The following is a 57,671-nucleotide window of genomic DNA, read 5'->3' as shown; positions in this document are numbered from 1 at the left end:
GGTTTACGCGGACTACACGGCCTCGGGCCGCGCACTGCAATTTGTCGAGGACACCATTCGCGACAAGGTACTGCCGTGGTACGCCAATACCCATACCGAAACCTCGGCAACTGGTCGCCAGACCATGGCATTTCGCGAACAGGCGCGCAGCGCGATTCGCACATCTGTAAATGCCAGTGACGAGCACGCAATTATCTTCTGCGGTGCCGGCGCTACCGCAGCGGTTAACCGCATCGTCGATTGCCTTGGCTTGCGAAAAGACCACTACGTGCGCATCGGTGGCACCAGTGGCACCATTTCCGACAGTGCGCGCCCGGTCGTATTTATTGGTCCCTATGAACACCACTCGAATGACTTACCCTGGCGTGAGTCTGTCGCAGAAGTGGTGACCATCCCACTCGATGCCATGGGTGGTGTCGACCTCGACGCACTCCAGTCAGCACTCGAACAATATGCCGAGCGCCCGCTCAAGATCGGCAGCTTTTCTGCAGCATCCAATGTTACCGGCATTCGCACCGATACCACTGCCGTTACGCGGCTTTTGCACCAGCACAACGCCCTCTCATTTTGGGACTACGCGGCGGCAGCACCGTACGTCGATATTGATGTACAGGGGCAAGATGGGCTCTCGTGCAAAGATGCGCTGTTTATCTCACCGCATAAATTTGTCGGCGGCCCCGGTACGCCGGGCATTCTGATCGTGCGCCGTACTCTATTGCCTGAAAACCAGCCGGCGGTTACCGGGGGTGGCACCGTGTCCTGGGTCAGTCCCGGCCGACACACCTACCTGCCCGCTGGAGAGCGACGCGAGGAAGCTGGCACCCCAGCCATCGTGGAATCTGTGCGTGCTGGCATGATCTTCGCACTAAAAGATCAGGTAGGCGCTGACACGATTGAAGCACGGGAAGCACACTGGCTTGAGCGCGCATTCTCTCGCTGGGCCGACAACCCCAACATAGAAATCCTCGGCGGTACCGACGCGGAGCGTGTGAGCATCGTATCCTTGCATCTACTGCAGGACGGCAAACCATTGCACTACGGATTCGTTGTCGCGCTACTTAACGACCTGTTTGGAATTCAGGTGCGCGGGGGCTGCTCCTGTGCAGGGCCATACGGACACCACTTATTGCACCTTACCGATGAGCAGAGCACCGCGATTGAAAAGCTGGTCAGTGAAGGCGAGAGCATCTTGAAGCCCGGCTGGGTCCGTCTGAACTTCAATTACTTCCTGGATGAAGAGACCGTGGATTACCTCATCGAAGCGATTGAACTGATCGCTGAGCACGGCCACCGAATGCTGTCCTTCTATCAGTATGATACGGCCGCCGGAGTATGGCGCTACCAGGGACAAGAGCCCAGTGCACCATTGGACCTTACCCTCGATATGAGCGGTGAAGCGCCAACCAAGGTGACCTTGCCCTTACAGGAATATCTCGCCAAAGCACGACAGATAATCGCAAATCCTCCCGGCGAAATCTGCGCACAACCAATCCTGTCGAAGGAAGGCGAAGTTCTACGCTGGTTCAAACTGTAGTGAGTGAAATTTGGTGCCGGGCCAGTGTCCGGCGCGCTTTCCAAAGCAAGGCCATTGAAAACCGGTCGTTACAACGCCGATAATACCGAATAGAGTCATATTCCAGTCTGCTACAAGGATGCGCAGTGCCTGAGACCTCCCTGTTCCAGTCATTTTTCCTCATATTCAGCGGCGCTGCGGTAGTCGCCTCGCTTGCCCTGTGGGGTCGGCAGCCATTGCTCGTTGCCTACATTGCCCTCGGCTGCCTGCTTGGCCCGTCGGTGTTCGGGGTCATCGACAATGTGGCGCTGATGGCGGAGATGTCGAGCATCGGCATTGTTTTCCTGCTCTTCCTGCTAGGCCTCGATATGCAGCCCAAGGCCCTCATGTCGGTACTGCGTAAAGCCACCTTCGTCGGCCTCATCAGCTGTGCCGTGTTCCTGGCGCTGGGTTACGGCATTGGCCGTGTCTTCGGCTTTACCAGCATCGAGTCGTGGGTGATCGGTATGGCGATGATGTTCTCCAGCACCATCATCGGTATCAAGCTGCTGCCGACCACCGTGCTGCACCACAAGCATCTGGGTGAAATGATGGTGGGCCTACTGCTGTTTCAGGATTTTGTGGCGATCACCTGCCTCATGATCCTGCTCAGTGGCAGCACCGGTTCGGTGGATTTCACTCGCCTGGGAATTTCCTTCGCGGCACTGCCACTACTGGTGGGCTTCGCCTGGGCCGCAGTGCGCTATGTATTGCAGCCGCTGCTGGCCAAATTCGACCGATTCCACGAATACGTGTTTTTGCTCGCGCTCGGCTGGTGCCTTGGGCTCGCGGAGCTGGCAGAGGTGGTCGGGCTGTCCCGAGAGATCGGTGCGTTTATTGCGGGGATCACGCTCGCAACCAGCCCGATCTCGCAGTACATCGCGCTCAGCCTGAAGCCCCTGCGGGACTTCTTCCTGATCCTGTTCTTCTTCAGCCTTGGCGCACAGTTCCATCTGGATATGGTGCCCGAGATCGCCGTCCCCGCACTGGTCGCCGCCTCTGCGGTACTGATCATCAAACCGGTGGTTTTCCGCTATCTACTGGGACAGCAGAGCGAACGCAAAATACTCGCCTGGGATATCGGCTTTCGCCTGGGGCAGATCAGTGAATTTTCGCTACTGATCGCCTTTCTCGCCGCGAGCCAACAGCTGATTGGCAGCAAGGCTTCGCACCTGATTCAGGCAACCGCGATCCTCACCTTCTTGGTGTCGTCTTATATCGTCGTGCTGAACTTTCCCAACCCCATCGCGATTAAAGATCACCTGCGGCGAGACTGAACCACATTCCGGCCGCAGGCGTTAATTTGCCGTTCGGCGCAACGCGTGGTTCTTCAGCATGCCAAACAGGGCTGGAATGTCCCGCGAAAACATCAGGTACAGACAGGGGACCAGCAGCAGGGAAATGGCCGTAGCCGCCAGAATGCCGTAGCCGAGGGAAATGGCCATGGGAATCATGAATTTGGCCTGCACCGACTTTTCAAAAATCATCGGCATCAAGCCACAGAAAGTGGTGACCGTAGTCAGCACAATCGGGCGAAAACGACGGGCGGCGGCGGCCTTGATGGCATCGGTAACGGCCACACCTTGCATCCGCAGGCGGTTGCCATACTCGATCATTACCAGCGTATCATTGATCACAACCCCCGCCAGCGCCACCATGCCGAGCAAACTCACCATGCTCAGTCCATACCCCATAATCAGGTGGCCCAGAATCGCACCAATAACACCGAACGGGATGGCTACCATCACCGTGAGTGGCTGGATGTAACTCTTAAGTGGAATCGCCAGCAGAAAATACAAAACCGCCAGCGTCAGGGTGAACGTCATCCCCAGCGAAGACAGCCCCTCCCGCTCGTGGGCCTGCCGGCCTTCATACGACAAACTTAGCCCCGGGTAACGCGCCAGCAACTGCGGTATTACCGTCTGATCAAGCGCATTTATCACCAGTGCCGCCTGGTCTGCCGGTTCCACTTCCGCAGTCACCGTCATTACCCGCCGGCCCTCGCGACGATTGATGGTGGCGTAGGCACGCCCCTGATCAATCACCACCAGGTCCGGCAATGGTAACCACAAGCCGTTGCTGGCGCGAATCAAGATATTATTTACATCGTCCAGGGTAACCCGCTCTTCTTCCGGCAGGCGCACCATGACTTTTACCTGATCGCGCCCGCGCTGCTGGCGCAACGCCTCGGCGCCGTACAGGGAGGCGCGTAACTGGCGGCCGATTTCTTCGGCGGTCAGACCAAGACTTTTTGCGGTATCGGTAAGAGTAAGATCGAGCTGGCGCTTGCCCTGGGAAACCCCGGGGTCGATATCGCCCACAGAGGGGAAACCGGCTAGGCCGGCGGCCAATTGCATCGCCGCCTCTTCCAGCAAATCGGTATCCGTGTGGCGCAATTCAATGGTCAGTGCGGGACCCGCACCGGGTCCACCGCGATCACTGGCAAAACTTGAGCTGAGCGCGCCGGGCACCGTGCCCACCTGCCGCCGCCAACGGCGCACGAAATCCCCCGTGGAAACGTCACGCTGATCACCGGGCGTCAGGTAGACATCAACCTGCACCGTATCGTTACGGATCAGGCCGCGCATACCGATAAACACACCTTCCCTGCCGGTCTCCTCAAGGATGACATCGGCAGCGCTCATAATCTGTGTCCGTGCGCGCTCCAACTGGGCTTCCGCAGTGCCGGGCGGAAACGTCACCTGTACCCGGCCAGTGTCGCGCTCAACTCTGGGCATCAGGGTAAACCCCATACGACCACTAGCCGCATAGCCACTCATCACAATTAATATGGAAATGGCGACCGATATGGTGAAGTAACGATGCCGCACACAGGTATCCAGCAGCGGCTTGAAGCGGTGCTCAACGAAGCGATCCAACCCTCGTGCCACCATTTTTTGACGGGCCGCCAAGCGTCGCGCCGAGCGACTTTTGTGGCCCCGCTGGGAGTGCGCCAAATGTGCAGGCAGAATAAACAGTGCTTCTACCCAGGATATGAGAAATACCGAACCCACCACAAACGGGATAACGCCAAAGATCTTGCCCATAAAACCGGGCAGCTGGGTCAAGGGAATAAATGCGACGATATTGGTAAGAATCGCAAAGGTCAGCGGTACCGCCACCTGGCGCGCCCCCGCCACGGCTGCATCGAAATTACTGTATCCGCGCTGGCGCCACTCGTAAATATTTTCGCCGGCGATAATCGCATCATCGACCACGATGCCCAACGCGATAATGAACGCAAACATACTGACCATATTGATCGATATGTCCATCCAGGGGAGGAACAGTAATGCCCCCAGAAAACTGATTGGGATACCCAAGGTCACCCAAAACGCGAGGCGCAACTCCAGGAAAATCCCCAAAACCACAAACACCAGCAGTAAGCCGATAAAGCCGTTTTTCAGCAATAGGGACAGGCGCTCTTTAAAGATTTCCGAGTCGTCATCGCGCACCGTAACAAAGATCCCCGGAGGCAGGCTTTGACGTACTTCATCGAGTACCGCATGGGTGGCCTTGCTCACGCTCATGGGCGTTTGGTCACCAACCCGAAATACATCAATACCGGCGGCAGGCTCGCCGTTAAACACCATATTGCGTGGCTCATCCACGAGCGCATCGCGGATGGTAGCGATATCCCGTAGACGCACAGTGCCGCCAGCGGGGCTCTGGGCCACAGCAATATCACCAAACTGACGGGCCCAGTCTTTGCGTTCAGTGACCCGCACTAGAATTTCTCCGGCCTCCGACTTTACCCCACCCGCGGGTACATCAACCGCGGCGTTGCGCACCAATTGAGAGATAAGCGGCAGTGACAGGTTGTAGCGCCGCAGGTCGTCGCGATGCACCTCGATGGCGACCTCGTAATCCCGCACCCCATAGGCTTCCAACTGCGTAATATCGGGGTGAGCTTCCAGTTTGTCATACACCTGCATGACGAATGCCCGCAAGGTGCGGTCATCCACGTTGCCGTGCACCACGATATCGAGCACATCCCGTTTGCGCTCCACAAGACTCACTTGCGGGCGCTCAATATCCGTTGGGAAGGTCGATATGCGGTCGATCGCCGCCTGTACATCCTGGAAAACTTTATTGGCATCGGCGCCTTCATCCAATTCCAGGGTCAAGCTTGCACTGCCCTCGCCGGCAGTACCACGCAACTCCTTGAGTCCGACGAGTCCGGTCACCGCCTGCTCCGCCGGCACCAGCACGCCCCGCTCTACCTCTTCCGGACTGGCCCCCGGATAGGAAATGTTCACCGTCACCAGGTCCAGACTGAACTCGGGAAACACTTCTTTTTTGATGGTGAGAGAAAAAATCAATCCGCCGATCAGAAAGACCAGCATCAACAGGTTTGCCGTCACATGATTGTGGGTCATCCATGCGATGGCCCCATGGCCGGTGTCAATCGGAGGGCGCTTGCCACGAAACAGAGGATCGTTGGGGTTACTCATCCGCGCTCACCGTCGGTGCCTTTCTCAACACTTTCTGGTGACCGCTCCGGAAGCTCCGGCGGTGCCGATCTGTCACGGGTACCCGGGCCTTTATTGCGGCGCCGGAGTTCGGGATTGATTGGTTGCCCTGACGACGCTGCGCCTTCCTTGGTACTAACAGGCATATTCTCGGTAACGGCGGTAAGGCGCGTTGTCACTAGTGCTTCAGCGCCCTGCAGCCCACTCTCCAGTACCGCATACTCGCCATCAAAATGGGAGACTACTACCGGCTGAATATGCAACTTTCCGTCTCGCACTACCCAAACCCGGTTGCCGTCCTGCAGTGCTGTCAGGGGAATGCGAACTTGCAGCCCAGTACTGCGCCCAGTGATTTCCACGCGTGCAAGATCATTTAGCAGTAGGCGCGGCTCACCAGGGTTTTCCATGCTCAGAGGATCTACTAATTCAATCAACACGCGCCCCAAGCGGCCCTGCTCTTCCAACACAGGAATAACGCGCACAAATTCGCCGGCACGCGACACACCTATAGGCCACTGGCTGCCATGAATCCGGACCTTGGCACTGGGGGTGTTTAACTGCGGCAATTGCCGGGCCGGCACTTCGACCTCAATCTGAAAGCGGTCCGCACCGGCGACGGTGTACATCACCGTGCCGGGTGCGACCCGATCACCGACATCCACGCTGCGAGCCACCAGTAACGCATTAAAGGGCGCGCTAATTTGGGTCAATCGCAGGTCGCGCTCCGCCAGTTTTACCTGTGCCTCTGCCGCGTCTACCCGCGCACGAGCGGCAGCCAATTGCGGTTCACGAAGTACCAGCGAAAGGTCCGCGTCAGGCAGTGAGCTTCCCAGTAGCTCGTATTCTTCCTCGGCGACCAGGCGCTGCCCCTGCTCCTGCTGGAGTTCAGCGCGGCGCTCCGCCAGGGCACTGCGCGCAGACTGCAAAGCAAGCTGATAGGGTTCCCGCTCAATCTGTAATAGCCGCTCACCTTTCTCAACGGTTGAACCGGGCCCGAGGTCGTAATTCAACCACTCTACTCGCCCGTCCACCTGCGGTTGCAACTCGACCTCCTCGCGCGCCGTAACCTTGCCCAGCGCCTGAATGGTCAAGGGAAATTCGCCTCGCTCCGCCTGCGCCACCTCCACCAATAGCGGCGGCGCCTTGCGCTCTCCCCGCTGCATGGTGGGTTTTTCTCGCAGCAGCCAACTGGAGACGGCAGACGCCAACACGATCAGCAAGATCGGGATGGCTATATTCCAGTTGATTTTGTTTAGCATTTCAGCTCCAGCTATTCGGCCGCCCAGGGCCAAATACTCATCCAATTTGTGTCAGCGTATTTCGCTCAGTCCACCTGGATGCTGTAAACATCCAGTTCCACAGGTAATGGCTCAGGGAGATCTTCAACGGGCAGCCCCCCCGACAAGGCCCGATAAAGAGTTACCCTGTTTTCCAGAAGCTCTCGCCGTGCCGTTAAGACTTCGCGCTGCAATAGCTGCTGGTTATTGGTTGACGAGAGAACGTTCAGAAAGTCGACAGAGCCCTGTCCATAAGCGCGGCGCTGACGCAGCGTAATCTGATCAGCCAGCTGTGTGCGGGTTTCCAAATAGGATAAACGTGTTCGAATCGCCTGCTCATTTATCAGCGCCTGCTCAACCTCGGAGAGCGCCTGCACTACCGTGTTTCGAAACAGAGCCCAGCGCTCCTGCTCCGCAGCAGCCTGCTCACGCTTGCGCGCAGACAGATTACCGCCATCAAAGATTACGCCTTCCAGCGCGAGGCTCAGGTTCAGCAGCCAGTCGTTGGCGATATCCGAAATAGAAGTACCTCCACCGGAAAAAAACATATCGAAAGACAGAGTCGGCAACCGCTCGGCCCAGGCTTGTGCGGACAGGTAGTGTCCCTGTAACACCTCTCGCTGCGCACGCTGAACATCCGGCCGGCGCAGCAACAGAGCAGTTGGGAAACCGGTATCGGGCAACGCCGGCAAAACAGGTAACTCGGCATCCACAAAGGCGGCTTGCGGCAACGCATCCGCGCTCATGCCCAACAAGGCGGCCAATTGGGTAAGCAGCAGATCAGCATTCGCCCGAGTCTGAACAAGATCCTGCAGCGACTGCTGGACCAGCTGCCGTTGCTGCAGCACGTCGGCTGCCGCAATAATCCCGTTACCGAAACGCAACTCCAGCGCGCGCAGCGTTTTCTCGTTCACCTCGAGCTGCGCGCTAAGTAGATGCTCCTGCCCGCGCTGCTCCTGTAACTGCAACCAGACACCCGCAACTTCGGCCGCGAGCGTGAGTGACGCGGTCTGCACATTCATTTCCTGCGCCAGGCGACCGGCCTCCGCCGCCCGTGCGCCACTGCGCACTCGCCCCCACAGGTCCAACTCGTAACTCGCCGCGAGATTGCCGGTCCAGGTATTCCCCTGGTTTTCGCCACCGGCGAAGTCGAAGCCATCACTCGAAGAGCGCTTCTGCTCCGTGTTTTCAAGACGCCCGGTCAAGCGAGGCCAGAAACCACTGCGCGCCTGCGCCGCCACCGCATCCGCCTGTGCAAGGCGCCAGTAGGTAGCCTGTAAATCTGGGTTTTCCGCCAGCGCATGCTCGACCAAGGCATCGAGCCTCGTATCGCCGAAGCTCTGCCACCAGCGTTGCGTCAAGGGTTCAGCACCACTGGCCACAAACCGGTCCGGCAGACCCAGCGATTCCTGCGGTAGCTGTGGCGGCAACGGGGGGGCACTACTGCATCCAGCGAGGCCGAGGGCTGCCGCAAACCCGCACACTCCAATTAATTTCGGCAGCTTGCCCATGAAGCCCTTTACCCTAACAGTTTGGTCTAATGAAGTTCGTTTTAATTATCAAAGCCAATAACGGGTGTACCAAGACGATTTACCTTTGTTTACCCAAAGCATGCATTTTGAGCTACTGACCAGACGGCCAAGAACCAGAATGGACGGGTGATTTCATGCCCCGAGGTCATTTTCCTGCAATCCGCTGAATTGGCAGGATACTCTCCCGAAGTACCCCACCAAAAAAGTGATCACAAACGTGAAATTGGCTCCGAGCTTCGCTATGATGGCGCAGCAATTGATCATGCGCCGCGATACCGTGACCGGCTATACGGCCCCGGCCTTCCGCTACGGCTATCGCCCATTGAATCTACGGTAATTTGCCTACCATAGACGTGTGCGCGATCGAGAATCCCTTGTTTACCGACCATGTACGGGTTCAACACATGAGTAAAAATCAGCCACTGGCACACTGGGACGACATCCTGCTACTGGATCGTCAACTGAGCGACGAAGAGCGCATGATCCGCGACACCGCACGCGAATACTGTCAGTCGAGACTGATGCCACGTGTGCTCGAAGCCAACCGCAACGAAATTTTCCATCGCGAAATTATGGAAGAAATGGGCGAGCTTGGCCTGCTGGGATCGACCATCGAAGGCTACGATTGCGCCGGTTTGAACTATGTCTCCTACGGTCTCGTTGCACGAGAAGTAGAACGAGTCGATTCCGGCTACCGTTCTGCCATGAGTGTGCAGTCCAGCCTGGTGATGCATCCTATTTATGCCTATGGCAGTGAAGCGCAAAAACAGAAGTACCTGCCGAAGCTCGCCTCCGGAGAGTGGGTGGGCTGCTTTGGTCTCACCGAGCCCGATGCCGGTTCCGATCCCGGTGGCATGAAGACCCGCGCCAAGAGCGTCGATGGCGGCTACCGCCTCACCGGCGCCAAGATGTGGATCACCAACAGCCCGATCGCCGACGTGTTTGTAGTTTGGGCCAAAGACGATGAAGGTGATATTCGCGGCTTCGTACTGGAAAAAGGTATGGAAGGCTTGAGCGCGCCGAAAATCGAGGGCAAGTTCTCGCTGCGTGCTTCCATCACCGGTGAAATCGTGATGGACAATGTGTTTGTACCAGAAGAAAACCGCTTCCCTGACATCAAAGGCCTGAGCGGACCTTTCGGCTGCCTGAACCGCGCACGTTACGGTATTTCCTGGGGTGCCATGGGTGCGGCGGAATACTGCTGGCACGCAGCGCGCCAGTATGGCCTTGATCGCAAGCAGTTCAACAAACCACTGGCACAAACCCAGCTGTTCCAGAAAAAACTCGCGGACATGCAGACCGAAATTGCTCTGGGCCTGCAGGGCTCCCTGCGTGTTGGACGCCTGATGGACGAGCAGAAAGATTTCGATCCAACAATGATCTCCCTGGTGAAACGCAATAACTGCGGCAAAGCCCTGGATATTGCGCGGGTCGCACGTGACATGCACGGCGGTAACGGTATTGCGGACGAATTCCACGTTATTCGCCACGCGATGAATCTGGAAGCGGTCAATACCTACGAAGGTACCCACGACGTGCACGCACTGATTCTCGGCCGTGCGCAGACCGGCCTGCAGGCATTTTTCTAAGAGCCTGTACTCCGCGCGCCCCTAGGGCCCATAATCTGGGCCACTGAGGGCGCGCGCTATTACCGCCCGGTAGCCAAATTCTGCCGGTACTGCCCTGCAACGCCAGTGTTTTGGCGCACACTTCCCGATCGACAGGTGCTTTTTAGCCCGCATTACCCTTTACTCTGCACCCACGTGGCACGGACCGGATGGAACAACTTCTTTACTGGTGTGACCTAATCGGTATCGTCATATTCGCCTTTACTGGAGTATTGGCCGCGGGTCACAAACAGATGGATCTCTTTGGTGCCGTAGTCCTAGCCTGTGTTACCGCCACCGGTGGCGGAACTATTCGCGATATCATTCTGAATATACCGGTTTTCTGGCTCCACAATAGCCACTACCTGGGTATTGCCGCGGCCACCGGTGTAGCCAGTTTTTACGTGATTCGCTATTTCAGTGTGCCCATGCGGCTGCTGATGATCGCCGACGCGGCGGGATTGGCGGTTTTCGTCGTGATTGGCACACAAAAGACGCTAGACCTCGGTTTTTCGCCAGGTATCGCCATTGTGATGGGCGTGATGACCGGCACTTTTGGCGGGCTTATTCGCGATATCCTGTGTGGCGATATTCCCCTGTTACTGAGGCGAGAAATTTATGCCACTGCGGCCTTGAGTGGTGCTGCCGCACTGGTGATACTGGACGACCTTGACATGCTGCCCGGTGAAATCGTGGTAGCCATCGCAATACTGGTCACTCTGTCAATCCGCTTGGCAGCATTGCGCTGGAACCTGTCTGCGCCAATCGCCCGCTTCGGGCCGGAGTGAGACACCAGCCGTCGTAATATTTGGATTCAGAACTGTCTTATGCCGTTACCCTCTTCCACCTTCCTGTGCCTGTTGCGACGGTCCTGCACTCGCCGTATCTGCCTCACCGCATTACTGACACTGCCGATCCTACTGACCGGCTGCACACGCGAAGATCCTACGGAGCCCCTCTCGCCCAGCCGACTGATTCCAAAGTCCTGCTGGTTTGATACCGAGGCAAGCTGGCCAACTACCCAATGCTTCATGATGGAAGTCCCCGAGGATCACGCCAAACCCGAGGGCCGCAAGATTCAGTTCCCGGTGGTGCGCTTTTTTGCGGAAATCAGCGACCCGGATAAAGAACCATTACTGCACCTGGGTGCCGGCGGTCCAGGAGCCAGCCTGGGACTGGAACCTCAGAATGCCAGCGACTGGCTGTGGGTGAATTACTCATCCATGACGGTAGAAGATGGTCGCGACCTAATTGTGATGGATCCGCGCGGCACCGGCATGGCGAGTCCAAAACTCTCCTGCGATGAATTTATTGAGGACGCAGACCTCGCGTTTACACGTCGCTTGAGTAGTGATGAAGAAGCGCGTGTATTCACCTATAGCATGGAGCGCTGCTACCGCCGCCTCAGTGAAATAGCCGACCTTTCTCAATACAACAGCGCGGTTGTTGCGCAGGATGTGGAAGCACTGCGTAAAGCGCTGGGCATTCCCAAACTGAATCTGTACGGCGTGTCCTACTCAACCCGCTATGCGTTGACAGTAGCCCGTGATTTTCCTGAGTCCGTACGTGCGATGGTGCTGAATAGTGCCGTCTTCCCGGAGATTATCTACACACAAAAATTGCCCGAAGATGTCACCGCCGCGTATCAGCGCGGAGTCGATTACTGCCGCAAAGACAAGGATTGCAACAAGCGCTACCCCGACCTCGAACAACGCCTGGAAGCACGAGTACAGGCATTGGATGAGTCTCCGCTTGTGGTGGAGACAGGTAATATCCGTGCAGGCCAGCAGTACCCATTCGTACTCAGCGGCCAGCGACTATTGCGCGTACTCTTCCAGGCCCTGTACAACGAGGGCTTCTACAAGGAACTTCCGGCAATTATCGAAGAACTGGAATCGGATCAGGCAGAATTACTCAAGCCTTCCATTGCCAGTTTTATGGGACTGGTACTCGACCCCAACTTTGGCGATGCCGCAGGCATCAGCCATTTTTGCTTTGAGGAAGCCCCCTTCGTTGACTTCGACGAGGCCAGTCAACTCGCTGCGAGAAGCGGTATCCTCGGCAGTTCTGTACGTGCGGACATCGATATGATGCAGATGCAGTGTCGAATTTGGGCCATGCCCGCCGCACCTATGCTGGAATCACAAGCCATTCAAACCCCCGTACCCACACTGGTCATGCACGGCGCCCTGGACCCGGTGCTATCGGTTGACGATGCCGATGTTGCGCGCAAGAAGTTGCCAAATCACCAGTGGGTGCTTTTCCCCGATCTGTCCCACGATGTCATTTCCGCAAGCGAATGTGCGGAACAAGCCGCGGCAGACTTCCTGGATCACCCGGAATCGTCAATCGCCGAAAGTGTACTCGGCTGTCGAAAAGAGGAACTCGCACGGCAAGCGCAGCTGGAGGCAAAAATTGCCGAATTGGAGTCTCAGCGCGCGCAAGAGGAAGGTGAGCAGACCCCGCTCCCCGACGAAGCGCCACGGGCAGAGGGCCAACGGCACACGCCAACCGTAAGTGGAAGTCGCTACACGGAAAACCCATAAGGGTTTTACCCCAGTGATTAGCGAACCTATTTGCGTTCCAAGACAGTCTCTTTCGACGCTGGACAAATCGGTTCCAGCAGCTTAATTTGAGGCGCTATAAAGACAATAAAAAGCAGTTGATATGAATTATCAGGGTGTGATTGAAGTCGCCGAGCTGGCTGAGCTGCAGAAACAGCAGAGCCTTGGGGATGGCCAGCTGGTCGTCCTGGATTGCCGTTATGATCTGGCGGATAAGGAAGCCGGGCAGCAGGCGTTTGAACAAGCACATATCCCCGGTGCGCAGTATGCATGCCTGCACCGGGACCTCTCCGCACCTACCGAGCGCTACGGCGGCCGCCACCCCCTCCCTACCGCACAGCAATTTTCCGAGTTTGCCCGCAGCCGGGGTATCAGCGAAAACACACAGGTCGTGCTGTACGACGCACAGCGCTTTGCCTTCGCCGCACGTGCCTGGTGGCTGCTGCGCCATTTTGGCCACATCAATGTTGCAATTTTGAACGGCGGTTTCGCAGCCTGGCAGGCCTCGGGTATGGCAATTGAGAGTGGCGAGCCGCAGGCGTCCGCAGCGGGCGACTTTACGGCGAAAACTCAACCTGGCGAGCTATTGAGCTATAGCGATATCTACCCCAATCTCGAAACGCCGCCATGGAAGCTGGTGGACGCCCGAGAGAACAAGCGATTTCTCGGTAACGAAGAGCCGATTGACCCGATTGCCGGGCATATTCCCGGTGCAATCAATAAGCCATGGCAGGAAGTAACCGACGAGGACGGCAAGATTTTGCCATTGAGTGCGCTGCAAGTGCACTGGCAGAGCATCCCGGCGGATGATGCCATCGTGTGCTATTGCGGATCAGGCGTTACCGCCTGTGTAAACCTGTTTTCGCTGTACCTGATCGGCCGCGAGGCCCGCTTGTATGCGGGCAGCTGGAGTGATTGGTGCGCGCACATTCTTCATCCGCGCAGCGCACCAGTCAAAGCGTAAAGCTGGCGCGACATAAAGCGGGAATCAGCGCAGAAGACAGGCGCCGGTTCCAGCCAAACCGCAATAGCCACCGGGATTTTTCGCCAGATACTGCTGGTGATCTTCTTCCGCATAGTAGAACGTCGGGGCCGACTGAATCTCGGTGGTGATCGCACCAAACCCCTTTTCCTCCAGTGCCTGCTGGAATTCGGCCTCAGAAGCTCGCGCCTGCTCGGCCTGATCGTCACCATAGGTGTAAATCACGGAGCGATATTGGGTTCCAAGATCGTTACCCTGGCGCATACCCTGGGTTGGATCATGCTCTTCCCAGAAGCGGCGTAACAGCTCCTCGTAACTGACTTTCGCAGGATCAAATACCACCAGCACCACTTCCGCGTGACCTGTGCCACCTGTACACACCTCGCGGTAATTCGGATTTGGCGTGACGCCACCGGCATAGCCTACCGCCGTCACCCAAACGCCCTCTATCTCCCAGAACAGACGCTCGGCACCCCAGAAGCACCCCATGCCAAACACCGCCTGCCCCATTCCTTCAGGAAATGGCGGCACCATCGCGTTGCCGGAAACAAAGTGCTTACCAGAAATCGGCATAGTCTCCGCGCGACCTGGCAGAGCCTCATCTGGGGTAGGAATACGGGATTTATCGAACTGCATGGTGAGTACCTAAATATCCATTCTCGCCGGCGGCTTGAACTACTCGCCTGCGAGCATAATACAGCCAGAGGCCTTCATTGGGTGCGAAGTCTGCCACTCGAAGTATTGTGCGTCGAGTTTTTCTACCGCGCTCTCGCCCAGGCGGCGAAATGGGGAGCGCCCCGGGTCTACCAACATCACCCGCCCGACACCCGCCCGCAATGCCCGCCGAGTCAGGTTGAATAACGGCGCCTCCAGCTGGTCCCAAAAGCAGATATCCGTGCCGATCACCGCGTCAAACTCGGTCAACGCAGCCTGCGTGACTTTTTCATAACGGCATTGCCAGGTTGTAATCTCCACGCCGTTCAGCGCCGCATGGTAATTCGCAAATGGAAATACGCTGGGGTCGGCATCCAGTGATGTCACTTTCGCAGCAAATGCTTTTGCGCAAAAAATGCCACCCAGTCCCCAGCCACACCCCAGATCCAGAACCCGCGCCCCTTTCTTCAGCGGGTGTTTCTTCAGGTAATCCATCGTGAGGCATGAACTCTTCCAGAACTTATTCCCGTGCAAGCTGGCATCCCCCGCCTCCCGACGCAGTTTGCGCATGTCGGGGTGTGCATTTTTTCGCACCAGCAAGCCAAACATGGAACGGCTTAGAGAATCACTTTCAGCCAATGGACTACTCCAGACGGAATTAGATTAATGATATGGGCGGGCGGAGAATTTCGCAGAAAGAATGTTGCCCCTGCCAAATATGTGCAGTGTACCCATTCCTCGTCACCAGTTCAGCCAGCTGGTCTATTTTTGCTGATGAGCTGCCATAGGGAGCGCTCTTAAATAGCCCTTGTCATTTGGCGGGGCACACGCATCACATTCTGTATCAAGAGGCACAGAAATGCATAAACACACTCGCAGACAATTGCTGGCAGCTGCTGCCCTGCTTTTGGTCGGCGAGAGTTATGCCGTACCGATTTATGAAGGCCCTGACGTCACCCTGTCGATGACCGGCTACTTTACCGCGCATATGGTGAACTCCTACGGAGAAACCATTATGCAGGATGGTGCGTCCCGGATCGCATTTAAGCTTGATGTCCCTGCTTACGGCGACTGGGACACAGGCTTCCACCTCGAATGGGGTGTGGCCGCCATTTCGTCTGCGCAAGACCTGATCCTTCAGGGGGACCAGCAGGTATCTCCAGACAACCGTGATCTATCCCTCTATTTGCGCCAGGGCAATGCCCACGCGGAACACGAGAAATGGGGACGATTCTCGGCGGGTAAGCAATGGGGCGCCTATTACGAAGTTACCTATATAACGGACTGGTTCAACGTATCCGGTGGCCTGGCGAGCGGCACTTATTCATACGGGACCGATGGTGGCAGTACCGGCAGCGGGCGCGCCGATAGCGCCCTGGCCTGGCGCAAGTCCTGGGCCTTTGAAAATAGTGAGTTCAAGATCGCGATCCAGCGCGCCGCGCATGTGGCAGACCTGAATATCAGTATCGTTGATGCGTTCGGCCCAGATACGTTGTTTGTGTGCCCACCGCGGGATTGCGAGTTTGGGCAAAGCCATGGCATTGCCATGGTTTACCGCGCTAATGTGGGCAAAGGTATTATGCTTGGCGCGGCCTATAACCGGGTTAAACTTGATATTTCTTCAGATAATGGGGAAGTATTCGAGATCATAAATGGCGAGGAGGTACTGATCGCTAATAATGTTCCCATCAGTGCGAGCACCAATACCTGGGCGAGCGCTATTGGCGCCTATTACGGAGGCTCACCTTTTACCAAAGGGTGGTACGTTGCCGGTGTCGTACAGCGGTCGCAGAATAATGAACTGGCGCCAGTTGGCTCCGTTACCGGCATAACAAACTTCTTTGATGCCAAAGGCTCAGAGTCATTTATTAGCTACACCTGGGGCGCAAATGATTGCTACTCCCTGTACGGTGGGCACAACTATCTCGTATCGGACGACCCGGAATTTGAGGCCGCACTGGTCGAGGGCGACCGGTTTAAGCTGGCGCAGTACTATTATGGCTTCCAGTATCAGTGGAACAAACGAGTGCGCCTGTATATGGAGAATGCGGCCGATGCGAGTAACCGTGTTGCACGCCCTGTGGCCAATGACTTTATAGCCGTCGGCTTTCGAATCGACATCTGATAGGCTTGCGCTCTGAGTAAATTTTCGATCCCGGAGCAGTAAACCTTGGGCCGTATCATCCTGTTAATTGCCGTGGCGATTTTTGCCTGGCTAGCCATCCAGAAATTCAAGTACAGCCCACCGGAGCAACGGCGCAAGCTGGTAATCCAATGGGTGCTGATTGCACTGGCGCTGGGTGCGGTGCTGCTCGCGGTTACCGGCCGCCTGCACTGGGTAGGGGCTGCGGTGGCCATCGTCTTACCCATTCTCAATCGCCTGTGGCGCACGTTTGGCCGCCACCTTCCCTGGATCGCACCGCTAATCGCAAAGCACGCGCAGGCGCGCGCACAAAAACAGCAGGAGAAATCCCAACGCGCGCGATCTGAAGAAACTGGTGAAGGTCAGGCTCACGCAAAACCGGAATCAGAACCACAGCTCACGCTCGCCGAAGCACGCAAGATTCTCAGCGTCCCCGCCAATGCCAGCCGCGAAGAGATCATCGGCGCCCATCGCAAGTTGATTCAAAAATTCCACCCGGATCGCGGTGGCAGCGACTACCTGGCGTCGCGCATCAACGCGGCCAAGGCCCTATTACTCAAAAACCTCGACGGCCAGTAAACGCATGTGTGCCGCCTAGGCGCGGCGGCACAGTAAGTGCACGTAGCGCGCCATTTGGCGGTAAGGGTCAATGCGCGAATAGCGCAGCTCTTTTTCCACGATGGGCTCAGGCGGCAACTTGTCGCGCATTTCCGGGGTCATAAAATCGTGAAAACAGCGGATACCACTGTGCGCCACGACGCTGAGCCCCGCCTGTGCGACCCAATCCATCACATCTTCCGTTAGCAAAGGATTTTGTGGTGTGAGGCTGCCCGGATGCCCCCCCCAATTGCCGCTTTCGAGGTGTCGGTCCAGCTGTCGTAAACTGCCGCGCTGTAGCAGGCGAAATTCCAGCGCGCGGCGATTGTAAAATGTGAGGGACAGGTAGCCCCCGGGCTTGAGCTTATCGGCCAGATGGACCAGGGCCTGTTGCGGCTCTGCCAACCATTCCAAAACCGCATGACACAACAGCAGGTCTGCCGGTGGTATATCCGCTGTCTGGGGCAAATCCTGCAGCGCTAACTGCTTCAGGGTCACGCGATCCTGCAGGCCTTTTGCCTCCACCGCATCATTCGCCAGATCGAGCATTGCGCGGGAAATATCGGTAATCCACACCCGACTGCCCGCTTCCGCCAGATCCAGGGCAAACTGCCCCTGGCCACCGCCGGCATCAATCACCACCGGCGCCGGGTTATCGCCCTGCCCTTGTGCCACGCTCAGATAAGGCGTGAGATCCCGCTGCAATACGGCCAGCCGAATGTCGCCTTTCAACCCACCGTAGATGCGCTTTTTAAAGCGCTGCGCGAGATCGTCGAAATTTCGATCATCCATGGGCCGTTACTTGTCCCGCACCTGATCCAGTGAGCGCCCCTCCGCGGCGAGAATGACCTGCAGGGTACGTGAACGAAACTCACGCAGATAGAGAACCCACACGACCGACAGGAAGCCGAAGACAAAAACCAGTGGGTGCACAAACCAGCCCATCACCGCCATAGAGAAGTAGACGCAGCGCAGCCCATAGTTATAGCTGTGGCCAGCCTGGTCTATCACCTTTGCCGCGCTGATAGCATAGCGGCGGCGGTCATCGGTGGAAACTTCGTCTTCTTTTACCGCCGGAGCCGCCCCCAGTAACACGTTGGCGAAGGAGTACTGGCGCAGCGACCAGGTGAAATTGAAAAACGCAAAAATGTAAATGAGGATGAGTACCAGAACCTTGAGTTCAAACTGCTCAACCGTTGTCGTCTGGGCAAACGGCAGGCTGCTCAGCACCTCCACTGCGGCAATGTTCGCCGATAGCGCCGTCACCAGACCCGCGAGAATCAGAATACTGGTCGACGCGAAAAAACCGATCACCCGCTCGAGATTGCTGAGGATGGCCGCATCCGCCACGCGCATATCCCGCTCCAGCATGCGCAGCATCCACTCGACCCGGTACCACTGCATCGATGAAGCCAAGCACCAGGCGGTCTTGGCCTTGCGGCGAGCGAACACTGTGTAGCCTGCCCAAGTGAGGCAAAAGCCCGCGAGACTCGCAAAATCCATCCAGTTCAACGCACAACCCCCTTTGGACTACATTTATGGCGTCATCGAAATATAGGTAAAACAGGGTGCGAAGTTTCGCACCCATGGCGCATGTGTCAACAGCGGCCTGTCAACCCTGTCAATTCAATGCCGCTCAGCGCTAAAATGGCCGCCGATTTTACCCCGGGAATTGCCAAGCCCCCGGGGAACGCTAATTACCCACTGGAGCTTTCTTTTGAGCAACGTACACCCCGCATTCGAACCAGTAACCAGTGCCGAGATCGAATCCCTCGGCGTTCGCGTGGAAGAGTACCGTCATCGCGCCACCGGCGCCCAGCATCTGCACATTGCGGCAGACAATTCAGAAAACGTATTCCTGGTGGCCCTGCGCACCGTCCCCCATGACTCCACCGGGGTGGCGCATATCCTCGAACACACGGCACTGTGTGGCAGTGAGAAGTATCCGGTGCGCGACCCCTTCTTTATGATGATCCGGCGTTCACTGAATACCTTTATGAACGCCTTCACCAGTTCCGACTGGACCGCTTACCCGTTTGCCAGCCAGAACCGCAAAGATTTTGACAATTTGCTGGACGTCTACCTGGACGCGGTATTCTTTGCCCGCCTGGATCCATTGGACTTTGCCCAGGAAGGACATCGCCTGGAGTTTGCCGAAACCGAAAATCCGCAAAGTGATCTGGTGTTCAAAGGCGTAGTCTTCAATGAGATGAAGGGCGCGATGAGCTCCGTGACCTCACAGCTTTGGCAAAAACTCAGCAAATACCTGTTCCCCACCAGCACCTACCACTTCAACTCCGGTGGCGAGCCCGCGGACATCCCGGATCTCAGCTATCAGCAGCTGGTGGACTTCTACCGTACCCACTATCACCCCAGCAACGCGATCTTTATGACCTTCGGGGATATTGATGCCGCGGAGCATCAGGCCGTTTTCGAAGAAAAAGCCTTGCATAAATTCGACCAACTCGACGAAAAAATTGCCGTTGAACGAGAGAAATTATACGTGGCGCCGGTACGCGTCGAAGAGAGTTACCCACTGCCCGCCGAAGAAGGCGACAAGGAAAAGACCCACATTGTGCTGGGCTGGCTGCTTGGTGATGTCACCGACCTGGAACAATCTCTGACTGCACATTTATTGGCCGGTGTATTACTGGATAACAGCGCTTCACCACTGATGCGCCTACTGGAGACCACGGATCTTGGGCAGTCCCCTTCCCCCTTGTGTGGCCTGGACGACAGCCAGCGTGAGCTGGTGTTTGTGTGTGGCATCGAGGGCAGCGAGCGCGAACGTGCCGATGAGCTGGAGAAACAGGTTCTGCAGGTGCTGGAAGATGTCGCCGAAAATGGCGTGCCCTACGAGCAGGTCTCCGCAGCACTGCACCAGCTGGAATTGCAACAGCGCGAGATCGGTGGCGACGGCTATCCTTACGGCCTGCAGCTGATTCTCACCGCACTCACTGGCGCCACCCACCGCGGCGATGCCATTGGCCTGCTCAACATCGATGCGACCCTCGAAAAGCTGCGCGAGCAGATCAAGGACCCGAAATTTATCGCCAACGCGGCGCGCAAACTGCTGCTCGAAAACAACCACCGCATACGCCTGGTGCTCTCGCCCGACAGCAACATGGCAGAGCGTACCGAGCAGGCCGAGAAAGTCCGCCTGGAAGAGATTAAAGCGGGCCTCAACGAGCGGGAAAAACAGCAGATCATTGAAACGGCCAAGGCACTTGCGGATCGACAGCAGCGCAAAGATGACGAATCCATCCTGCCCAAGGTCGGTGTCGAGGATATCCCCGCGGAATTGCCACGCGTAGATGGCACCGTAGAAGACCTCAACGGCAACAAGATCAGCCGCTACGGCGCCGGCACCAATGGGCTGGTGTACCAGCAACTGGTCGCGGCATTGCCGGAATTCAGCGCTGAAGAGCGCCTGCTCCTGCCCTATTACTGCCAAAGCCTGAGCGAAGTGGGCCTGGGCGACAAAGACTATCTGGAAGTACAACAGTGGCAAGCCGCCGTGGCCGGTTCACTGCACAGCTTCACCAGCCAGCGCACAGCGCTGGATAACCTCGACAGCCAGTCCGGCCACTTCATTCTTTCCGGTAAGGCCCTGGCGGCAAACCAGGCCGCGCTGACCGAACTGATGCAGGCCACCATCGAGCAGGTGCGCTTCGACGAACTGCCGCGAATCAAAGAGCTGCTGCTGCAGACCCTGGCCCGTCGCGAACAGTCCGTGGTGGGCAACGGCCACGCCCTTGCAATGGCTGCTGCCAGTGCCGGCTTTAACCGCGCTGCGGCCGATGGCCACGAGTTTGGCGGCCTGCAAGGGCTCCGCCAGTTGCGGGCGCTGGTCAAAGACCTGGATACCGATAGCGGCCTGGAAAATATCGCGGCGACCTTCAACGGCATCCACCAGAAAATTCTCGGCGCCGAACGCCAGTTCCTGGTGATCGGTGAAGAAGACAAGCTGACCGAGTTCACCAATGCGCTCCACCCACTGGCGAGCAGCGCCAGCGGCAGCAGCGCCTATACCAATGGCGCATTCACGCCACGTCGCGTACAGGAAATGTGGATTGCTAACAGCCAGGTAAACTTCTGTGCCAAGGCCTACCCCACCGTCCCCATGTCCCATCCCGATGCGGCGCCGCTGGCGGTGCTCGGTGGCTTCCTGCGCAACGGTTACCTGCACCGCACCATCCGCGAGCAAGGGGGGGCCTATGGCGGCGGCGCCAGCCACGATGTCACCATCGGCGCTTTCCGCTTCTATTCCTATCGCGACCCGCGCATGGCAGATACGCTCAAGGACTTCGATGCATCCGTGGAATGGCTGCTGAACGAATCCCACGAAGACCTGCAGGTAGAGGAAGCCATCCTCGGCGTGGTTGGCGGTATGGACAAGCCTGGCTCGCCCGCAGGCGAAGCCAAGAAGGCATTCCACTCCAATCTGTACGGCCGCACCCACGAAGTGCGCCAGGCTTTCCGTCGCAAGGTCACCGAGGTAACCCTTGACGACCTGCAGCGGGTAGGCAAAACCTATCTGCAGGCAGACAAAGCAAACACCGCAGTGGTTACCGGTAATCATGGCCGCGATGCGGGTCTCGCCCTGGACCTGCACGAAGAAAAACTGTGAGCAACCGGCGGGAAACAGAAAAGCACGTGAGCAAGAAAGACGATATCTTCGCCAGCCCTCTGGGCCAGGTGGCCGGGTTCAGCTTCGACCAATCTGTGGTGGAAGTCTTCCCGGACATGATCCAGCGCTCGGTACCCGGCTACACCACAATTGTGGCGATGATCGGCACCCTGGCAGAGCGCTACGCCCAGTCAGGCAGCCGCTGTTACGACCTGGGCAGCTCCCTGTGTGCCGCCACCCTGGCCATGCGCCACCGCATCCCCGCAGCGGACTGTGAAATCGTCGCGGTGGACAACTCGCCGGCCATGGTGGAACAGGCGCGCGCGGTACTGGCGGCGGATAGCGGGCAGATCCCGGTACAACTGGTGTGCGACGATTTGCAGAATGTCGACATTGAGAACGCCTCGGTGGTGGTCCTCAACTTCACTTTACAGTTTATTGCCACCGAACAGCGGGAAGCCATTTTGCAGAAGATATACGACGGCCTGCGCCCGGGCGGTGTACTGATTCTTTCCGAGAAAGTAGCGTTCTCCGATACCGACCATCAGGAGTTGATGATCGATTTGCACCACTCATTCAAGGCGGCAAACGGTTACAGCGCGCTGGAAATTGCGCAGAAACGCAGTGCGCTGGAAAACGTGTTGATCCCGGAAACCCTGTTTGACCACCGCACCCGCCTGAAAAACGTCGGGTTCAGCAGTGTCGACGTTTGGTTCCAGTGCTTCAATTTCGCTTCGCTGATTGCGATCAAACAGCGCAACCCGTAAGCGGAAAGACAGGCATGATTGATTACACCCAGTTGTATGCGGGTATCCAGCACACGCCGGCCCTGCGCCCGTGGCTCACCACCCTGCCCCAGCAAGTTGCTGACGGACTTAACCCTGCGCGCTGGGGGGATCTGGCGGACTGGCGCGAGGCGCTGGACAACCTGCCCGACATCAGCGCGTCCACCTATTCGCTCAAGGATGAGGTGCGCATCGGTGCGGCATCCGATGCGACCACCGAACAGCTCGCGACACTTGAAGCTGAATTGCGCAAGCTGCACCCCTGGCGCAAAGGCCCATGGACGCTGTTTGATATTTTCATCGATACCGAATGGCGCTCCGACTGGAAGTGGGACCGCGTAGCCCCACACCTGCACGACCTGAAAGATCGGCTGGTACTCGATGTGGGCTGCGGCAGCGGTTACCACTGCTGGCGGCAGTTTGGCGCCGGCGCACGCAGGGTCATTGGTATCGATCCGTCGGCAAAGTTCGTTGCCCAGTTCTACGCACTGAAGAAATACCTCGGGCTGGAAAAACCCGTGGATGTGCTGCCGCTGGGAATCGAGGCTTTACCGCCGGCACTGCGCGCTTTCGACACAACCTTGTCCATGGGGGTCCTGTACCACCGACGTTCACCACTGGACCACTTGCGGGAATTGCGCGACACACTGCGCCCGGGCGGACAGTTGTTACTGGAAACTCTGGTGATTGAAGGTGGGCTTGGCGAATGCCTGGTCCCCGAGGGACGCTATGCCAAGATGCGCAATGTATGGTTCTTCCCCACCACTGCGACACTGGAAAGCTGGTTGCGCAAATGCGGTTTTACCGATGTAAAAACCGTCGATGTAGATCAGACTTCCACCGAAGAACAGCGCAGCACCGACTGGATGCGGTTTGAGTCGTTGGCAGACTTCCTCGACCCGGACGATCCCAGTAAAACCGTTGAAGGGCATCCTGCGCCGCTGCGCGCCACCCTCACCGCAACAGCGACTTAAAGCACGCCTAGGCGCGGTTACCCCCCGTGGCCAGCCAACCGCTGGCCACACTCCTCTCCCCCACAGGCTTGTCCGCAAAATCCTGTCCGCCAGAGCATCAGGTTCACATGCCTGGACGTGAAAGTCGATTGGCCGAATAACTACACTGAAAGCATGTTGGCCGGGATGTCCGGCGGGTTTGGCAAGAGATATAGCGACCACATGAGCATCAGTGTTTTCGAGCTGTTCAAAATCGGCATAGGACCATCCAGCTCCCACACGGTCGGGCCGATGGTGGCGGCGCAGCGCTTTGTCTGCGATCTGGAATCCCGCGGAGACCTGGCAAAGGTCGAGCGCGTCGAGATCCATCTGTACGGTTCTCTGGCACTGACCGGCGTGGGCCACGGTACCGACATGGCTATCCTGATGGGGCTCGAAGGTGAGTTGCCCGAGACGATCGATATCGATGGCATTGACGGTCGGATTGCAGCAATCGACAAACACCAGCAGCTGATTCTCAACGGGTTGCGTGCCATCCACTTTGAACGCGACCGCGACCTGATTTTCCACAAGGAAGAATTTCTCCCCCAGCACGCCAATGGTCTGACCTGCAGGGCATTTTCTGGTGACGAATACCTGCTTGAACGCAGTTATTTTTCCATCGGTGGCGGCTTTGTTTTGTCGGAAGAAGACTTCTCTAACAAAGCGCAAATAGCGACCCTGCTGCCCTACGATTTCAGCTCGGCTGAAGATCTGATAGCCCTGTGCGACCAGAACCGTTGGACCATCGCAGAACTGGCCATGGAGAATGAGAAAGCATTCCATTCCGAACAGGAGGTCACCGATCTGCTGTGGCATATCTGGGAAGTCATGGAGGCATCGATTGAGCGTGGTTGCCACCAAAGCGGTGTACTGCCCGGCGGGCTGGGCGTGCGCCGACGAGCCGAGGAACACTTCCGCGAACTCTCCAAACAAACCGATGAAGAACGTCGTCAGGGCCTCGCCATCCTGGACTGGGTCAGCCTGTTTGCCCTGGCAGTTAACGAAGAGAATGCCGCCCGCGGGCGCATTGTCACCGCGCCCACGAATGGCGCTGCCGGTGTTATTCCCGCGACGATTGCCTACTACGTGCAATTCGTACACACGCCGCACGAGCACGGTGACTTGAAAAACCAGGTGGTGAAATTCCTCCTCACTGCCGGTGCCATCGGCATGCTATTCAAGAAAAATGCCTCGATCTCCGCTGCGGAAGTGGGATGTCAGGGTGAAATCGGCGTGGCCTGCTCCATGGCCTCGGCCGGACTTGCCGCGGTACAGGGCGGCAGCAACGCACAAATTGAAAATGCCGCTGAAATTGGCATGGAACACAATCTGGGGCTGACCTGCGATCCGATCGGTGGTCTGGTGCAGGTCCCGTGCATTGAGCGCAACACCATGGGTGCGGTCAAGGCGATCAATGCCGCGCGCCTTGCGCTGCGCGGCACCGGTGCGCACATCGTGCCTCTCGACAGCGTGATTGAAACCATGCGCCAGACCGGAATCGACATGCAGCACAAATACAAGGAAACTTCGCTCGGAGGACTTGCTGTAAACGCGGTGAACTGCTGATAACTCCCGTCAAATTATCAGGCTTTGCAGGGAGGGCCTACCCGGGAATACCGTGGCGGGTATAAATATCAAACCGGCCTGACTTGCCCTCAAACCGCAGGCTCGGAGGCTGCCCATTTAGATCCGGCGCCAGTCGCGGCCGCTTGACCACCGTACGGTAATAGCACGCCGCAAATGCAGGGCCCAGCAAGCCATCGGCATCTTCATCACTGCCGACGATTTCGTGGAACGCGACCATCTCTTTTTTCACCTTGGCACTTTTGTCGCGACTGGGAAACATTGGGTCCAGATAAATAACCGGTATGCTTTCCTGCTCCTGTGTCGCCAGCCACGCCGCAGCGCTTTCCACCTGGGGTTCCAGGCACAATCGTTCGGCAATCGGCCCCAGCTCGCGGTCCATTTCTGCAGCCTGACGCAGCCTCCGCACACCGTCCTCAAGCAACGCATACACCACAGGGTTGCGCTCAAGCATGCGCACTTCACTGCCGAGTGACGCGAGCACAAATGCGTCGCGCCCAAGCCCTGCGGTGGCATCGACGATGCGCGGGCAAAAACCACCGCGAATCCCGGCAGCCTTGGCAATCTGCTGCCCCTTGCCACCGCCATACTTGCGACGATGGGCAGCGGCACCACGCACAAAATCAACCGCCACCGGACCCGGTGCCTTGCGACCAGTGGCACACAATTGCAGCATATCGCCCCGACGTAAAACGAAGGGATATTGGTCAATAAACTTCTCCGGGGTAATGCCCAGATAGGGAAGATCAAGCGCGTTCGCCAGCGCTTCTGCCGCTGGCACGCGGCTTTCGTCTGCGGCAGTAACAGCCAACTGCATGATAGAAATACACCAAGTCTATTTATTGGGTACCGAGATGGGGCTCAGCAAATCGACTAGCGCAATTTACCCGTGATGGGCGAGCCATGCCAGCGCCGATTCTTCGGCTTCACTGGGAAATGGCCGTACTTCTGCGGAAACGAAGTGGTTGAGGAGCTGCGGCATAAAAGCGAGTAACGTGTTGTCCGACAGGACGGCTATCCGATGCAAGTGTCGATGTTGGTTACGGGTAAACACGCAGTGAGAAACCAACGCTGCAAAGTTCTGCCAGCCACGAAAATTCCGTGCATCAATCAGTAAACCGTGCAAAGCACCGTGCTGACAGATCACCGGATCCACCTGCGCGGCCAACGCACGGAATTCTGCGGGTTTCAGTTCCGCAACCGGCCGAATTTCCAGAATATCGTGATCGTGATGCCAGCAATGCTCGATCATGGTCCATCATACATTCTTCACTACCCTTTTAAGCGTAGAAAAGAAAAAGGCCGCGAACCAGTCGCGACCTCTTCCTCCAAACAGATCAACCAAGCATCAGCTTACCGCTGTGGCGTGTCCTCGGTTTTGTCCTTGTCCCGCATATCGTCGAGCGCATCTTCTGCCGCATCTTTGGCGTCTTCTGCAGCATCTTTGGTGGCACGGCCGGCATCTTCCAGGGCATCCCCGGTGTCTTTCGCCGCATCTTTCAGCACATCGCCGGTATCTTCAGCGGCATCTTTAACCGCTTCACCAGTATCTCTCGCCGCGTCCTCAACTTTATCTCCCAGGTCGCGGGCCGCATCCTTGGTCTCATCCATCATGCGGTCACCAGTAGATTGCGGGTCCGCAGTGGATGGTGCCACGTCATCACTTTCTTGCGGCATGGTCGGATCGGCAGCTGGGCGAGTTTCTTCCGTGGATGGCGTTTCCATCTTGTCGTAGGCATCGTCAACCGAATGATCGGATTTCTTCGACATGAAGTAGCCGATAATCAGCAACAAAATAATGAGTGGCAGCAGTAGTTTCTTCATAGTCCCGTGGACCCCTCGTCGGTTAGAAAGAGTTCGAAACGATCAGGTAAGACGCACAGTCTGGCAGCATACGCAGACTTAGCAGCTAACCCGCCGTTGCCGGTTGGCGCTGTACTGGACCACCGAGACCCGACTTCATCGAAGAAGCCCACGCCAATACTGATAAGAATAATCCCCAATTGCCGCACTTCAAGGAACATTGTTCCCATGTTTAAGTATTTATGGTTCTAAAAGCGCTAGGGTATATTAAGTGGAATGCTATGCCGCCATCTGGCGGCGCATAAAGGATCAGTGCTAGGTCACCACCCCTCGGAGGGTGGGATTAACCCTGATAATACTGCTCAAGCTGGGCGAGCACACCGCTCGCATCCGTATCAACGATGGCGGCATCGCAGTCGGAAAGCGCCATGTCACCGAAAGTGTTGCGTCTCGCAAAAATTAAATAGCGCACGCCCAGTGCCAGCTTTTCCTCACAATCGGCAAGATTCAGCTGGAAACTTAACTGTTTGCGTGTCGCCCCCTTCCAGACTTTTCGTGCGATCGCAGAGTAGAGATAACCCGAAACCGCCGCCATTCCGGGCTCAGACAGTGCTCGATCCAACACGCGATGCACCGCAACAATCTCAACCTGAGCGACGACTTCTGCCGATTCGAGTTGTTGCTGGATTTCCCCCGACAGCTCGTCGGACTCCGTTGGTATGTCACCGCTGTGCGCAAATCCGCACCACACGCTCACGGCCGTTAAAAACAACCATTCGCACAGAGAACGCCGAAGATGTGTTTGAGAATTCCCCTTGCTGCTCTCCATAACGCTTCCCTTGCCGAGCCCCACACCTGTGTCAATACCAATCATTGTCACTTCCTTGACAACTTACGCACGTCTACACGCGCACAAAAAAGGGCGCCGAAGCGCCCTCTTTCCAATCGACTATTGCAGCGGCAACAGTTCCAGTTCTACACGACGGTTGGCTTGACGCCCTGCGTCAGAGTCGTTGCTGGCGATTGGGTAACGCTCACCGTAACCAACAGCTTGAACGCGACCCGACGCCACACCGCGGGTAGTGAAGAAGTTGGCAACCGACCCGGCGCGACGCTCACTCAGATTCTGGTTGGTCACATCTGAACCTGTGCTGTCAGTGTGGCCACTCACGCGAATTGCGGTTTTATCGAACTCATTCAGAACCAGTACCACGGAATCGAGCGTGTCATAGAAATCTGAACGAATTTCATAACGGCTGGTCGCGAAGGTAATGTTGCCCGGCATGATCAGACGGATATTATCGCCTTCACGCTGCACACGAACACCGGTACCTTCGAGGCGCTGGCGCAGAGCCATTTCCTGGCGGTCCATGTAGTAGCCGATACCACCACCGACTGCAGCGCCGCCCAGTGCGCCAGTAATTACGCCTTTCTTGCGATCGTTTTTGCTCGCTGTAGCCGCACCAATGATGGCACCAGCCACAGCACCAGCACCTGCGCCTTTGGCAGCATTACTGGTTTTGCTTTCCTGGGTGTAAGGATCCAGGGTGGTACAGCCAACCAAAGAACCCAGAGCAAGAATCGCTACCCATTTTTTCATTAAGCTTCTCCTAACGCTTTTACTGATGACGGGTGAAATTTGTTGGCAGTGTCGCTGAGTCAAGCTGACTGCAAGCTGAACTGCGTTCGTCATTGGCACGAAGACTATGCGGAAAGTCAGCTTAGGTCTACTGCCTAGATCCCAAAATGGCGGGATAATCCATTGGCGCAATTTTAATTATTTGGTTTCTGAGTTAGGCCATTAACCGCTCCCAGGGTCATAGCCTTCGATAAACCATGACCTATTCAGGCTTCAATTTCGGAGCAGGCAGGCACTATCCACAGTTGCACCCCGGCATCGTGTAATTTGCTGTAATCCATTCGTCCACAGCTTCTGTGGATAACTCTGTGTATGAATATGCCAAACAGGGCCTGACGTGGCGGCATTCCTCGCTCCCAGCATATTGCACACTTTTTACACCATTGGATTTTTTACTTAAAAATCAACAACTTAAGAGTGCACATGCGTTTCAATCAAGCACGCTACGGAGACTTGATGTCTCTCACTAATGAGCCGACCCCATGTGGAAAAGATTTGTCAAGGGTAAACAAGAAGGGAAAAATCAAATTTTGCAAAATTTCCAGAAATTGGCGTAGAAAACGGCGCAAAGATGGAAACCTGCTCTGGGCAGGCCGGGAATTAGTAATGCGGTGGGCGCTCGTCGCCGGGCTTGCCGCCCTTGTTCATCTCAAATACCAGATCGCGGTATTTCTCCGACACCTCTTTCATATTGCCAACAAGTGCTCGCAGCTGTGCGTCCTGCTTGGCAATGGTGTCGTTAAGCTGGCTCAGGGTGTCCTCCTGAAACGCCAAGCGTGTTTCCAGCTCATCAATGCGTGCGACCAACTGCTCAACTTCATTACTCATCATCGCTCACTCATTACCGCCTACTCATTGCGGTCTGCTCAAGATATTCAGGTTTGTCTCAGTGATTTTTTGCCGGCTTATATCAGCCGGTACAGGCAGTCTTTCAGCCCGACCGCGCGCTGGTCCATAAACAGGCTCTGCCCCATACGCGAGGTAACATAGCCGAAGCCCACTTCAACCTCGGGATCCGCAAATCCAACACTGCCGCCGGCACCCGGATGACCAAAGCCTCTAGGACCACCAAACGCCAGATCTTGCGCGGCACCTGACTTCAGGAAACCACAGCCGAAGGCCACATCTGTTTGTAGTATGGCGTCTTGACCACGGGTTTGTTCTTGCGTCGCTTCCGCGAGCGTTCCCGAAGACAGCAATTGGGGGGCATCACTAGCCAGATCACCATAAACGGCCGCGAGGTCGCGGGCACTGAAATGGCCGTTGGCTGCTGGTATCAACGCGCCTCGCCATGCATCACCGTTTGTACCCATCATGAGTGATACCGGATTAGTAAACGCTGTGGCCACGGGGCCCTGACGATCTTCCTTGATTGAGCGACCGATCGCATTGTCACGCAGCGCCGGTAGCGGCTTTTTCAAAGGCCCCACGTCGGCAATATGCGTGGATCGATGCCCTACCGCACCGAAACCACCATCCAGTTCAAGCGGATCACCGATTCCACTGCGATACAGGTCACGCACAGTGCGACCACTGGCCGCTTCGATCAGCCCACCCACCGTCCATCCGTAAAGAAACGGCGAGTAACCCTGCTGGCTACCGGGATCCCACCAGGGCGCCGTTGCGGCTACTTGCTGCAATGCGCGGTCCCAATCGTAGATCAAGTCGTCTGCAACTTTCTCGGAAAACGCGATCACCCCGCTGCGATGGCTCAATAATTGACGGCCAGTGACCATCGATTTACCTGCTTGCGCAAAGTCCGGCCAATAATGGGCAACGGGCAAGTCGAGATCGAGGTTCCCAGCGGCAACCTGCTGCAGTGCAATCAGGGCAAGAATGCCCTTGGATGACGAGAATACATTGACGAGGGTATCTTCCTCGAAGTCCTGCGTCCCCGCACGATCGGTAGTACCGGCCCAAAGGGACGCAACTACCTCGCCTTCTTGGACCGCACAAAATGATGCCCCTACATCACCATGATCGCGGAAGTTAGCCGCAAAAGCGTCGTAGAGGGCCTCAAAGCCTGGGGCACAGTATCCCTGAATGTCCATTGAGTGCAGTTACCAGTTGATAGTGGAGGCTAGGTCCAGTCCCACGGCGGCTCGGCCGGATTCCGGCCAACCTTGAGGATCGATGGGGTAAATCGGGGCGCAAGGATAACGGATAGCCCGGTAGCTGTTAAGCGCCGCCCCTAGGACTCTTCGTCGACGGGCTCTTCGAAGTCTTCAAGGCGATAACCACACTGTTTGCAGTACTCCGCGTCGGCGTCGTGCCCGCTTTTTCCACAGTTGTGGCAGCGAGCAAGCTGCTTCTCCCGGCCGAGTTCATGTGCCAGCTCCGCGGTCACAATCCCGGTAGGTACCGCGATAATGGAGTAGCCGATCAACATGGTCATTGCTGCAATGGCCTGCCCCAGTGGCGTATGCGGAGTGATATCGCCATAGCCAACCGTGGTGATGGTGACAATAGTCCAGTAGATACTCTTTGGGATACTGGTAAAGCCGTGGCGTGGCCCTTCCACGATAAACATGACGCTGCCGAAGATAATGCAAATCACCAGAACGCTGGTGTAGAACACCAGGATTCGACGGCGCGCTTGCCAGAGTGAGCGCACCAGTAGATTCGCATCCCGCAGATACCGAACCAGCTTGAGTACACGAAAGATCCGCAGTACCCGCAGTAAGCGGATTACCATCAGATAGGTAGCGCCGGTAAAAATCAGTGCGAGATAACTGGGCAGGATCGCCAGTAAATCGACAATGCCATAGAAGCTGGTGACATATTCGCGGCGATCGCGTGCGCAATATATGCGCAACAAGTATTCCACCGTAAATAGCCCGGTGAAAAACCACTCCAGGATATAAAAGGTCTCGCCAAAACGCACCCACAGAGATTCCACCGATGCGAATAGCACTAGCGCGACGCTGAGTAGAATCGCCCAGATCAGGAATACATCAAAATTCTTACCCGCGGGCGAATCGGTACCGAAGATAATTTCATTCAGCCGTTTGCGGGTCCCGGTAAGCGCCATGAATTCGAGCCTTTCGCCTTATTGAACTAGGTGACATTCTAGCCGACCTCTGGGTCGCAGAATACGCCACCGCTTTGTCCGCTTCCACTGTATCCGCTATGCTTCGCCCCCGGATTCTTCCGGGCACACAATTTTGCCCCCCCTTTCCACTGAATGAGCTGACTCACCGGGAACTGACATGCGCGACAAAAGCCGACTCGTATACTCCACTGACCGCGGCCGGATCAAGGAAGAAAAGCCCGAACAAAAGCGCCATAGCGGTGATGGTATTGTGCGAATTCAGCGAGAGACCAAGGGACGCAAAGGTAAAGGGGTCACCTGCGTTCGGGGCGTAGAAGGCACTGATAGCGAGCTCAAGCTCTTGCTGGCAGAGCTGAAAAAGCGCTGCGGCTGTGGCGGTGCACTGAAGGATGGCGTGATAGAGATTCAGGGCGACAAGCGGGACGAGATCAAGGCGGTACTCGAAGCAAAAAGCTACAAGGTGAAACTCGCTGGGGGCTAAGCCCCAGCCCGGGCAGCACCAAGTTAGCCCTGCCCGCCCCATTTACCCCTTCAGCTAGGCAGAAATTGCCGCGAGGCGTAGAGGTTTCACCTTAATTCGCTTCTCTTCTTCCAAGCATAGTTTCAGAAGACGCGCCAACTCCAATTGGTAGGCTTCCTGTACCACGCCACATACCGTCTTGCAACGCAGTTCGAGCGCCTGAAGTCCGCTGGCGAGCTCATCCTTGCGCCCACTGAGCGACAACTCAATAACACCTTCACCGCAGGCAGACAACTTTTGCTGCTGAGGCGCACTCATTGCCAGACCATGGCTTGCAACCAGCTGGTTCAGTTTGCGCACCTGCTCACAGATGATCTGCGGGTACTTTTGCAACAGGGCTTGCGGCAGCTCCTGTTGCGGCAAACGTTCAATCAGCTCGCACACTACATCACCGTAGCGGCCGAGTACGGTAAGCGGCTCGGCCAGCGCATCAAAGCCACGCAGACGTGAAACCGCAGCCTCCGCACCCGTGCGAGTTCCGCTGTCCATTGTGGCAATGGTTCTCGTAATACGTTGATAGAACAGACTGTGAATCAAGTGCCGCTGCTGCTGACACTCTTCAAGACGCACGCGGTTGTCGCGCACGGATTCATCCGCAGCAGACGGTGTCGTGCCACTCAGGTCATAACTTCGCGGATCGATACGCAGGTTTGCTCGCACCAGCGCCGCACCAACCTGGATACGCGCGCTACTGAGCTGCAGTTGTGCCCGACGCTGCTCCAGTTCCTGCAGGTCCAGCAAGCGCGAACGCAGCCAGTCAATGGATGCCTGCAGATCAAGCTCTGCCAATTCATTGTTGGTGGGGAGTTCAAGATGCAGGAAATCCCGTGGGATTACCCGGTTGAAATACTCCGTCAAAACCTGCTGTGCCGCTTCACTCTCCTTGTCGGACTCCAGAAGCAAGCGGTTCTCTACCGGACGGCAACTATCGTCGCCATCAGCACGGCTTACCCGGCCACAAACCTCTGCGAAGTCGCCAAAGAGCTTTTGCAGTGAGAAGTCGACGCGCTGCAATTGAGGGGCGCAATCGTGCGCCTCTACCGCAGCAATACGCTGGTGCCCCGCCGGTTCGTCCGTTGGCCAGAACTCCGTCTCCTGCCCCATTGCGGCATCGATTCCGGTCTTATCTTCGCTGCTCAGATTGTTATACATCCAGCGAACGGCGGCCGGTACGTCGGCCAGTTTCTTTCCAATCAGCTGTGCCTCGCGGTTGATCTCGCTGCAGATCAGGTCCGAATGCTCGAGGTAATTCCAACGTTCCGCGAAGCCCTGAAAACCATCACTGCCCAGCAAATACGCCACGGTCCTGTCCGCCTGCGCCTCCAGATACCGGCCTAAACGCCCGCTCAGGCGACCGTGGATGTTTTGTAGTCGCTCCACAACAGGTATCAGTGCATGACCACACAAGGCAAACATCCGGTGCAATGGGCGCACCGGGGCAATGACGCTGTCATTGCTACCGAAAACGGTGCGCTCTTGTTCGAATGCTTCCTGCAGGTTGTGCAAGCGCTGCGCGGTACCAATGGAGAGCTCTGTTGCCAGACGACTCCAGCGGTCTTGGTAATAGCTGAGGGCGCGGCCAATCAACCCGAGTACATCGCCACCTTGCAAGCTGGCGACCGCCGCAAGGCCGAGGGAGAGACGGTATTGGCCCTGATCCGCCTTGACCACTTTGACTTGCGCGCCAGGCGTTACAACCACCTGAGTGCCAACCACTGCACTCGACAGGGTTTGCGGGCCTTTCTGCTTTGTCGCTATGCCCAGTCCGCAGGTATCTTCAACGACATCTAGTAGCAAGAACAGGCCCGGAGCGTCTTTCTTGAGTAGGCGCAGCGCCTGATCTTCCCGCCCCTCGGCCGCATTTGCCCCGGTGCCACGGGCAACGTAAAACGGGTAAATCACTACCGCACCCACAAACAGCACAAGCAGTCCCGTCAGCACTGCCCCCAAAATTGTTGTTGCACCAAATTCACCAGCAAGGGCCGCTGCAGGCATCGACCACAATGCCATGCCCAGCTGATACAGACACAGGCACAGCAGCAGTGCAAAGCACACAGGCACGATGGACGCCGTCAGCATGTGCGGAAATAGTGCAATGCGCGACGTCAGTGACGTATCCTGAGGCACCACCGCTTCCTGGAACAGCGCGCGTAACTGCTTCCATGCAGTGCCGTTCTTGTGGCTATTTGGCGCCTTCTGGGCAGAGGCTTCGCTCGCTACCGATTTCTCTGCTTGCTGCGGAGCCGCCTCAGTTACTACCGGGGCTTTAGAAGGTTTCAGCACAGTCACCGGCTCGTGGCCGCCGGATTCCGGTGCAGCCACCTCCATATGCGGTTTACTGGCGTCGAGCGCGGCTTGGCCACTCGGGTTTTTTCGTGCCTCGCGCTGACGGGCAAACTTGAGGCGCGCAAGGATAGCCTGATTATCAAACTTGCCTGCCGGGTGCACTTCGATCTTCAATCCCAATTGCTGCAATTGTGTCCGGTACTGCACCACCTGGGCCGACGAGAGCTGATCTTTAATCACCCAGCCTTTCAGCAACAGCTTTTTGCCCTGCTCTGCGCCAATGGAAAAGGTACTGATCAGTTGTTGCAGAACTTCCTGAGGCGCTTTGGCGCGTACGGTTTTACCCGCAGAGACAATTTGAAACCTTTCCTGGTTCGCCATGAATTCCTCGTCGCCGCCCGGGGCTAGATTTATAGAGATACGACTGAGATTAAGGGATTCCTTGCAGGGCAGATGGGGACTGGTTCTCACTCGAATAAGCTCTTAACAGTCGAGCGACCAATTGCACACTGGTTCACAGCAAGGCCGCAAACCGCATCGCATTGTTAGCTGCGGCCCGCGTCACAGATTCTGTGGGTTAATTCGGATGTTTGGGCCTAACGTCCGAGGCAGGTTCTGGTGACCAAACAGACAACTCAATGCCGGGAATGTGATGGTCTCGTGCATCGAACACGGGCTCCTTAACACCGCGGCGGAGCTGGGCCTCGTAATCGGCAACCACCTTCAGGGCCACGCCAGACAGCAGCAGGATCGCCAGCAAATTTGCCGAGGCCATAAAGCCCATCGACATATCTGCCATATTCCACAACAGTGAAAAATTGTCCGAGCTATCACTGTACGCCACCCAGGCCCCAAACAAGATGAAGCAGATGTAGAGCGCCCGGTAGCAGAAGATGGACACGCGGGTATGCCACAAGTAGAAAATATTCGTTTCCGCGTAGTAGTAATTGGCAATGATCGAGGTAAACGCGAAGAACAACAGAGCTATGGCCAGGAAACCACTGCCCCATGGGCCAACCTCACTGGCGAGCGCAGTCTGGGTCAGTGTCACGCCCTCCACGACACCGGCATACTCCACACCACTCAACAGGATAATGCTGGCCGTCGCGGTACAAATCATCATGGTGTCGAGGAACACCGAGGCCATTTGTACGTAGCCCTGTACCACCGGGTGCTTAACGTCTGCAGCAGCACCCACGTTAGGCGATGAACCCATCCCAGCCTCGTTCGAGAAGAGCCCACGCTTGATGCCGTTCGCAATCACCGCACCAAACGCCCCAGCGCCCATTTCCTGGGCCCCGAAGGCGCTACCGATAATTAAACCAAAGACCTCAGGCAAGCGCTCGATGTTCAACACCACAACGGCGATGGCGATTGCGAGATAACACAGCGCCATAATGGGCACCACGATACCCGCAAAGCGCCCGATGGAATGAATACCGCCAAATACAATAAAACCAGCGAGGATAGCAATTACGCAACCTATCAAGAGCGGATTGATGCCCCATGCTTCGTGTACCGCGTCTGCCATGGCATTGGCCTGCACCGCGTTAAAGAAGAAGCCAAAGCAAATCACCAGAAAGATCGAGAACGCAATCGACAACCACTTCCAGTTCCGCCCGAGCCCCTTGTCGATATAGTACGCAGGCCCGCCGCGGAAAGTGCCTGGCTCATCGCCGGTTTCCTTGAAGGTCTGGGCCAGGGTGTTCTCAATCAAGCTCGTGGCCATGCCCACCAGCGCGACAACCCACATCCAGAAAACCGCCCCCGGCCCGCCGGCGGTAATCGCTACCGCCACCCCGGCAATATTACCTGTCCCAACTCGCGCCGCCGCACTGGTCGCGAATGCCTGAAAGGAAGAAATCGAGTCATCAGTTTCCTTGTGAAAGCTGTGCGCCATCACGCGAATCATGTGCCCGAAGCCGCGTATCTGTATAAACCCGGTACGCACGGTGAAATAGAGGCCTGCAGGTAGCAGCGCGGCAATCAAGATACCGACCCACCAGATACCACCTACCCCACCCCAGGTAATCTGATTGCCTATGCTGATGACGGAATGAAAAAAATCTGAAAGTACCTGCATACCTATTTTCACTCTTGCGAACACATACGCCACGGCCCTGTGCCGACATGGTGCGCAACAAAAAAGTATCGCGCGACAGCGACGAAAAATTGTCGATAGAATCAGTAAAGATCAGCCACCGCAAAGCGCCAACACCACCCTTGTTACCGGCAGGCGCTGACGTACAATATCGCCAAACCAGTCACCTCAATCGACTGAAAAAAGAGCAAGGAATAGACTCAACGCTATGTCGTCTCGCAATGTATCGTCACCCGACAAACCAACTCGTGGCGATTCCTCGACCGCGCCTTACGGCAGCTGGAAATCCCCAATAACCGCAAACCTGCTTACGGGGGGTAACGTCCGTCTCAGTGAAGCTCAGCTCTTTGGTGGCAAGGCATATTGGCTAGAGTCGCGCCCAACGGAAAAAGGACGTTCCGCGCTGGTGGAATGTGACTATTCGGATCCGGCAAGTCCCAAAACCAGAGACTTGCTGCCAGCGCCCTTGAGCATTCGCTCCAAGGCCCACGAATATGGCGGTGGCGTCTACACCATCGGTGGTAGCCACGTTTATTTCGTGCTTGCGGCCGATCAACGTATTTACCGTATGTCACTGAATGGCCATACCCCGGAGGCAATTACCCCGGAAGGCCCCTTCCATTATGCAGACCTGCAATTCGATCCATCTCGCAACCGCCTTATCTGCGTACAGGAAGATAATTCAGACCCCGCCTCGGAAGCAGTGGCGCGCTTAATTGCCATTGATCTCAAACAGGTGAATGAGAGTGATTCGGCGCCCCCGCAATCAGTATTGGCCGAAGGCGCGGACTTTTATGCGTCACCGGGTCTCAGCCCGGATGGGAAGCAACTCAGCTTCCTGCAGTGGCATCACCCCAATATGCCATGGGATTCAACCGAGCTCTTGATCGCCGAGTTCGATGAAGATGGCGGTATCCAGCAGGCACAGAAAATTGCCGGCGGCCAAGGGGAATCGATCTTTCAGCCCCAATGGTCCCCCAGTGGAGACCTGTTCTACGTTTCCGACAAAACCAACTGGTGGAATATTTACTGGGCCGGAAGCGACAAGCCCATCTGGGAGCTCGACGCCGAATTCGCAACACCACAATGGGTGTTCGGCATGTCGACCTACGGATTCCTGGATGCAAACACCATCTTCTGCACCTATACCCAGCAGGGAATCTGGAAGCTCGCGCGCATCGACTTAAAGCACGGGCGGCAAGCGCAAATTAACCACCCTGGGTGCGATTTCGAAAGTATCCTCTGTGGGCAAAACCAGGCCGTATTTATTGGCAGCGGTACAACGGATTTTCCCGCGGTTTATCAATACTCCGGCGCAAGCGATACCTTCCAGACGCTCGCCAGCAGCAGTTCGGTCCCGGTGGATGCCGCGTATTTTTCACCCGCGCAACCAGTAACCTACTCCGTTGGCGATCGCGAGGTACATGCCTTTTTCTATCCACCGCATAACCCGGATTTCCTGGCCCCCGCCGAGGAAAAGCCACCGATCATTGTGTTCGGACACGGCGGCCCCACCGGCGCCACTTCTGCCGGGCTCAACCTCAAAGTGCAATACTGGACCAGCCGTGGCTTCGGGGTTCTCGACGTCAATTACTCTGGTAGTACCGGATACGGACGCAACTACCGCGACCGCCTGGAGAACAACTGGGGGCTGCTCGATGTCGAAGATGTCTGTGCCGGCGCCGAGTACCTGGTTGAACAAGGTCTCGCCGACCCCAAACGGATGCTGATAAAAGGCGGCAGCGCAGGCGGCTACACCGTGCTCGCCGCGCTGACGTTCCACAACACCTTTTCCGCAGGCGCGAGCCACTACGGTATTGGTGACCTCACCACCCTCGCCCGCGATACACACAAGTTCGAATCGCGTTATCTCGACAAGCTGGTCGGGCCCTGGCCGCAAGCGGAGGATGTTTACCAGCAGCGCTCGCCGATTAACCACATCGAACAGTTAGAGTGCCCAGTGATCTTCTTCCAGGGATTGGAGGACAAAGTGGTGCCCGCAAATCAGGCAGAGACCATGGTCAATGCTTTGCGCGGGCGCGGCATACCGGTGGCATACATCACCTTTGCGGAAGAAGGTCACGGCTTCCGAGCGGCCAGCAGTATTGAAATGGCCTTGGAAGGCGAGCTTGAGTTTTACAGCCGGGTCTTCCATTTCGACTTGGCGAAAGCCGGGCCAGGTATTCAGATCGACAACCTTGAGGAAAACCGCTGATGGGCCGCTGGCGACCACCCCGCCCTCGCGGCTCCCGTTACATCACCCCAGAAGGTGCTGCCCGCATGCGCGCCGAGGTTAAGCAGTTGTGGGAAGTTGAACGCCCACGGGTTACCCAGGCAGTCAGCGATGCCGCAAAACTCGGTGACCGCAGTGAGAATGCGGATTACATCTACGGCAAAAAGCGCCTGCGAGAAATCGACAGCCGGGTACGCTTCCTGACCAAACGCTTGGAAGAAATCACCGTTGTCGATCGTATTCCGGACGACAAGGACAAGGTCTTCTTTGGCGCCTGGGTGACGCTGGAGGATGAGGAAGAAAAGGAAGTGAAGTACCGCATTGTCGGGCCCGACGAATTCAACGTAAAAGAGGGACTGATCTCCATGGACAGTCCCGTGGCGCGCGCGTTACTGGGAAAACGGCTCGATGATGAAATCGAGATCCAGCAACATGATGTCTGGGTAACCTATTACATTACAGAAATCGACTATCCAGAAGCCCACTAGGGAAGCTCTGTAGCAAGGTAGATTTGAAAAGGGGGGAAAGCTTCTCACCAGCGACAGACTTCTATCGAGCGATAATGGATCGGCGTTACGCGTTAACGCCTATTCGTCACTGATGGTGCCCCCTCCCCTACGTCTTATGTAAACCTTGCAATTGTCTTTGTGGTACTTTCTGTCCATGCAGTGGCAAATGCAGGCAAACAAGCACAGTTAGGGGTTATTTAATGAAAAAACAAAACAATAAACAGCGCATTTTATTGATATGTGCGTCATTCATAATGGCACTAACAATAGCTACACCGCTATCTGCAAAGCAGTTCACCGCCCTGGTATTTACCAAAACGGCGGGCTGGCAACACGATAGTATTCCCGCAGCGGTTTCAGCCGTGAATTACTTATCTCAACTACATGACTTTAGCGCAGTACATACCAGCGATGCGAATGCATTTACCTCAGAAAACCTGGATCAGTTCGATGTGGTTGTCTTTCTATTAACCACCGGTGACGTACTGAACGAACAGCAACAGAGCGATTTTCAGAAATTTATCCATTCAGGAAAGGGTTATGTGGGGGTGCACTCGGCAGCGGATACTGAATACGGCTGGCCCTGGTATCAAGGATTAGTGGGACGAAACTTTGTTACTCACCCAGCGGTGCAGTCCGCAAAAGTAAACGTTCTTGACCCAGGCTTTCCCGGTTCAGAGCACATGCCATCTCGTTTTTTATGGACCGAGGAATACTACAACTACGGACCTGAGCACAGTGATTCCCTGAATTACCTTCTCTCTGTGGATGAGTCCACCTATCAGCCGCAGGCGGAGTGGGACGAAGTTAAATCGAGTGGGATGGGAGATTTCCATCCGCTTGCTTGGTATCAGGAATATGATGGTGGCCGGGCTTTCTATACCGGCTTTGGGCATTTGTCCACATCCTATACCAATCCCATGTTTCTCTCCCATCTGTATGGGGGGATTTACTGGGCTGCCACCGGCAAAGGCATCGAGCAATAACGGACTTGCTTTCCTTGCTCAGGATCAACCGGAACAATACCTGTCCGGCCAATACAAATCGCTGCACAGGCGGAATTGATAATAGTCAATGCGCCAAAACCCCAGACCGACAGGATCACACTGAGTCGCCACAGGCTATCGGGAAAACCCTGATTCACGATTTCGGCAGAGCTACCTGTCGATGTGCCGGCACAACTATCAATAAGAAGGAAGTACTGCAGTATTCCAAACCGCCGCTAGCAGAGGACTACCATGCATTCTGATACCAAGACCATCGACCAGTTTCTGGCAGAAAACCCCGATGTAGATGTAAGTGAATCCTGGGAGCGCTGCTGGGGTATCCTGACCGATATCAAAAACACCATTGCCAGCCGTTTCAGTGGGCTGCAACTGGAGCCGGCCTGCCGCGATCGCGAATACTACACTTCGCCCAATGGCGAATTCGAAGGTTCTTTCCAGGCCTGGAGCGGTGGCGACTGTGAGTGGCTGGTGAACTCCTGGCTCGGCAACCGGAAGGCCAGCATCCTAGACATGAATGCCACTGCCTATCTGGGGCAGGATACCGATGTACCGCACTTTGTGATGGTGTTTGGCACCATCCCAAAACTGTTTTTCTATTTCGATTTTATGCCGCGGCGCAACTTGCTGGTGGACAGCGGGTATCTCGATAAATACTACGCTCCCATCAACGATGAGTATCTGGCGCTCCGCGGCCACAGTAACTTCCAGTGGTCTGTCAGCCACGGACCCTATATGCGCGCGCTGGTGAACCCATCCACCCAGAGCCTGATGGCGGATCTTAACAATACCAATATCAGCATCCTCGAAGACTACGCCCGCTCCATGCTGGAGCATTGGCTGAAATGGTACGACGAGGCCCAGCCTGTACCCCAAAGCGAGCGCCCTGCCCTGCGTGACACCGACCACATGCTGCGCCGCCTCTGTTACGAGCGCGACCCCATGAACAAACTCGCCACCAAGGTATTTGGAGAGCAAGGCGTACAGGAGATGCTGACGTTACGGATGGGCGAAGCGCAAATGCGGCGTGTTACGACGGCCTGAAATCCGGCATCCCGTGTTCAGCTCTGACAAAGTTAACCATCAATCCGTCGAGTCAAACGAAACTCGTACGGCGAGGTACTGCTCGTCCGCATCGACAAATTTTGTCGCTGCCGTAGCGGGATAAGAGTCGAGAAGCGCTACCAGGTTATTAATGGCGACCCGCCATAAGTGGACCGATAGGTGCCGAGGGGAATCGTGCAGGTCCGCGAGTTCCCAAAGCCTCCCCTAGAGGGACGTGAACCGTGCTCTTTACAGCAACAAACGTGCAGGGTAAACACAAAAAAGTTGTGGGTGGCAGTCTGCAAGAACTGCTCACCCACATGAGACGACCAAGCTTATCGAAGCGGATCGTTCTCCCTCTTATTGCCCCCGATACATATCGCGGATGCGGGTGTAGTGCTTACCCAACATGGCCTCCCGCGCCTGTACCAGGTTGTCCGGTGCAATGCTCAGCTGGCTGCCGCGCTTGTCGATGTATTCGATGTGTGGCAAACCACCACCGACGGGCTGCATCACCGCCTTCATTTCATAGCGGGTCAGGTCCCAATCGACATTGTTCCACTGCGGGTCGGCAAACGACCAGGCGCCAACATTGGTGACCGACTTTACCTTACCGCCACAACCGAACCAGGAGTAGTGAACATACTTATCGGTGCGCACACCATCCTGGAACGCCAAAAGGCGACGCTTCGAGCCTATTTCGCAGTCGTCCGCCAGCCATAAGCCGTTGAGCCCGGGATAGTCGGTCAACTGCTGTACATGGAGGCCAGAAAGTGCTGGGTCCTGATCGGCCGCTCCGGCATTGATGGTGAATGCCAATTCGCCATTCTCAACCCCGATCGCACCTACAGTGACGCTGCCATCCGCGTCGACAAAGTCGGTATTTTTGGACTCAAAACCACGAGAATTCGCAAACTCGTCGCCAACGGCAATGTCATAGGCAGCAATCAGCTCCGGATTGGCGACACGCCCGTGGTCATAAACAGCACAGTTTACATCGGAGAAATACAGTTTCTGGACGTCCAGCCGCTCACCATTGCCAATGCGGGCCTCTGTTCGCACAGAACCACTACCCGTCGACTCACAGGCGCTCTGGAACTGGCCATTGAACTGGTTACCCGGATTGCGGGCTGTCTTGAACGATTGCAGGAACACGATCAGATCGGCCTTGTCTTCTGCCGACAGATTACAACCCATGTTGTGCCCGGTATTCCACAGTGGCTGATCCGCAATCGTCGCGTGGACCACGCGATCGGGGCGACAGGTCAGCAATTCCTCAAGCCCCCACACCGAGCCGTTGTGCAACAGGCGGTTGTTGTCCCAGAGCGAGATGAAACGTGGGGCCTTCACCTTTCGCGTATAGATACCCGTTTCGCCGGCGGGGAAGCTCTCTGCGAATATCGCAATTGAGGACTCCCAACCACCCTGCCCGTCCAGAGCTGCCGGATCCCAGTAGGTTCCGTAGATATTTGCGTGGCTGCTTTCTACGTTGACTTCACCGTGTGCGTAAGGCCGGCCGGTTTCCCCCACAGGGCCGTTATGGCAGGAGGAACAGTCGCGATCGAAAATCGCCTCGCCCCGCGCCGCAGCCGCGTAGTCCAACGACAGCATCTCAGGTACCGCCGGCTCTTTGAAGGTACGGATATATTCCACGATGGGGAAATAGCGGTATTCCTTCACCCAGTAGCGGTACTCCTCCCGCGATGCAGGGTCTTCCGCGTTTGATGGGGTCAAATTGACCACCGAGCGGATGAAATTGATTTCATCAAAGGCGCCCCCGGTCCAGCCCAGGCCGGCATGGTATTTAAAGCCAAACTGCTTCTGCTGGAACGGCTCCAGCACCATTTCGTTCACGTTCAGAATGCGCGTGACATTCCATACGCCATCGTCCTGCATGGGCGGCGTGGTGAAGTCCATCACCCCGGTCCAGGTGCCCATGTCCTGTCGCTGCTGGTTGAGCGGTTTTGCCAGAGCGTCCCGCTGCTCCTGGGTTGTAGCCGCAGTCATCAACTCATTGAATACCATGAACTCGTCGATGGCACCCGGCGTCGCGCGCGCAGCGGCAATCGCATCATGCAGCTCATCCTGGATTTCCGGAATGACCTCGAAGTAGGCGAGCCACGACAGGTCGATTTCCGGCACCACCAGGTCCGGCTTCTGGAACATGAACATGTAGGGTAACTGGCCCTGCAGTGCGGTCTGGCGGGCGTAGTCGTAGTTGGTGTTGCCGATACCCACGGCATAGTTACCATCGTCCATCTGCTTGAAGTGGCAGGCGGCACAGGTAAACGCGTACACCGGAATACCATCACCGAAGACGCCGCTGCTCTCCGCCAGACCAACCGGAAGCTGCCTGGGCGGAATAGCGGGATTGAAGACCGAGGGCTCCACCGTGGCTACCGGATTGGGGTCGGGATATTGACCAGACTTGGAAAAGCCCTCGCCGAAGAAGTCGCTGAAGTAGCGCACCATCCAGTCCGTGAGATCGATCGGTGGCCCCGTGGTATCAAAGGTGCCGTAAAAGAAATAATACTTGCCACACTGGATCTTGGTGGCCTGATCATAGCCATCGACAAAGTCATCGAGGATGAGTTGATCCCGCGGCGAGGGCGTGGCGGGGCTCGGACGCTCATCCGACAGAGACTCGAGCAGATCTGCGTTATTCAGCAAGTAGGCATCGAGATCCGACTGATACTGGTCACATGCCTGTTTGGAACTGTCATGCTCAATGACCGTTGCCAGGTCAGGGCCTACATCGTTGGTGACACCATTATAAGATTGATAGCCCTCCAGCACGTCGGCATTCGCAAAAGTCGCACCCACGCTTACCAGAAAGGCCCCTATAGACAGGAATAGTCTCACAGCCTTATACATCGATTAATCCTCCATCATCGTTGAACGATTAATGACATGTACTGCGGTTGTCATTATTTTCTACATTATTATTTGATCTTCCCTCCACACGCCGAAATACAAAAAAAATTGGCGGAAGACCAAAGAACGCCCATTTTTAGGGCTTTGCGACCGTACAACAATGACGAGACTGGACAAAAATAGACATTCTGTTCCCGCGCTTTTTTATTTTTCAAAGGCTGACACCTTTGCGGCCACGCATTTAAAAAAAACGCCGCCACTGCCCGCATTCAAAAAAATGGTGGCCCGAAATAAAAATGGTGGCCAAGGCCACCATTGTTTGCTGAATTATCTAACACCCTCGAGTAGATGCCGCGCGATGATTAATCGCTGAATCTCACTGGTTCCCTCGTAGATGGTAGTAATACGAACATCCCGAGCCATTCTTTCCAGAGGATATTCTTTCGTGTACCCGACACCGCCATGCATTTGCAGCGCGACATAGCAGGCTTCATTCGCCTTTTCAGAGGCATAAAGTTTTGCCATGGAAGCCGCCGGCCCGAACGGCTGTCCCGCATCTTTTTGCCATGCCGCCTGCAGCAGCAATAAGCGCGCTGCTTCCATTTCTGTGTACTTATCCGCGAGCTGCCACTGCAGCCCCTGGAACTGAGCCAATGGCTTGCCAAACTGTTCCCGCTCCTGCAAATACGTTCGTGCACAGTCCAGCGCCTCAAGGCCGATACCCAGGGCAAGTGAGCCAATACCAATACGCCCGCCCGCTAATTCTCCTGCAGCAATCCGGAATCCACGATTTTCTTCACCGAGCATATTCGCGGCGGCTACTCGGCAGTCCTGAAAGGAAACCTCGTTGGTAACCGAGGCTTTTTGCCCCATCTTTTCTTCGGCTTTTCCAATCACCAGGCCCGGAGTGCCAGCCTCCACCAGAAAACAGGAGATACCCTTCCCTTTCGGTGCCGATGCATCGGTAACCGCCCAAACAACAAAAACACCCGCAAATTCGGCACTACTGATAAACAGCTTGCTGCCGTTTAACACGTAGTCATCGCCATCTTTCGTTGCACGGGTGCGCATGGCGGCGGCATCAGACCCTGACCCAGGCTCAGTCAGACAGAAAGAACCCGCAGGGTATTCCCCATTGCATATTTTTGGCAAAAAGTAGCCTTTTTGTTCTTCCGTACCCATCGCCTGAATCACTTCCGCAACCATATTGGTTACCGAGGTAGTCGTTGCGGTAGATGCACAACCGCGCGCGATTTCGGCAATCGCGAGGGCGAATGCGATGGTGCCCGCGCCGGTGCCACCGAAATCGGGATCGATATTGATCCCCATAAAGCCCAGCTCCGCCAACTGCTTGAGTTTTTGCAAAAGCAATTCGCGGTTACCCGTGTGATCCAGCTCTGCTGCAATGGGCTTCAGTTCACTCTCGGCGAACTGGCGGGCAGCCTCCTGGATCATTTGTTGTTCATCAGACAATTCAAAATTCATGGCATTTCTCGTTCATCGCTCTACGCCCTTCGAAAAATTATTCACCGAGCGTCGTTATTGTTATTTATTTGTTTGATGTCGGCTGGCGCCGCAGTAGTAAACGCCGTACGGCACCCTGCTGAATGGCCACACCGAATAGAATAAGCCCGAGGCCCGCAATGGTTGCAGGGTGAATATGCTCACCCACCAACAATGCAATCAGCAGTAGTGACAGCGGCGGTGACAGATAGATGTAGTTGCTGATACGCGCCGTGTTGTCACAGTGTAGTAACGCCGCCTGCCACAATAGGAAGGCAATACCCATTTCAAACAACCCGACATAAACAGCACCAACCCACCCTGCCAGTGGCGGCCACTGCCAGCCGCCCTGCCACCAGACCGCAGCCGCGAGCCAAGGCAAGCCACAGCAGAACGTCAGGAACAGATTCACTGCGGCGTTGCCGCCGATACGTGTGTTTAGCAGCCAGTAACTGGCCCAGATAACGGTACTGAGAAGCGCCAAAGCGACGCCCAGGGGTTGCTCAAAGCGCAATTCGGAAAAGTTGCCCTGGGTTGCGATCACCAGGACGCCGGAATAACACACGATTCCCGCCACCAGATCCTGGCGCCGCAGGGTTTGCTTCAATACCGGCACCGAGAGCAGTGCCAGCACGACGCCCCAGGTGTAATTCAACGGCTGCGCCTGTTGTGCCGGCAGTAACTCGTAGGCGTTAAATAGAACCAGATAATAGAGGAAGGGATTACAGAACCCGAGCGCGATAAACCAACCGCGGGATTGGCGCCAGGCACGGGCGACTTGCCCGGTGTGGCCTCGCCACACAATAACCCCTGCCATAAACACAGTGGAAACGGCAGACGCAATGGTCACCAATTGCAGGGGTGAAAGATACTGCAGCGACAGCTTGAAGGCGCTGGCCACGGTGGACCAGCAAAGCACCGCCGCCAGCGCAAACAGGGTTGCGCGGCGGTTATCGGCGTCAGCGCTCTGCGTGGCGGTTAGCGCCATAACAGGACCTCCCGGGACTTAAGGGTCAGCGCTTGCCGCTTTTCGGTTCCGGTTCAGGGATGGCAACAGAGGTATCGGTCTTCACCTCCTCGATCACCACATAGGTATGGGTTTCCCGCACACCCGGTACCGAGGCCAGCTTTTCCCCGAGGAATTGGCGATAGCCGAGCATATCCTTAATACGGATTTTGATCAGGTAGTCAAAACCGCCAGCCACCATATGGCACTCCTGCACCTCTTCAAGACCAGACAGGTGCTTGTTGAATGCTTCGAGCGCTTCTGTGGCGGTATCGGTCAGAGAAACCTGGATATACACCACCAGGCCAGCGTGTACCTTCAACGGGTCCAGCAGTGCGACATATTCTTTGATGAAGCCTTCACGCTCCAGACGCTTGACCCGCTCAAGACAGGGCGTGGGGCTGAGATTGACTCGGCGCGCCAGCTCCACATTGGGAAGACGGCCTGCATGCTGAAGAATTCGCAGAATCTGGCGGTCAATACGATCCAGATCTTCCAATTTCCGAGACATAGCAAAATACCCTACTGGTAATTAACCGGATGACCCCTACATTTAACCACACTTTTTTCCAAAATGGAGATTAATTCTGGGATGTTTCCCACATAATCCGGTTTTTTATTCTGACCACATTTTCCCTAGGGAGTTTCGAGGAAATACCTATGCCCACACACTTCTCCGGAGATCTCAAAAGTGCACGCCAGAAGGCACGGGAATACCTGCACGCCGACGAGAACCAATGCGTCAGTGAACTGCTGGCCGCCCCCCGTCCTGGCGAAGCGCTGCGCGAGAAGATTCTGGCAACCGCCAGCGATCTGGTGGTTAAGTCCCGCGAACAGCGCAGCAAGCGCGGTACTCTCGATGCATTCCTGCAGCAGTTTGGACTCTCCAATAAGGAAGGGGTTGCATTGATGTGCCTGGCAGAGTCCCTGCTACGGGTCCCCGACGCCGACACTGCAGACAAACTGATCGCCGAAAAGGTGCATTCCGGGAACTGGTCGAGCCATCGCGGTCAGTCCGACTCCCTGTTCGTAAACGCGTCGACCTGGGGCCTGATGCTCACCGGCAACATCGTTGAACTGGACCCGGACATTACGGAAAAGCCTTCCACCTGGATGAAGCGCCTGGTCAGCCGCATGGGTGAACCCATGGTCCGCACCTCCATGATGCAGGCCATGAAAATCATGGGTGGCCAGTACGTTCTCGGTCGGACCATTAAAGAAGCGCTGAAGCGCGGCCCGGCCGAAAACAAACCCGGCACACGTTTCTCCTTCGACATGCTCGGCGAAGGCGCCCGCACCATGGCAGACGCCCAACGGTACTTCGATGCCTACATGATGGCCATCGAAGCCATTGGCGCGGATAACACCAAGCGCGATGTTGTGGAAGCCAACGGTATTTCCATCAAGCTTTCTGCCCTGCACCCCCGCTACAGTGAACTGCAACGGGAACGGGTAATGTCCGAACTGTTGCCACAGGTGAAAGCCCTGTGTGTGGCGGCGGCCAAATACGACATGGGCCTGAATATCGACGCGGAAGAAGCTGAGCGCCTGGATATTTCGCTGGATATTTTTGAGGCTCTCGCCCGTGACCCGGAGCTGAAGAATTGGCAGGGTCTTGGGTTTGTTTTGCAGGCCTACCAGAAACGCGCCCCGCACGTAGCCGACTGGCTGATTGCGCTCGGTCGAGACACCGGCCGCAAACTGATGGTTCGCCTGGTGAAAGGTGCGTACTGGGATACCGAGATCAAGCACGCACAGCAAATGGGCCTGACCGATTACCCGGTTTATACCCGCAAGTGCCACACCGACCTGTCCTACCAGGTTTGTGCGAAGAAACTGCTCGATGGCCGCGACGCGATTTACCCGCAGTTTGCTACGCACAATGCTTATACCGTTGGCCTGATTCTCGAGCTGGCGGGTGACGCAAACGATTACGAGTTCCAGCGCCTGCACGGCATGGGCCACCTGCTGTACGACCAGATCGAGGCGGTACACGGTAAGTCGGTTCCGGTACGGGTTTACGCGCCAGTAGGCGCGCACAAAGACCTGCTTCCCTACCTGGTTCGTCGCCTGCTGGAAAACGGCGCAAATAGTTCTTTCGTCAACCGTTTCATGGACGAGGCAACGCCAGTATCCGAACTGGTACAGGACACTCTCAAGCAAAGTGAAGCCTGCAATCCATACCGCCACCCGGAAATTCCGGTGCCGGCAGACATCTATCTCGGCCATGAAGGCCTGCCCCGAAAAAATTCTCACGGCATCGAGCTGACCGACCCAATTGCTGCCGCTCCTCTGCTGCAGACTGTCGCCAACAGCGAGAGCATGATGTGGAGCGGCGGCCCGATTGTAGACGGTGTTGCCGGCAGTGCAGACCTGCCCGTAGTCAATCCGGCGACCGGTGCCCTGGTTGGCTATACCGCAAATACGTCTGCCGAACAGATTCAACAAGCATTCGCATCCGCGGCAGAATCACAGCGCGGCTGGGACCGTCTGGGTGGTAATGCGCGCGCGAAAATCCTCGACAAAGTCGCGGACCTGTATGAGCAACATTCCGACGAGCTGGTGGCGATGATCTGCCGCGAAGCCGGCCGTACCCTAAATGATGGCATCAGCGAAGTGCGCGAAGCCGTCGATTTCTGTCGCTACTACGCCAATGGTGCGCGCAAGCATTTCAGTACCCCCACTACCCTGCCCGGACCTACTGGTGAGAGTAACGAGCTGAGTTTGTGCGGTCGCGGCGTGTTTGTCTGTATCAGCCCGTGGAATTTCCCGCTGGCGATTTTCACCGGCCAGGTGGTTGCAGCGCTGGCTGCCGGCAACGGCGTGCTGGCAAAACCAGCGGAACAAACACCAATTATTGCCGCACGCGCAATCCAGCTGATGCACGAGGCCGGCGTTCCGAGCCAGGTATTGCACCTGATTACCGGTACCGGTGCCGCTGTGGGACAACCTCTGCTGGACGATCCGCGCGTAGCCGGCGTTGCGTTTACCGGTTCCACCGAAACCGCAAAACACATCAACCGACAGCTGGCGGAGAAAGACGGACCCATCGTGCCGCTTATCGCGGAAACCGGTGGCCAGAATGTGATGATCGTGGACTCCACCGCACTGCCGGAGCAGGTAGTGGATGATGTGATTCAGTCTGCCTTCCTGAGCGCCGGTCAGCGTTGTTCCGCCCTGCGCATACTGTGTGTGCAGGACGTCATCGCCGACAACCTGCTGAACATGCTGAAAGGCGCCTGCGAAGAGTTGACTCTAGGCGACCCAGCCAAGCTGGAAACCGACATCGGCCCCGTAATTGACGAGAAGGCGCTCGGCCTGCTGGAAGCACACCGCGAACGCATGTCTGTAGAAGCCAATCCACTGTTTGCGTTTGACCGGGCCAAGCAGCCCAAAGACGGCACCTTCTTTGGCCCACAGGTGGTGGAAATCAAAGACTTCGATCTGCTGAAGCGCGAAGTGTTCGGTCCTTTCCTACACGTGGTCCGCTTCAAGGCTGAGGAGCTGGAAGACGTCATCCACCGTATTAACGCAACGGGTTACGGACTCACCTTTGGCCTGCACTCTCGTATCGAGGGCCGTGCCGGTGCCATCTTCAAGCGTGTGGATGCCGGTAACTGCTATGTAAACCGCGATATGGTGGGCGCCGTGGTTGGGGTAAACCCCTTTGGCGGTATGGGCCTGTCCGGTACCGGCCCCAAAGCAGGCGGACCGCATTACCTGTTCCGTTTTGGCAACGAAAAAACCAAAACGGTGAACACCGTTGCCACCGGTGGCAACACTCAACTATTTACCCTCGGGCAGTGAGCGTTCAGTCGAGCGCGCATTGACTGCCACCCAAAATACAAAGGGCGCATTCATAAGAATGCGCCCTTTTTTTTCGGGAATCAGACCAGAAAATTACTGGACGATCACACCTACGTTTGCGGTACCCGCCTGAAACACGATTGCGGTATCGCCAAAGCCAAACAGCTGAAGGGTACTATGTACGTTGTACTCACCCACCTGTGTGGTCATGGAATTTAGACTGTAACCAGCCTGCACTGTTGATGCGTAGTTACCAACACCGACTTGCAAGGTTGCCTGGCTCAGGTCCACACCAATCTGATCCACCATCGCATGGTTGTACTCACCGTCTTGAATAATCAGAGAGTCACTGTAGAAGGCACTCTGTAGCGTAACTGCGCTGTTTCCAGTACCGTACTGGAATGTGTACGCATCGGAGCCGTGGCTACCGACTTGAAGGGTATAGGCATTGTTGCCCAGACCATATTGCTCGATGTTGATATTGGAATACGATGTACCCCACTGCGAAGCAGCCCCATTGTTGCCGTAGCCGTGCTGGATAACAGCAATTTCACTGGAATTACTCCAGGTTTGATCTGTATTCGCGTAGTTAAATCCACCATATTGGCGAACCTTCACATAGGTATCGTAGCTAAAGGCCTGATAGGTGGAAGCCTCATTCAGGAAGCCAACCTGGCGCACATTCGCAAGGTTATCGTAGCCATCTTCCTGAACAGAAGTGGCCATATTCAGCTCACCCTCTTGATACTGATAGATTGCACTACCGGTTTCCGTACCGTCCTGAGTGGCATCAGCCATATTCGCAAAACCGTACTGCTTTTGCAGAATGAAATTGTTTGATGAGTCGGGGCTGTGCTGATCTGCAGTGGCACTATTCAAAAACCCTTCCTGCAGCTGGGTAGCCACATTATTGTCAGCCATAGCTACTGAGCTCACCGCAAACATCACTGCTGCGGCAATCGGGGTATACGCCTTCATGAATATCTCCTTGAACATCTACAAGCCGGAAGTCCATTTCTCGGACAAAGCAAACCGACTAATTCAGGTGTGGTTCGACACCCGGTTTTGGTGATTCACAGATTACCCGCCGAGCCCGCGGCAGATGGAATGAGACATCCAGTCGGCTCAACATCGATACGCAATACCAGTGACGGATCACGCACATAAGTGCCAAATGCCTCATACCCAAGCGCCGAAAACTCACTTGTTCGGTGAAACTGCTTGATTAGACAAGGCCCGTGCTAATTAAAACCAACCGGTGTGTGACAGCAAAAACAACATCACAGGATGAATTAGTCGTCTTACCTTGAAAGACTGATCTTATTTCGTACAACCTGATCGAATTGCGAACAATCGACTTTGATTTTTGAACGAAGCCATCCAGCTCGCCATAGGAGAGAAGTTTTAATTCACTAGGAAAAAAGTGGTAAATCGCGGGGGACGGCGCAACGCTCAACCGTACATGATGGGGCAAGTGCCAGATGGGCCTGCGGCCAGTAATCAAACGCTGAACACTACGCCGAATACTCCTGTACTTATCGAAGAGCCACTTCGCACTTGTGCCGAGGTAATTCCTGAAAACACATCGAAATTTGGACTAACTCAATAGGGTCACATGGAGCGCGCGGCCTTTTCTTGCGAACTTCGCGGATTAATTGCGAATAGAAAAGTGACGATAAACACTAATCGTCCTGACATTGCCCCTAAAGCCCCCCCAACACGCCGCAAAAACAATTACAAAAATTTGCGAGAACAGAGTTATCGCCAAATACACCGTAAAAATTTCTCAATTTTTCTCAGTCTGTTAATGGGAGAAATTCTTACCTCATCACCGAAAAAATTTCCACGTAATGACGCTGCTAACAGCTGTTTTTCATAAATTTTTTACCGATTTGCACTGATCTTCAGTTTTATCACGGCTTCAATGCAACATGTGACCATGAGATCAATTTCCCATACGTCCCGGTCACCAGCAGGCACTTCCTTCTCATATCTCGCTCTTTACCGTTACGTGGACATTTGTCATCTGCGACTCGGAAACCTATTTTTCTAATATTGCCGAAAAAATGATCAGCTTCGGGATGAATGCTGTGGTTTGCTCAGGACGATTTAAGCGAAGGAGATCGCTCGGCAATTAGCGAACCGATCTGCAAAACTAGCGAGAGGGATCTAGCCATGCCTTGCCGAACAGGCGATTACCGTCCACCACAGGATGGACGGTCAACCGCACCACCCGACCAAAACGGAACACCGTTTCCCACAACGAGAAAAGCATTAGCCCGCGCTTTTTTGCAAAGAGGCGGCGCCTGGGGTTTATCTCTTTCGCTGATTGCAGGTCCCGCTTTAGCTGATGTCCCCCCGCTCAGCAAAGTCGCTGTGCCTGACGTAAACGTTCTTGGCCTACTGGACGGCCAGGGCGATGGCTTCAATCCTGCCGAGTGGGAGCAGATCACCAAACCCAATAAGCGCACCGACCTCCAGCAGCTCGGTAAGCTGTTCTTCTACGATATGCAGGTAGGCAGTGACGGCGTGCAGTCCTGTGCGAGCTGCCACTTCAATTCCGGTGCCGATATCCGTACCGTCAACAGCATGAGTCCTGGCTTGAAACGCGGTGACACCTCGCACCAGTTGCTGGGGGTTAACAAAAAACTGGATGTCATGGACTACGGCGGTCTGAGTTCACCCCGGGGTTTCCCCGTCAGCGAAAGTGCGCTAATCGGCGCTGGAGCCACCCCAGACCATGAAGATGGCACACCCGGTGCTCTTGCCGATAGTGCCTTGCTTGATGCCATCGCCGGTGACGACGTGAACGACGTTGTATCATCTCAGGGCGTCCGTGCAACGACCTTCACCGGACTGATCCCTGGCTCTATCCAGGACGCGGGTATTCTCGAAGACCTTGATGACGGCTTCGACGATAGCGACGACCATTTTGATGGTTTCCCAAACAAGGATCCTGGCTTTCCAAATACCGTGCGTCGGGTTGAACCGCGCAACACGCCAACCACTTACAACGCCATTTTTAACCAGCGCAGCTTCTTGGATGGCCGTGCGGATATGTTCTTTAACGGCGTGAATACATTGGGTTTCCGCGACCCTCATGCCAAACTGCGGGTGTATTCCGGCGGTAACTATGCTCAAGAACATTCCGTACTGATTCCATTCTCCTCACTGGCCTCGCAAGCGGTCGGCCCGACCGGCAGTGATTTTGAAATGGAATTTATTCATCGCAGCGGTGGTGGTGGCAATGGCTACAACCTGGGCCGCAAAATGGTGAACTTGACCCCACTTTACGGTCAATGGGTCAACTGTAATGACTCCCTGTTGGGTTCGTTGGCCGCCTGTGCACCAGCCGAAGAGCAGGTGCGCGGAATTAATGGTTATCTGTACTCCGACTTTATCAAGGATATTTTCCTCGAGAAATTTTGGGGCGATGGTGCCGGCAATGATGTCTGCCTGACAAAAGCTTCGAATTTCACCCAGAAAGTCGATATGAGCAATTGCGGCTATAGCTCCGAGAACAGAACCCTGATGGAGGTTAACTTCAACCTCTTCTGGGGGCTCGCTGTGCAGGCCTATGAGGCGACGCTCACTACCGGCAATACCATTGTCGACCTGATGGCCGGCGGAATGATCGATTCTGACCCCGATGGCAACAATGGTCCAGAAACCATTATTGAACACATTAGTGCCGATGGCCGCACCATGGTTCGTCTGGACGTAGGTAAAAGCCGCCCGCCGGCAGGCGCACCATCTCGTAGCTTCCAGATGATTAATGGCCGCTTTATGGTCGTGATGGACTGGACCGGTTTGCAGCCCGACGGCGACGGCGTTTCGTTCGAAGACTGCTCGGTAATGCTGCCACCATCAACTACAGAACTGGAAGCTACTGCTGCGTACGACTCATGCGCGCTGAAGTTTGCCGAGTTTATCCATCCAAAAGCCGAAACTGGCTCGGAAGCCCCCAACGCGCCCAACCAACCGGAAAGTGGAACGCTGCTGGCCGGTGAACCTATCGGTGGATGTGCCCCACCCTACGATTCTCGTGTATGTGAAGCCGCGGCTGCCACCATTGCGAATATCGATGAAGGTATGGGACGCTTCCAGGCTGGCGCAACCAACTGTGCCGAGTGCCACATTTCTGCCGAGTTTACCGGTGCGACCATCAGTGGTACTACTGGCTTCGGAGTCGACCCTGTGCCTGCCGGCGAAGAACCGCCGGCGATCATAGAGCGCATGAATACCTTCGAGAACCAAGGTGTGTATGATGCCGGCTTCTACAATCTCGCAATTCGTCCGACCGGTGAGGACCTAAGTGTTGGCGACAATATCACCACCACCAACGGCGGTGTAATCCCACTATCCAAGGCAAAGCTGGCACAACTGATCGGCATGCTGCCAGGCGCTCTCCCCGCACCTTACGACAGTCCTGAAACCAAGGCCGTGCTGCAAAAGATTGCCGACAGTCTTCAGGCGGGCGTCGGTATCGGTGGCGTGCAAATTCCGACGGCACCAGACGATCTTACCGCCAAACCGTTTGCCATAAGCCTGGCCTGTGATCCGGAAATGGGGCTGGTGGTGTGCGACCCGACGGTACCGAGTGATGACCTCGTATTGCGCAATGGCTTCTTTAAGACACCTACCATTCGCATGACCAAGTTCACCGGTCCGTTTATGCACAATGGATCGAAAATGAACCTGCGCCAGGTATTGGAGTTCTACAAATCGGTTGTGGACTTCGACCTCAGCGATGACAAGCGCTTCGGTGTGGCCAACCTCAACCTGCATAACCTGGACGCCGGATTGCGTATTGTGGATGTAGGCGCAGACCGCGAAGCAGCAATGGTGGAAATGATGGAAACAGGCTTGACCGACTGGGGCGCTGCCTACCAGGAAGGCAAGTTCGACCATCCGCAAATTTGTGTACCGAATGGCCACGATGGTCGAGGTCGTACCAAACTTGCGAACATTGCCGCTGTCGGTGCCGATGGCAATACAACCCGCATAATTACCTTCCAGGAAATGCTGGAAGAGGTTACCGGGTTTGCCAACGACTTGTCTGAGCCTTGCGACATGGATATTGCCAACAACAATGGCAAGTCCAAAATTGAAGTGCCCTACGCAGCACCTTAATCCTTAGTCGCTCATGCACTTGATGAAGCCCGCGCGGAAACGTGCGGGCTTTTTTGTCTATGTAAAACCAAATATTCAAAACCAAAAAAGCCGGAGGATAAATCCCCCGGCGCAAGCCAAGTCCTGTGAGTGCCGAATAGGAGTTGGTTTGAGAAACTCAGTTCAATACCCGGTAGCCACGACCCCGTAAACAGTTTCGAGCGATGTAGCCCTCTTCCGCATGGGCACTGCCGACCCCGCTGACGCCACCGACGATGGCACCAGCCCCTGCGGCCGCAGCAGCGGCGCTACTGCTATCGCCGATGATGGCACCCAGTGCACCACCGAGTAATGCACCACCTGCAGCGCGCGAGAAGCCACGCCGACCGGCATCATTGCGTGCGGCCATGGACAGTGTTTTGCAATCTGCCAGGTCGAGCTGGTACTGGCGCATATTCACGCCCTGAGTGTCGATGACGATATTTCCGGCACCGTAGACCTGTTCCTGCTGGGTGGCACACCCCAGAACAGTTGTCGCGGTAAACATCACGCCGAACACGAGTTGAATCTTCATTGGCGCACCTCACCACATATTGTCGCCGGTATCCTCTTAGGTTTAGACGATGGTAGGAATACGCGTCAGGACGGTTCGCTATATCTGGCACTGCGCTTATAGCAAAAGCGAGTGAGTTACATGGGAATAAAGACCATCACTCGCCTTAAATAACGGGGAAACTTACGGATAGAAGTAGCGGATATCGAGGTTCTGGGATTTCCCGGAGTCGTTCAACAGGTTCACCGTACCGCTGAAACGCAGCAGGCGTGGAGGGTCTGCTGCCTGCCCGCTGGCGGTGGGCGCGCCATACTCCAGATAGATTTTGCCACCAGCGAGCCAACGCAGGAAGCCACTGGACAACTCCACATCAATGCATAGATCCGGCCCGCTAGAAACGCATGGGGCCCGGCGCGCACGCAAGGTGATTACGCGGCCATGCAAAGGGGATGCAAAACCAAAATCGAGTGTTTGTCCTTGTGCGAGCGCCGAATAATTGGACCGCACAAAGGCATCAAACCCGGCATCAACGACATCCACCTTGTTTGCCGCAATCCGCTTCTCCTGCAATCTCGCGCCCTGTTTGGGGCGATACCGCAGCAGCCACTGGTCCTGCTGCTTTACCGCCTCACGGATTTCACCGAGACGAAAGTCTTCCTGAGCCACATTGGGACGCGATGATGCAGGCAAGGTGCCCTGCCCACCCGGTGACTCCACGCGTTTTTCCGCGATCTTCCTGCCATTCGGTGAGAAGTAAAGTACTCGCCAGTTATCTTCACCGGGCAGAAAGTACTCGCAATACTGAACCTGCTCACTCCCCGGAAGCGTTGCCCGGCCGACGACTTTGGCTTCAGATAGCACTGCTTGCGGAGCGCTGCAGCCGGTAACAGAGAGAGAAAACACGAATATGGAAGCAATCATGAAGCTCGTCCTTCAACTCCATAAGAAAAAACAGCCAGCTATATCGAATCTGAGAGTGTGGGCGGCTGGGTGACACGTAACAAACGAATAATCAGCGGTAAAAACACACACCACAAAAACCCCAGAACCAACAAGGTCAGCCATAAAGGCGTTGCCAGTGCGACCTCGCCACCAATTTTTGCACCAATCAAATAACTGAGTGGCCCGCCAAAAAAACCAAACACGGTAGAAAGCCACAGCTTTCCATGCAAAAAGACAAAGGCGTAGCGGACTGCGAGTGCAAAATTCAGCCACAGGCAGGCAAGCCATAGCGGCACTACTGTCGGTGAA

Annotated in this window: 44 protein-coding genes (2 of these 44 running past the window's edge); 19 read left to right on the top strand and 25 right to left on the bottom strand. The window is 55.9% G+C overall.

What is annotated here, in order from left to right; all coding sequences use genetic code 11:
- Both LCM31_RS09815 and LCM31_RS09810 read left to right on the top strand, forming a co-directional pair.
- Nucleotides 1–1,534, top strand: the 3' portion of a protein-coding gene (locus LCM31_RS09815; protein WP_224869609.1) for an aminotransferase class V-fold PLP-dependent enzyme. The gene continues 104 nt to the left of window position 1, outside the view; the window shows 1,534 of its 1,638 coding nt (coding positions 105–1,638); its start codon lies off the left edge, out of view; the stop codon is at nt 1,532–1,534.
- Between the two features lie 125 nt (nt 1,535–1,659).
- On the top strand, nt 1,660–2,829 hold the full coding sequence (locus LCM31_RS09810) for a cation:proton antiporter (RefSeq protein WP_224869607.1): 1,170 nt from the start codon (nt 1,660–1,662) through the stop codon (nt 2,827–2,829).
- 21 nt (nt 2,830–2,850) lie between these two features.
- Here LCM31_RS09810 and LCM31_RS09805 read toward each other — a convergent pair whose 3' ends face one another.
- From LCM31_RS09805 to LCM31_RS09795, 3 genes are all read right to left on the bottom strand, one after another.
- The gene (locus LCM31_RS09805; RefSeq protein ID WP_224869605.1) at nt 2,851–6,006 is read right to left on the bottom strand and encodes an efflux RND transporter permease subunit; all 3,156 of its coding nucleotides are present in this window, start codon (nt 6,004–6,006) and stop codon (nt 2,851–2,853) included.
- Nucleotides 6,003–7,283 carry an efflux RND transporter periplasmic adaptor subunit gene (locus tag LCM31_RS09800; RefSeq protein ID WP_224869603.1) on the bottom strand — a complete coding sequence of 427 codons (1,281 nt, stop codon included), beginning with the start codon at nt 7,281–7,283 and terminating at the stop codon, nt 6,003–6,005. The genes LCM31_RS09805 and LCM31_RS09800 overlap by 4 nt, the downstream gene beginning before the upstream one ends.
- 65 nt (nt 7,284–7,348) lie before the next feature.
- Nucleotides 7,349–8,812 carry an efflux transporter outer membrane subunit gene (locus LCM31_RS09795; RefSeq protein ID WP_224869601.1) on the bottom strand — a complete coding sequence of 488 codons (1,464 nt, stop codon included), beginning with the start codon at nt 8,810–8,812 and terminating at the stop codon, nt 7,349–7,351.
- A 425-nt stretch (nt 8,813–9,237) separates the two neighbouring features.
- Here LCM31_RS09795 and LCM31_RS09790 point away from each other — a divergent pair, with 425 nt between their 5' ends.
- The 4 genes from LCM31_RS09790 (at nt 9,238) to LCM31_RS09775 (ending at nt 13,968) form a co-directional block, all read left to right on the top strand.
- Nucleotides 9,238–10,422, top strand: a complete 1,185-nt coding sequence (locus LCM31_RS09790; RefSeq protein WP_224869599.1) for an acyl-CoA dehydrogenase — start codon at nt 9,238–9,240, stop codon at nt 10,420–10,422.
- 188 nt (nt 10,423–10,610) lie between these two features.
- Nucleotides 10,611–11,228, top strand: coding sequence for a trimeric intracellular cation channel family protein (locus LCM31_RS09785; RefSeq protein ID WP_224869597.1), 618 nt, complete (start codon nt 10,611–10,613; stop codon nt 11,226–11,228).
- 39 nt (nt 11,229–11,267) lie between these two features.
- The gene (locus LCM31_RS09780; protein WP_224869595.1) at nt 11,268–12,986 is read left to right on the top strand and encodes an alpha/beta hydrolase; all 1,719 of its coding nucleotides are present in this window, start codon (nt 11,268–11,270) and stop codon (nt 12,984–12,986) included.
- A gap of 121 nt (nt 12,987–13,107) precedes the next feature.
- Nucleotides 13,108–13,968 carry a sulfurtransferase gene (locus tag LCM31_RS09775; protein ID WP_224869593.1) on the top strand — a complete coding sequence of 287 codons (861 nt, stop codon included), beginning with the start codon at nt 13,108–13,110 and terminating at the stop codon, nt 13,966–13,968.
- Nucleotides 13,969–13,992: 24 nt separating this feature from the next.
- On the opposite strand, the gene msrA is transcribed toward LCM31_RS09775, so the two are convergent.
- Nucleotides 13,993–14,622 (bottom strand): peptide-methionine (S)-S-oxide reductase MsrA, encoded by a 630-nt coding sequence (gene msrA / locus LCM31_RS09770; protein WP_224869591.1) that lies wholly within the window; start codon nt 14,620–14,622, stop codon nt 13,993–13,995.
- Between the two features lie 39 nt (nt 14,623–14,661).
- Entirely contained in the window at nt 14,662–15,279 is a 618-nt protein-coding gene (locus LCM31_RS09765) for a class I SAM-dependent methyltransferase (RefSeq protein ID WP_224869589.1), read from the bottom strand.
- 220 nt (nt 15,280–15,499) lie between these two features.
- On the opposite strand from LCM31_RS09765, the gene LCM31_RS09760 reads away from it, so the two are divergent.
- Entirely contained in the window at nt 15,500–16,765 is a 1,266-nt protein-coding gene (locus tag LCM31_RS09760) for a porin (protein WP_224869587.1), read from the top strand.
- A gap of 45 nt (nt 16,766–16,810) precedes the next feature.
- On the top strand, nt 16,811–17,362 hold the full coding sequence (locus LCM31_RS09755) for a J domain-containing protein (protein WP_224869585.1): 552 nt from the start codon (nt 16,811–16,813) through the stop codon (nt 17,360–17,362).
- A 15-nt stretch (nt 17,363–17,377) separates the two neighbouring features.
- On the opposite strand, the gene LCM31_RS09750 is transcribed toward LCM31_RS09755, so the two are convergent.
- The gene (locus LCM31_RS09750; protein WP_224869583.1) at nt 17,378–18,172 is read right to left on the bottom strand and encodes a methyltransferase; all 795 of its coding nucleotides are present in this window, start codon (nt 18,170–18,172) and stop codon (nt 17,378–17,380) included.
- A 6-nt stretch (nt 18,173–18,178) separates the two neighbouring features.
- Complete coding sequence (locus tag LCM31_RS09745) at nt 18,179–18,883, bottom strand: DUF599 domain-containing protein (protein ID WP_224869852.1); 705 nt, start codon at nt 18,881–18,883, stop codon at nt 18,179–18,181.
- Nucleotides 18,884–19,097: 214 nt separating this feature from the next.
- Here LCM31_RS09745 and LCM31_RS09740 point away from each other — a divergent pair, with 214 nt between their 5' ends.
- From LCM31_RS09740 to LCM31_RS09725, 4 genes are all read left to right on the top strand, one after another.
- The gene (locus LCM31_RS09740) at nt 19,098–22,010 is read left to right on the top strand and encodes an insulinase family protein (protein ID WP_224869581.1); all 2,913 of its coding nucleotides are present in this window, start codon (nt 19,098–19,100) and stop codon (nt 22,008–22,010) included.
- A 26-nt stretch (nt 22,011–22,036) separates the two neighbouring features.
- Complete coding sequence (cmoA, locus tag LCM31_RS09735) at nt 22,037–22,777, top strand: carboxy-S-adenosyl-L-methionine synthase CmoA (protein WP_029249741.1); 741 nt, start codon at nt 22,037–22,039, stop codon at nt 22,775–22,777.
- A 14-nt stretch (nt 22,778–22,791) separates the two neighbouring features.
- Complete coding sequence (cmoB, locus tag LCM31_RS09730; RefSeq protein ID WP_224869579.1) at nt 22,792–23,769, top strand: tRNA 5-methoxyuridine(34)/uridine 5-oxyacetic acid(34) synthase CmoB; 978 nt, start codon at nt 22,792–22,794, stop codon at nt 23,767–23,769.
- 201 nt (nt 23,770–23,970) lie between these two features.
- Nucleotides 23,971–25,356, top strand: a complete 1,386-nt coding sequence (locus LCM31_RS09725) for an L-serine ammonia-lyase (RefSeq protein WP_224869577.1) — start codon at nt 23,971–23,973, stop codon at nt 25,354–25,356.
- A 37-nt stretch (nt 25,357–25,393) separates the two neighbouring features.
- On the opposite strand, the gene LCM31_RS09720 is transcribed toward LCM31_RS09725, so the two are convergent.
- From LCM31_RS09720 to LCM31_RS09685, 8 genes are all read right to left on the bottom strand, one after another.
- Nucleotides 25,394–26,191: a class I SAM-dependent methyltransferase gene (locus LCM31_RS09720; RefSeq protein ID WP_224869575.1), complete on the bottom strand. Its 798-nt coding sequence runs from the start codon at nt 26,189–26,191 to the stop codon at nt 25,394–25,396.
- A 66-nt stretch (nt 26,192–26,257) separates the two neighbouring features.
- The gene (locus LCM31_RS09715; protein ID WP_224869573.1) at nt 26,258–26,626 is read right to left on the bottom strand and encodes a SpoIIAA family protein; all 369 of its coding nucleotides are present in this window, start codon (nt 26,624–26,626) and stop codon (nt 26,258–26,260) included.
- 101 nt (nt 26,627–26,727) lie between these two features.
- Nucleotides 26,728–27,198, bottom strand: a complete 471-nt coding sequence (locus tag LCM31_RS09710; protein WP_224869571.1) for a hypothetical protein — start codon at nt 27,196–27,198, stop codon at nt 26,728–26,730.
- Between the two features lie 322 nt (nt 27,199–27,520).
- Entirely contained in the window at nt 27,521–28,051 is a 531-nt protein-coding gene (locus tag LCM31_RS09705) for a hypothetical protein (RefSeq protein WP_224869569.1), read from the bottom strand.
- A gap of 75 nt (nt 28,052–28,126) precedes the next feature.
- The gene (locus LCM31_RS09700; protein ID WP_224869567.1) at nt 28,127–28,777 is read right to left on the bottom strand and encodes an OmpA family protein; all 651 of its coding nucleotides are present in this window, start codon (nt 28,775–28,777) and stop codon (nt 28,127–28,129) included.
- 639 nt (nt 28,778–29,416) lie between these two features.
- Nucleotides 29,417–29,647: a SlyX family protein gene (locus tag LCM31_RS09695; RefSeq protein WP_224869566.1), complete on the bottom strand. Its 231-nt coding sequence runs from the start codon at nt 29,645–29,647 to the stop codon at nt 29,417–29,419.
- Between the two features lie 74 nt (nt 29,648–29,721).
- Nucleotides 29,722–30,867 carry a serine hydrolase domain-containing protein gene (locus LCM31_RS09690; RefSeq protein ID WP_224869564.1) on the bottom strand — a complete coding sequence of 382 codons (1,146 nt, stop codon included), beginning with the start codon at nt 30,865–30,867 and terminating at the stop codon, nt 29,722–29,724.
- A 140-nt stretch (nt 30,868–31,007) separates the two neighbouring features.
- On the bottom strand, nt 31,008–31,847 hold the full coding sequence (locus tag LCM31_RS09685; RefSeq protein ID WP_224869562.1) for an ion transporter: 840 nt from the start codon (nt 31,845–31,847) through the stop codon (nt 31,008–31,010).
- Nucleotides 31,848–32,025: 178 nt separating this feature from the next.
- Here LCM31_RS09685 and yciH point away from each other — a divergent pair, with 178 nt between their 5' ends.
- A complete protein-coding gene (yciH, locus tag LCM31_RS09680) occupies nt 32,026–32,349 on the top strand; it encodes a stress response translation initiation inhibitor YciH (RefSeq protein ID WP_224869560.1) in 324 nt (107 codons plus the stop codon).
- A gap of 54 nt (nt 32,350–32,403) precedes the next feature.
- Here the strand turns inward: yciH and LCM31_RS09675 are convergent, their stop codons facing one another.
- Entirely contained in the window at nt 32,404–35,055 is a 2,652-nt protein-coding gene (locus tag LCM31_RS09675) for a hypothetical protein (protein WP_224869558.1), read from the bottom strand.
- A 196-nt stretch (nt 35,056–35,251) separates the two neighbouring features.
- Nucleotides 35,252–36,757, bottom strand: a complete 1,506-nt coding sequence (locus tag LCM31_RS09670; RefSeq protein WP_224869556.1) for an alanine/glycine:cation symporter family protein — start codon at nt 36,755–36,757, stop codon at nt 35,252–35,254.
- A gap of 226 nt (nt 36,758–36,983) precedes the next feature.
- On the opposite strand from LCM31_RS09670, the gene LCM31_RS09665 reads away from it, so the two are divergent.
- From LCM31_RS09665 to LCM31_RS09650, 4 genes are all read left to right on the top strand, one after another.
- The gene (locus LCM31_RS09665; RefSeq protein ID WP_224869554.1) at nt 36,984–38,990 is read left to right on the top strand and encodes a S9 family peptidase; all 2,007 of its coding nucleotides are present in this window, start codon (nt 36,984–36,986) and stop codon (nt 38,988–38,990) included.
- Nucleotides 38,990–39,496: a transcription elongation factor GreB gene (gene greB / locus LCM31_RS09660; protein ID WP_224869552.1), complete on the top strand. Its 507-nt coding sequence runs from the start codon at nt 38,990–38,992 to the stop codon at nt 39,494–39,496. The genes LCM31_RS09665 and greB overlap by 1 nt, the downstream gene beginning before the upstream one ends.
- Nucleotides 39,497–39,717: 221 nt before the next feature.
- Nucleotides 39,718–40,503 carry a ThuA domain-containing protein gene (locus tag LCM31_RS09655; RefSeq protein WP_224869550.1) on the top strand — a complete coding sequence of 262 codons (786 nt, stop codon included), beginning with the start codon at nt 39,718–39,720 and terminating at the stop codon, nt 40,501–40,503.
- A gap of 252 nt (nt 40,504–40,755) precedes the next feature.
- Nucleotides 40,756–41,565 carry a hypothetical protein gene (locus tag LCM31_RS09650; protein WP_224869548.1) on the top strand — a complete coding sequence of 270 codons (810 nt, stop codon included), beginning with the start codon at nt 40,756–40,758 and terminating at the stop codon, nt 41,563–41,565.
- Nucleotides 41,566–41,925: 360 nt separating this feature from the next.
- On the opposite strand, the gene LCM31_RS09645 is transcribed toward LCM31_RS09650, so the two are convergent.
- The 4 genes from LCM31_RS09645 to LCM31_RS09630 form a co-directional block, all read right to left on the bottom strand.
- Nucleotides 41,926–44,439 carry a c-type cytochrome gene (locus tag LCM31_RS09645; protein ID WP_224869546.1) on the bottom strand — a complete coding sequence of 838 codons (2,514 nt, stop codon included), beginning with the start codon at nt 44,437–44,439 and terminating at the stop codon, nt 41,926–41,928.
- Between the two features lie 327 nt (nt 44,440–44,766).
- Entirely contained in the window at nt 44,767–45,924 is a 1,158-nt protein-coding gene (locus LCM31_RS09640; RefSeq protein WP_224869544.1) for an acyl-CoA dehydrogenase family protein, read from the bottom strand.
- A 64-nt stretch (nt 45,925–45,988) separates the two neighbouring features.
- On the bottom strand, nt 45,989–46,930 hold the full coding sequence (locus LCM31_RS09635) for a DMT family transporter (RefSeq protein WP_224869542.1): 942 nt from the start codon (nt 46,928–46,930) through the stop codon (nt 45,989–45,991).
- A 25-nt stretch (nt 46,931–46,955) separates the two neighbouring features.
- A complete protein-coding gene (locus tag LCM31_RS09630) occupies nt 46,956–47,459 on the bottom strand; it encodes an Lrp/AsnC ligand binding domain-containing protein (protein ID WP_222228462.1) in 504 nt (167 codons plus the stop codon).
- 149 nt (nt 47,460–47,608) lie between these two features.
- On the opposite strand from LCM31_RS09630, the gene putA reads away from it, so the two are divergent.
- Nucleotides 47,609–50,755 carry a bifunctional proline dehydrogenase/L-glutamate gamma-semialdehyde dehydrogenase PutA gene (gene putA, locus LCM31_RS09625; RefSeq protein ID WP_224869540.1) on the top strand — a complete coding sequence of 1,049 codons (3,147 nt, stop codon included), beginning with the start codon at nt 47,609–47,611 and terminating at the stop codon, nt 50,753–50,755.
- 93 nt (nt 50,756–50,848) lie between these two features.
- Here the strand turns inward: putA and LCM31_RS09620 are convergent, their stop codons facing one another.
- Nucleotides 50,849–51,733 carry a hypothetical protein gene (locus tag LCM31_RS09620; protein WP_224869538.1) on the bottom strand — a complete coding sequence of 295 codons (885 nt, stop codon included), beginning with the start codon at nt 51,731–51,733 and terminating at the stop codon, nt 50,849–50,851.
- Nucleotides 51,734–53,131: 1,398 nt separating this feature from the next.
- Between LCM31_RS09620 and LCM31_RS09615 the strand changes: the two genes are divergently transcribed.
- Nucleotides 53,132–55,888 (top strand): cytochrome c peroxidase, encoded by a 2,757-nt coding sequence (locus LCM31_RS09615; protein WP_224869537.1) that lies wholly within the window; start codon nt 53,132–53,134, stop codon nt 55,886–55,888.
- A 157-nt stretch (nt 55,889–56,045) separates the two neighbouring features.
- Here the strand turns inward: LCM31_RS09615 and LCM31_RS09610 are convergent, their stop codons facing one another.
- From LCM31_RS09610 to LCM31_RS09600, 3 genes are all read right to left on the bottom strand, one after another.
- Complete coding sequence (locus tag LCM31_RS09610; RefSeq protein ID WP_222228466.1) at nt 56,046–56,441, bottom strand: glycine zipper family protein; 396 nt, start codon at nt 56,439–56,441, stop codon at nt 56,046–56,048.
- Between the two features lie 162 nt (nt 56,442–56,603).
- Complete coding sequence (locus LCM31_RS09605) at nt 56,604–57,341, bottom strand: hypothetical protein (protein WP_224869535.1); 738 nt, start codon at nt 57,339–57,341, stop codon at nt 56,604–56,606.
- 38 nt (nt 57,342–57,379) lie between these two features.
- Nucleotides 57,380–57,671 carry the 3' end of a DUF2878 domain-containing protein gene (locus LCM31_RS09600; RefSeq protein WP_224869533.1) on the bottom strand. 302 nt of this gene lie beyond the right edge of the window, so 292 of the gene's 594 nt are visible here — the last part of the coding sequence; its start codon lies off the right edge, out of view — the gene reads right to left on this strand; its stop codon occupies nt 57,380–57,382.

The sequence above is a fragment of the Microbulbifer agarilyticus genome (assembly GCF_020171345.1).
Taxonomy (GTDB): Bacteria; Pseudomonadota; Gammaproteobacteria; order Pseudomonadales; family Cellvibrionaceae; genus Microbulbifer; species Microbulbifer agarilyticus_D.
Note: the sequence above shows the minus strand (reverse complement) of the source record. Positions and strands in the feature narration are given on the sequence as shown.

Coding starts and splice junctions, on each gene's coding strand:
- LCM31_RS09710 (WP_224869571.1), bottom strand. CDS start 27,198: ATGAAGAAACTACTGCTGCCACTCATTATTTTGTTGCTGATTATCGGC.
- LCM31_RS09610 (WP_222228466.1), bottom strand. CDS start 56,441: ATGAAGATTCAACTCGTGTTCGGCGTGATGTTTACCGCGACAACTGTT.
- LCM31_RS09635 (WP_224869542.1), bottom strand. CDS start 46,930: ATGGCGCTAACCGCCACGCAGAGCGCTGACGCCGATAACCGCCGCGCA.
- LCM31_RS09695 (WP_224869566.1), bottom strand. CDS start 29,647: ATGATGAGTAATGAAGTTGAGCAGTTGGTCGCACGCATTGATGAGCTG.
- LCM31_RS09795 (WP_224869601.1), bottom strand. CDS start 8,812: ATGGGCAAGCTGCCGAAATTAATTGGAGTGTGCGGGTTTGCGGCAGCC.
- LCM31_RS09630 (WP_222228462.1), bottom strand. CDS start 47,459: ATGTCTCGGAAATTGGAAGATCTGGATCGTATTGACCGCCAGATTCTG.
- LCM31_RS09620 (WP_224869538.1), bottom strand. CDS start 51,733: ATGAAGGCGTATACCCCGATTGCCGCAGCAGTGATGTTTGCGGTGAGC.
- LCM31_RS09725 (WP_224869577.1), top strand. CDS start 23,971: ATGAGCATCAGTGTTTTCGAGCTGTTCAAAATCGGCATAGGACCATCC.
- LCM31_RS09785 (WP_224869597.1), top strand. CDS start 10,611: ATGGAACAACTTCTTTACTGGTGTGACCTAATCGGTATCGTCATATTC.
- LCM31_RS09745 (WP_224869852.1), bottom strand. CDS start 18,883: ATGGATTTTGCGAGTCTCGCGGGCTTTTGCCTCACTTGGGCAGGCTAC.
- LCM31_RS09675 (WP_224869558.1), bottom strand. CDS start 35,055: ATGGCGAACCAGGAAAGGTTTCAAATTGTCTCTGCGGGTAAAACCGTA.
- LCM31_RS09670 (WP_224869556.1), bottom strand. CDS start 36,757: ATGCAGGTACTTTCAGATTTTTTTCATTCCGTCATCAGCATAGGCAAT.
- putA (WP_224869540.1), top strand. CDS start 47,609: ATGCCCACACACTTCTCCGGAGATCTCAAAAGTGCACGCCAGAAGGCA.
- LCM31_RS09665 (WP_224869554.1), top strand. CDS start 36,984: ATGTCGTCTCGCAATGTATCGTCACCCGACAAACCAACTCGTGGCGAT.
- LCM31_RS09760 (WP_224869587.1), top strand. CDS start 15,500: ATGCATAAACACACTCGCAGACAATTGCTGGCAGCTGCTGCCCTGCTT.
- LCM31_RS09775 (WP_224869593.1), top strand. CDS start 13,108: ATGAATTATCAGGGTGTGATTGAAGTCGCCGAGCTGGCTGAGCTGCAG.
- LCM31_RS09605 (WP_224869535.1), bottom strand. CDS start 57,341: ATGATTGCTTCCATATTCGTGTTTTCTCTCTCTGTTACCGGCTGCAGC.
- LCM31_RS09690 (WP_224869564.1), bottom strand. CDS start 30,867: ATGGACATTCAGGGATACTGTGCCCCAGGCTTTGAGGCCCTCTACGAC.
- LCM31_RS09805 (WP_224869605.1), bottom strand. CDS start 6,006: ATGAGTAACCCCAACGATCCTCTGTTTCGTGGCAAGCGCCCTCCGATT.
- msrA (WP_224869591.1), bottom strand. CDS start 14,622: ATGCAGTTCGATAAATCCCGTATTCCTACCCCAGATGAGGCTCTGCCA.
- LCM31_RS09715 (WP_224869573.1), bottom strand. CDS start 26,626: ATGATCGAGCATTGCTGGCATCACGATCACGATATTCTGGAAATTCGG.
- greB (WP_224869552.1), top strand. CDS start 38,990: ATGGGCCGCTGGCGACCACCCCGCCCTCGCGGCTCCCGTTACATCACC.
- LCM31_RS09780 (WP_224869595.1), top strand. CDS start 11,268: ATGCCGTTACCCTCTTCCACCTTCCTGTGCCTGTTGCGACGGTCCTGC.
- LCM31_RS09705 (WP_224869569.1), bottom strand. CDS start 28,051: ATGATTGGTATTGACACAGGTGTGGGGCTCGGCAAGGGAAGCGTTATG.
- cmoB (WP_224869579.1), top strand. CDS start 22,792: ATGATTGATTACACCCAGTTGTATGCGGGTATCCAGCACACGCCGGCC.
- LCM31_RS09700 (WP_224869567.1), bottom strand. CDS start 28,777: ATGAAAAAATGGGTAGCGATTCTTGCTCTGGGTTCTTTGGTTGGCTGT.
- LCM31_RS09790 (WP_224869599.1), top strand. CDS start 9,238: ATGAGTAAAAATCAGCCACTGGCACACTGGGACGACATCCTGCTACTG.
- LCM31_RS09640 (WP_224869544.1), bottom strand. CDS start 45,924: ATGAATTTTGAATTGTCTGATGAACAACAAATGATCCAGGAGGCTGCC.
- LCM31_RS09655 (WP_224869550.1), top strand. CDS start 39,718: ATGAAAAAACAAAACAATAAACAGCGCATTTTATTGATATGTGCGTCA.
- LCM31_RS09685 (WP_224869562.1), bottom strand. CDS start 31,847: ATGGCGCTTACCGGGACCCGCAAACGGCTGAATGAAATTATCTTCGGT.
- LCM31_RS09720 (WP_224869575.1), bottom strand. CDS start 26,191: ATGCAGTTGGCTGTTACTGCCGCAGACGAAAGCCGCGTGCCAGCGGCA.
- LCM31_RS09800 (WP_224869603.1), bottom strand. CDS start 7,283: ATGCTAAACAAAATCAACTGGAATATAGCCATCCCGATCTTGCTGATC.
- LCM31_RS09650 (WP_224869548.1), top strand. CDS start 40,756: ATGCATTCTGATACCAAGACCATCGACCAGTTTCTGGCAGAAAACCCC.
- yciH (WP_224869560.1), top strand. CDS start 32,026: ATGCGCGACAAAAGCCGACTCGTATACTCCACTGACCGCGGCCGGATC.
- LCM31_RS09645 (WP_224869546.1), bottom strand. CDS start 44,439: ATGTATAAGGCTGTGAGACTATTCCTGTCTATAGGGGCCTTTCTGGTA.
- LCM31_RS09750 (WP_224869583.1), bottom strand. CDS start 18,172: ATGGATGATCGAAATTTCGACGATCTCGCGCAGCGCTTTAAAAAGCGC.